A 57,671-nucleotide genomic window follows, 5' to 3' on the forward strand; every position below is an offset into this window, starting at 1 on the left:
GTGGAAGCAGCCCGTCACCTGGCAGGCATCGAACAGGCCTCCTCGACTGAATTTGGTCAGACATCTGAGCCGGTCGTCGGCTTGATGACCGAATGGATGAAGGGCAATGAGCTTGAGAAGCGGTCTGCTGCGGGTAATCTTGGCGGCACTATGCGTCTTGGCGCCTATAAGGCTGCTCTGAAGAAAGATTCGCGGATTGCCGACATTTACGGCTCTACCGAGATTTCCGAGCGTCACCGCCATCGCTATGAAGTGAATGTGGATTACAAGCAACGGCTGGAAGACTGCGGTCTGGTCTTTGCAGGCATGTCGCCTGACGGTCTTCTGCCGGAGACGGTGGAATATCCCGATCACCCATGGTTCGTCGGCGTGCAGTATCACCCGGAACTCAAGTCCCGCCCGCTGGACCCGCATCCATTGTTCAAGAGCTTTGTAGAAGCGGCTTTGGAGCAAAGCCGGCTCGTTTGAGGTCGTCAGATCATCAAGAAAATGCAGACAAAACCCGCCCGTAAGGCGGGTTTTGCTTTTGGATGGCGGAAAAGATAAAAATCGCCTTGGAACACTGTCTTTGCTCCATCGCAAAAAATCCTATCCTGCATTTGAGCATTGACAGCTAAATTTGTATCGAATTTCCGCGATGAGTGCGAAAGCTGATCTGGATGCTCAAACTTTTGCTTTTCCAAGCTTTATTGACTCTGTTCATGGTGCTCCCCCTGGAAAGTGCGCATGCTCAGCCCTGGCAGAGTATTGATCCGGCACTCGCTGGATGGAATGTCGACAGGCTGAAAGCCGCTCAGGATTATTCCACGCGGTTGAAGCCGACAGCCGTTATGGTGGTTCAGGATGGAAAGGTTATTGCGCGTTGGGGTGACGTTTCGCGCAAAGTGAACGTGGCGTCGATCCGCAAAAGCTTGTTGAGTGCGCTCTACGGAATTGCCGTATCCGAGGGCCGCATAAACCTCGAGAATACGCTTGAGAATCTGAAGATTGATGACAAGCCTCCCGGCCTTACCGTGACAGAAAAACAAGCGACGGTGCGTGACTTGCTGATGGCGAGATCAGGAGTTTATCATCGTGCGGCCTCTGAAACCGACGAGATGCGGCGCAAACGGCCAGAGCGTGGAAGCCATGCGCCGGGCTCGTTCTGGTGGTACAACAATTGGGATTTCAATGCACTCGGCACGATCTATCGCCAGCAGACGGGTGAGGATATTTTCCAGAGCTTTGCGCAGCGCATCGCTGCGCCGCTCGGCATGGAGGACTTCTCAACGCGTGACGGCCATTATGTAACCGTTGCGCAATCGGAGCATCCTGCTTTTCCGGTCAATCTCAGCGCCAGGGACGCTGCTCGTTTTGGTCAGCTTTATCTGGATGTCGGTCGATGGAACAGCAGGCAGGTTATTCCCGCATCATGGGTCAAGGACTCAACAACGCCTTACTTCCAAACCGATCGGGGAAGCATGGGTTATGGTTATCTCTGGTGGACATTGAACCCTGCCGTATTCGGGGAGGGAGCGGCTCTTGCATCCGGCTATGGCGGTCAAGCTTTAGCAGTTATTCCTCAAAAACGTTTGGTCGTTGTCCAGGTTGTCGACGCTTCCCAAAATCCCAAAGGCATTCGAACAAGCCATTTCGTGGCAATGCTGCAAATCCTCGCGACGGCTGCTCCTTAGGGCATTGAACCAGGATCTAGAAAATGAACAATGGACCTTCATTTCTTGGCTTTCCCGAACGGCTCTCCGGCGGGCGTAAACCCGAAATAGTGATTGTCGGCGCTGGTCATGGCAGTACCTATGCCGGACAGGATAGCGGCGGTCATGCCTTGCCTCCAGATGCTATCCGTGTTGCCAGCCAGGAAGATGTGGGGTTGATCGACCATTGGGATTTCGATCTTGGTGGCCCGCTTTTCGATAACAAACCGGCTTGCTGCATCGATGTCGGTAATGTCTCGACAATCATGCACGATAATCTCGGCAACCGAACCAGAATCGAGGCGAAAACACGGGAGATCTTGGCGTCTTCGGCTGTACCAGTCGTGTTGGGCGGCGATGATTCCATTCCGATTCCATTTGTCGCTGGCTTTTCGCAGCACGGACCTGTTTGGGTCCTGCAAATCGATGCCCACATTGATTGGCGCGACGACAAAGATGGCGAACGATATGGCTATTCGAGCCCGATGCGCCGGATCAGTGAAATGCCGCATGTTGCCGGGATTGTGCAGGTTGGCATGCGCGGCGTCGGCAGCGCAGGTATTGCCGAAATTGAGGCGGCGCAGCAGTATGGCAGTCGGATAATAACCTCTCGCACAGTTCACGCTCGGGGTATCGAAGCTGTGCTCCAGCACATCCCGGAGGGCGCGCAAACCATCATCACTCTCGATTGCGACGGTCTTGATCCCTCGGTCATGCCGGGTGTGGCGGCTCGAACGCCTGGCGGTCTTACATATAACCAGGTCATCGACCTGATCGCGGGGATCGGCAAGCGGGGAAGAATTGCCGGGTTCGATCTTGTCGAACTCTATCCTCCCGCAGACATTGATAACCTCTCCGCTTTGACCGCCGCACGTCTTGTCATCAATGTCATTGGCGCCATCGTTCGGCAGGGATGAAGTCGGCGCCAGCCGCACAAAATTGAACTTTACAAACACAAAACCCCGGAGTTGCGCTTCGGGGTTTTGTTCATATTCAGATATTCAATCGCTGTCAGCTAAACCGGCCTGCTGCATGTGCGAGCATGGTATAAACCTTGCCAGTATCGGACGTCAGGTAGGACTGGGTGATCGACTTGTCCCGGTCGGTGCGCGCCACGTCGGACAGCAGCTTTTCGAAATCGGCGATATAACGGTCGACGGCGGTGCGGAATTCCGGTTCGCGGTCGTATTTACGCTTGATTTCATCAAAGGTCTGCTGGCCCTTCAGCGTGTAGAGGCGACGGGTAAAGACGTCACGCTCGCCGCGCTGGTAGCGACGCCATAGATCGACCGAGGCATCGTGATCGATGGCCCGTGCAATATCGACCGAAAGCGAATTCAGTGATTCCACCATATGGCGGGGGTTGCGGCTGTCATTGCTGCGCGGTGCTTCCGCTGCCGGGCGTGCAGCACGGGCAGGCGAAGTGATCGTCTGCTCCTCACGTGATGCTCCTCGCAAGAGGTCGCTGATCCAGCCGCCGGAGACTTCGCCCGCAGCCGGTGCTGGCTGTTCGCTTTGCAGGCTCCCACGCAGGCCAAGCGGGTTGGCGGCAGGGCGTGGGGTTTGCTGAGGGGCTGGCGCTGCCGAAATTGCCGGACGGGCAGGGACAGGAGCTGGCGCGGGCTGTGAGGCTGGAGCCTGGGCCTGAACCGTCGGCGCTGGGCGAGCCGGTTGTGGCTGAACAGCAGCAGTGGCGGCGGCACGAGGCGTTGGCGTGGAAATTTCAAGCTGCTGGGCGCTGCGGCCAACCAGCTGGGAAATGTCCTGCAACGCCTTGATCTGCTCGGCAACGGCACGACGCATAGCACCGGCGCTTTCCTTGGCTTCTTCCGGCAGGTCGAAGGCACCACGCTTCAGTTCTGTCCGGGTCAGGTCAAGTTCCTGGCGGATTTCCTGGGCCGAGCGGCGGATCTCGTCGGTGGCGCCAGAGAAGCGGCCAAGAGCATCCTCGACAGCCGAACGCACTGCTTCGCGCATCTGGTTGGCCGTGCCATCCGATTTCTGACCGGCCTCAGTCAGGATGCGGTCCACATCGGCAAGCGACGATGACAGGCCACCGCGCAGGCGGTTTGCCAGCTCGCTGGAGCGCTTTTCCGCGTCACCCAAGGTGCGTTCGATGGCACGGGTGGCATCTTCACCAGCCGAGAGAAGTGAATCGCGCATGGAGCCAGCGGCGGACTTGGCCTTCTGTTCGGTCTCTCCGAGGATCTGGCCGATATCCGCAAAGGATGTCTCAATCCCCTGACGCAGGTTTCCGGCTACCTGGCTGGAGCGCTGCTCAGCCTGGCTGAAGGCGCCATCGACCATGCCGGCCAGCGACTTCATGGTATTCTCGATCTCTTCCGACCGCTTGACGATGCCGATGGAGAGGTCGCGCAGAGCCTGCTGACGCTCCTCGAGCGTGCCTGCAAGGTTGGACTGCGCCGCGCCGAGCAATTCGGATGCCTGGCCAAGCACTTTCGCATGATCGCCGAACCGGCCGACAATGCCCGTCACCTGAGACAGAGCCTGGTTGGAGACATTCGACAACCGTTCCAGATTGCTTTCCAGCAACCGGCCAGACGTCGCCAAGACATCGGCGGCCTTGTGGGTGGTCGCGGCCAGGCGGTCGGTCGTTGCGCCAAACTGGCGGTCAGCATTGGCCATGGACTGGGCTGCCTGTTCGACGACGGCGTGCAGCGTCTGGTTGGTTTCGCTGATGCGGTCAATCATCTCGCCAGCGCTGGATGTCAGGCTGTTTTCCGCAGCATTCATCTGGCGGGCGGCTTCGGCGGCACGGGCTGCCAGAGCATCGGCCAGCTTGGCATTTTCCTGGCGCAAGCTATGGGCACTCTGGTCGGCGGCCTGGGCGATCCGTTCGACGGCATCGCGGCCAACCTGGGCGTATTGCTCGACGGTCGGCTTGGCTTTTTCCTCGATAAGGCGAGCCAATTCCGACGTGCGGCCTGAGAGCATCGAATTCAGCTCGCGGGTGCGCTCGTCCAACGTGGTGCGGATGGCATTGCCACGGGCGTCCAGCGCCTTGTCGACGCTGTCGAGGGCCTCGGTCATGTCGCCAGTCGTTGCCGACAGTGCAGCGCGGATCGCCGTGGCACGTTCTTCCAGGGCCTTTTCGGCGTCGGTCAACGTGCCAGCGATGGCTCCCGCCTTGGCAGTGATGGTGGCCTCGGCTGCCGAAACCTTGCTGACGATGGCATCGCCAGCATCCGAGAAGCTCTGTGCAATCTGAGCGCCCTGACCGGCAAGCCGGTTCTGGGTGTCGGAGATCCGGCGTGTCAGGTCTTCCGCCTGTTCGCGAACCGAACGGGTGAATTCCTCATTGCGGGCATTCATGGTCTCGGAGAATTCCTGGCCGGTCCGGCCCAGCAATTCGGCGGATTTCTGCGCCTCGCTGTCGATCTCACGGGTGGCACCGATAACGGCTTCGCGCAACGATGAGGCGAGACCTGCGGCCTTGCCCTCGATGGTGTTGTTCACATTCTGCAAGCCGATATTCAGCGCGCGGTCCATGGTCGACAGGCGCTCATCGATAACAGACGTGCGGCTATCAAATGTGTCGGCAACACGCTGCGTGGCATCGCCGAGTGTCTGCTCGATACGCTGGGTTGCATCCGTGGTGACGCGCTCCAGATCGGAGACTTTTTCGGAGAGTTTGGCGGCAACATTGTCACCGGCATTGCTGACCTTGAGGTCGACGCCTTCGAGGCTGCCCTGAATACGCTGTTCGAGACTGCCGAGGCTGGTCTCGATCCGGGCGCCGGTTTCGGACAACCGGTTGGCGACGCCGTCCAGCGAGCCTTCGACCCGTGTGGAGAACTCTTCTGCCGTGCGGCTGATTTCGCGGGCAGCCTGACCGAATTCTCCGGCGATGGCACCAGCCGAACCGCGCAGCCTGTCCTGAAGATCACGGCTTGAAGCGTCGATGGTGGAGCGCAGATTGTCCTGCTGCTCTTCCAGCGACATTTCCAGCATGCCGGCGCTGGCGGCGATCGAGGCGCCGATGGCCATGCCCTGTTCGTTGAGGGTTTCTTCCAATCCGCTCCGGGCATTCTGCAAGGCATTGGTGATAGCATTGCCACGCTCGTCCAGCGTCTGGCGCAGGCGATTGTGATTGTCTTCAAAGGTGGTTTCCAGCCGCGAAACACTGCCGGTAATGTCACTCTCGATCCGCGAGACGCCAGACCCCAAGACTTGCTCAACCCGGTCGGTCGAGCGGCCAAAGACCTGCTCGACGCGGTCTGTGGATTGGCCAAGCGTTTCCGTCAAACGGCTGGAATGGGCTTCCAGTGACTGCTCAAGACGGCCCTGGTTTTCTTCATAGGCGGCCCTGATATCATCAGCCTTGTTGCCGAAGGCGAGCGCCATCCGCAGATCGGCTTCCGTGGCGGTATCCATGACCTGATTGATACGGCTGTCGAGCATTTCGGCCAGACGACCGTGATTTGCCTCATAGGCTTCACGGATCTGGTCGGCCTTGGATCCAAGTGCCTGCTGGACACGGCTATCGGCAAAACCGACGGTTTCGATCAACTGGCCAAGTTTGGCGTCAATGGTTCCAGCCAGTCTCGCTTCGCTATCTTCATAGACAGAGCGGATCGAATCGACCTTGCTGCCCAGTGCAAACTCGATGCGCATATCGGCTTCTGCCGCCACATCGCTGAGTTGGTCGACCTTACTGTCAAGGGTCTGTGTAAGGCGGGCCTGGCCCTCTTCGTAGACGGCGCGGAGCTGGTCAGCCTTGGAGCCGAAGGCTTGCTCGATACGGCTATCGGCAGTTCCGAGTGTCTCGGTCAGAGCGCCGAGCTTGGCATCGATTGTGCCGGAAAGGCGCGTTTCGCTCTCCTCGTAGACGGCGCGGATCGTGTCCATGCGATTGCCGAGCGCCAGCTCAATGCGCATGTCGGCATCAGAGGCAGCGTCGCTGATTTGCTCGATCTTGCTGTCGAGCGTGCGGGCAAGGCGCGCTTCGCTTTGCTCATAGGCCGAGAGAACCTGATCGGCCTTGGTGCCGAACGCCTGTTCGATGCGAACGTCTGCATTGCCAAGCGTCTCGGTCAGGGCACCAAGCTTGGCATCAATGGTGTTTGAAAGGCGGCTTTCACTCTCCTCGTAGACGGCGCGGATCGTGTCCATACGGTTGCCGAGCGCCAGTTCAATGCGCATGTCGGCATCAGAGGCAGCGTCGCTGATCTGGTCAATCTTGCTGTCGAGTGTGCGGGCAAGGCGCGCTTCGCTTTGCTCATAGGCGGAGAGAACCTGATCGGCCTTGGTGCCAAACGCCTGTTCAATGCGGTTATCGGCATTCCCGAGTGTCTCGGTCAGAGCGCCAAGCTTTGCATCGATTGTGCTGGCCAAACGGCTTTCGCTGTCTTCATAGACGGCGCGGATCGTGTCCATGCGGTTGCCGAGCGCAAGTTCGATGCGCATATCGGCCTCGGTCGCTGCATCGGTGATCTGGTCAACCTTGCCGTCGAGCGTACGGGTAAGGCGCGCTTCGCTTTCTTCATAGGCCGCACGGATCGCATCTGCCTTGTTGCCGAAAGCAGCCTCGACACGGCTATCGACGGCCAAGGCCGTCTGTTCGAGTTGCTCGACCTTGGCATCGAGAACCGATGTCAACCGCTCATGGTTTGTTTCATAGGCGGCGCGGATCGCATCGGCCTTGTCGCTGAGGGCGGCCTCAATACGGGCGTCGGCACCATCGGCGGCCTCAATGATCGTCTGTGCCTTGCGGTCCAGCGTGTTAGCAAGACGGGTTTCGGAGGAGGTGACAGCTTCGACAATGCCGGAAGAGGCATTTTGCAGTAGGTCGGAAATGCGATCATGGCTGCCGGTGAGCTGGTTGATCACCGCTTCCGAGCGGCTGCCCAGCGTTTCGTCAAAACGGGTCTGGCTGGTGTTGAGGGCTTCGGTCAAGGCTGTGCCACGTTCGGCCATGATCTGGTCGATGCGGCTCTGGGCGTTGGAAATCGTTTCGTCCAGTTCGCGGCGGCGCCGCTCCAGGGCGTCCGCCAGTTCCCGCGAATGGCTGGAAAGGGCTTCGGTCAACGCTTCCTGGTTGCCGCCAAGGGTTGCGGCCAGCGCGAAAGACTGGTCGGTCATCGTATTGCCGAGGCGGTCGATCGAGGTGGTCAGGATGCCATCAATCGTTTCCGAGCCACCCGCCATGGTTTCGTTGATGCGCAGCAGGCTTTCGTTCAGCTTGCTGTCGAGCGTGCCGGCGCGCTGATCGAAAGCAGTGGCGAATTCGGTCATCCTGTCGTCGAACGTGGCGTTGATCTGGCCAATCGTCGCCTGCATCCGGTCTTCAAACAGGCCGGAGCGGATGTCGATATCAACAAGCGCGTCTTCGGCATTGGTTTGCAGGCTCTGGCGGAAGGAAACCGATTTCTCTTCGAGAGAGGTGTTGAGGCGTGTCAGCGCGCTATCCAGGCTGCCGCTGATCGATGCTTCGCCCTGGGTGAAGCTCTGGGCGATTTCACGGGTGCGGGCGACCAGCGTTTCGTTCAACTGGCGAGCGCGATCGTTCAGTGCCGCATTGAGCTTTTCTGTGTTGGCGTCAAGCGTCGAGGCGCGGGTTTCAAACTGGCGCAGGATTTCTTCGCCATGGGTCGACATGGAGCCGGTGAGGGCCTGCAAACGGTTATCAAATTCGCTCGACAGCGAGAATCCGGCGGCACCCAGAGTCTGGACCATTTCGTCGGTCTTGGCGGTCAGCAGCGATCCGAGCGTTGTGGCGGCGGTGTTGGATTTCTCCATGATCGTTGCGGCACGCATGTCGATCATCGAGGCAAAAGCCTCGCCTGATGTCGCCAGTCGGATGCCTATTTCCTCTGTCGCCAGCGACAGATCTTCCTTCAACTGGTCATGAGCACCCACGATGGAGGAGCGGATGCGGTCGGCGTGGTTGACGATGGCGTCACGTTCCGCCGACAATTCCTGAACCAGGCTGCGAACCCGAAGCTCGTTATCGGTATAGCTGCGCTCCAGCGCCGTCACCTCGGAATGAACCAGGGTTTCCAGCTCGGTGGCGCGGGCGATGGTGCGCTCAATGCCCTCGTTCATCGCCGAGACTTCGCGGCGCACGGCCTGGCCGACCGACATGATACGCTCGGAGGCGACGGTTTCCGGCTCGGACAGCCGCAAGGCGACTTCTGCCATGGAGCGGGCGGCATTGCGCATGTCCTGCGCCCGCGACATCATGATGGCGAAGGAAAAGAACACGAAGATTGGCAGGACAGTGCCAACGAGAATAGCGATAATGCCCGGATTGGCGAAAATGGCGGCAGCGCCGCCGCTCCAGATCTGGGAGCCATAGAGCAATTGCGACAGAGCCAGGCCACCGGCGCCCCAGAGAATCGAAACGATGGTGGCATTGCGCAACGCGCCGCCCATCGATCCGGCATCAAGCGATTTCAACACGGCGGATGAGCTGCGGCGGGACGCATCGTTGGCAGGGGCAAGGGAAGGGGACTTAGGCGCAGGATCGGCGGTCGTAGCGGAAGCAGGCTTTGGAGCCTTGGCAGCTTTTGCCTGGGCCGCGGCCCGCAGCCGCTCTTTTTCATTGGCTGTCGTATCCGCTTGCGGCGCGGAGGTCCGTGGTGCAGGCCTGGTCTGTCTCGGTGTGTCGGACACTTTTGCCTCCGCCGCTACAGGCGCGGGGCCACGCACTGGCGTATCGTCTTCTTCCTCGAAGTCGATCCTCAGGGCTGCCTCGAGGGCCTGGAAAGCGCTATCGTCAATCGACTCGCTTGTCTTTTTGGTCGCCATAGGTACGCCTCGCTTACGCCTACTCAGGCCGCATTGCCCGACCGGATTGCTTATAAGGCCCGGCAAACGCGGCTAACACCTTAATCATCCAGTCCCCGCACCCATTTGGCCGGTTTTCCCGGCCATCCGGACTGAATTTCGGCAGATCTCTCCAGATTTGCGCTCAATTCCCTGACCTGCAATGGTCATCCATAGCACTACAGGGTTTAGCAGCAAAGCCTAAGACCCAATCTGCCTTTCTACCCGTTCCGTAGTGACACATTCCAGATACTGTTACAATTAACGGCACGGCTTATCCCAAAGAGATATCAGGCTTATTAACACAATTTAAAGGATCTCAGGCCGCGAAAACACATAATCTGACGGCCTTTAACGGAAATTAACCATAAGGATAAATATCCGCAGCCGTCTGGCCCGAATTTAACCCCAATCCCACGATTGACAACCATCCTGAATATGAGAACCGTATCATAACAAAAAGGATCTTAAGGGTCATGGCTGCCGTCAATATCGCTTTCGAAGCTCCAGAAGTACAATCCGGACTGAGCCCGTCCAAGGCACGACCGATCGATCTGGTCCATCTTGCCACGCAGACCATGGGCGATAAGGCCTTGGAAATCGAGGTTTTGCAGATGTTTGCAAAGCAGGCGCGCAGCTGTCTGCAGGGTCTTGCCAACGCTTCGGCTGATCCGGTTGCCATCGCCCACCGCCTGAAGGGTGCGGCCAGCGCCGTCGGTGCCTTCAAGGTGGCAGAAGCTGCTGCCGAAGTCGAAGGCAAAGGCCCCGATGCAGCCCGGATTGCGGCGATTACCGCAACTGTGGTTGAAGCCGAGCATTTCATTCTGAAGCTTTGCCGTATCTGAACGGTTGTGACGTATCCGCGCCAGTCGAGGCTTGCAGGTTGCTATGCCCCGGTTGACTGGTCTGCGGATTTGTCAGAAGACTGCGCGCCTGACGGCTGCGCCGGCCGCTGATATCAGCGGCCTTGTTCATCCGGTCAGAGTGTCGTCTTTGTCTTCATCGCCGTGACGTGCTGACTGTTGCGCACGGCGTGCTCTTCAAGCCCCGGATAGATCCCATGACCCAGTTGACCATTGTCGCCTTTGATGGCACCCGCTTTGACCTTGATGCCGCCGATGGCTCGACCGTGATGGAAAATGCCGTTCGCAATTCTGTTCCCGGTATTGATGCCGAATGCGGCGGCGCCTGCGCCTGCGCCACCTGTCATGTCTATGTGGATGAGGCCTGGGTGGAAAAGACCGGCGGTCCGGCGCCGATGGAAGAGGATATGCTGGATTTCGCCACTGATGTGCGGCCCAATTCCAGGCTTTCCTGTCAGATCAAGATCGCCCCGGCGCTGGCCGGTCTTGTGGTGCATGTGCCGGAGCGCCAAGGCTAATCCACTCATCCAGTTTTCCCCTGTGAGAAACGCGTGACTTCTCACAGGAATACATGGAGGATTTCTGCGCTATCAGTCGTGATGGGCTTTCGTTTTCGTATAGCGATATTTCAACAGCCTCATGATCCGGTCGTTGAAATTAACCGCTTCGATGCGGTCAAACCGCAACTGGTCGGCGTCGTGTTCCTGCGTGACCTGATCGGTCAGCACTGAGACCGCTTCCTGAAGCTCTTCGCAAGAGGTGGCGCTGGGCAGAGCCTTTAACTTTTGATCGAGGTCGCGGGCGTGCTGCACGGCGATTTCGGCATGGCGGGATTCGTGGCGATTAATATCGGCCGATAGCGTATCCCAGATCAATCCCAGTTGCGGATTGGCCGATCCGCGGTTTTTCCAGCGTGGCACAATCACCTTGATCGATACCGTCACCTTGATGTTGCCAATGGCACATCTGCCCCGATGACGAACATAGTCCATGGTGCCGCCAAAACGGATGCGGGTCGCGCCCGGGTGGCGGGTTCCGGTGCTGACTGTGTGCGGGCCTTTGCGCTCCAGTTCGTGGTCGAGATCAGTCGCTGTCCGCCCGCCAATCGGGAAATAGACGGTTGATTTGCGGACAATGGTTTCCGCCTGCGCCATGCCTGCCGTGCCGATGACAACGAGTACCACGCCGGAGACGATCATGCGGGAGACGAGCGCGGCACAAACCAGAGTGCCTTTTCTTTTGGCCATTGAACGTATCCACGACATTGAACTTGGTCCCGGTTTGGGGCATACAGCGCCGACATCGACCTGATGTGCCAGCCATTCTGAACAACCCTTGTTTTTCAAGGTGATCTTCACTGCGAATTTCAGCCGTTTCAAGGAAAGGCCGCATAAATCCCCGAACCCGACCGGATTTAAGGAAATATGCAGCTGGCATAAAGTGTTACGGCCAGTCTTGTTGCCTTGTATATGGCGTCCTGCGCCGTCTCGGCAACGGTCTTTTCTGCAAGTCATGAGGAAACCGCGTGAAGATCTCAACTCAGCAATGGCGCCTGGCCCATGGCCGCAGCTTTACGCTCGGGTCTCAGGCCCGCCTGATGGCGATCGTCAACGTCACCCCGGATTCGTTTTCGGACGGCGGCGCCCATTCCAGCCGTGACGAGGCCCTGCGCTTTGCGCTGCAATGTCTCGAGGATGGCGCCGATATCCTCGATATCGGTGGCGAATCGACGAGGCCGGGGGCGGATGCCGTCTCTGCCGCCCAGGAGCAGGACCGCATCCTGCCGGTCATCGAAACCCTGGCGCGCGACACTGATGCGCTGATCTCGGTGGATACCTATCGGGCAGAGACGGCGCGGCTGGCGCTGGCCGCCGGTGCCCATATCATCAACGATGTGCATGGCTTGCAGCGCGAGCCGGAGATTGCCGATGTGGCTGCCGCAGCCGGGGCAGGGCTCTGCATCATGCATACCGGTCGGGGCCGCGACGTGCTGGCCGATCCGATTGCCGATCAGCGGCTGTTTTTCGAACGCTCGCTTGCTATCGCCCGTAATGCAGCTGTAGCAGCAGAGACGATTGTTCTCGATCCCGGCTTCGGCTTTGCCAAGGAAACCGTGGAGACCAATATCGGTCTGATGGCGCGTTGCAATGAATTGCTCGATCTGGGCTATCCGCTGTTGGTTGGGACGTCGCGCAAGCGTTTCCTCGGCACATTGACCGGGCGCGACGCCGCGGGGCGTGATGCGGCAACGGCGGCAAGCTCGGTTCTGCTAAGACTACAGGGGGCTGCCATATTCAGAGTACATGATGTAAGGACAAATCGCGATGCCCTGGCAGTGGCGGATGCAATGCTAACCATGGCCCCCGATGACGGGCCCGCCGCGCAGGAGCGGCTGCGGGAAGGACGGATCGATGGCTGACACCTATACAATCACCCTGAAGAATTGCGGGTTTTTCGCCCGTCACGGCCTGCATGAGCAGGAGAAATTTCTGGGGCAGCGGTTTTTCATCGATGCCGAACTGGAGCTGCGGTTTTCCTCGGCGCTGGAAACCGATGAATTGGCCGGAACGGTGGATTATGGCGTGGCCTTCAACCTCATTGAAGAGATCGTCACCGGCAAGCGGCGCTATCTGATCGAGGCTTTGGCGCTGGATATCGCTAAATCGCTATGTGAGAGGTTCGAACAGATTCTGCGGGCGAAAATCACTGTGCGCAAGCCGAGCGCGCCGATTACCGGCATGCTCGATTATGTCGAGGTTTCCGTTGACCATCATCGATAAGCGCGCCCCGGTGATCGCAGCGCTCGGGCTGGGTGGCAATATCGGCGATCCCGCGCATGCCATGGCAGCAGCATTGAAAGCCCTGGATGAGCGCCCGGATTGCACGGTGTTGGCGGTCTCGCGCCTTTATAGCACGCCGCCCTGGGGAAAGCTGGATCAGGCGGATTTCTTCAATAGCTGCGCGCTGGTCAGCACCACATTGCCGCCCTCCGCGCTGCTTTCTGTTTGTCTGGAGCTTGAGCGGGTGATGAAACGCGAGCGTCGGGAGCGCTGGGGCCCGCGCACGCTCGATATCGATATTCTGCTCTATGGTGACCAAAATATCGAGGAGGATCACCTGTCGATCCCGCATCCGCGCATGGTGCAGCGAGCTTTCGTTCTTCAGCCACTCTGCGATATCGGCAGCGACCTTGTGGTAGAGGGCCGATCGGTGGCCGATTGGCTGGGGCAGTCGGACGCCCATGATATCGTCGTCGCCGATACCGATCCGCTTTGGTGGAAGAGGGGCTAATACCTGGAGTCTGTCAGGCCCACACTGAACCAGGCAAACTCCAGATTCTTTTGTTTTCGTTTGTTTTTTTAGGAAAACCGGGTTCCACTTTTCCCTGACAAACTCTGGAGGCGATCGAAGATCGCGCTTGGTATTCCTTCATAGGAAAAGGTCGACAAAGCTTCCGACTTTGCCGACCTCTTTATAGAGCCTACTCACTTATAGAAAAGCCGCTCCTACTGCATCATTCCTTAACTGCATCATTCCTTAAATGGGAGGAGAAAATTATGCAGTAGATTTAAAGTGTTACAGCGTCCTTTGTGCGTTTTAACGCACGGCGCTGTCGCGGTTCAAACCTCCACTTTCGGTGCAGGCCTTGAATTTATGGCCGCTGCGGCTTGCAGGGAGCCTTAGAACCCACACCGCAGGTCGTCATCGGATCGACCGACTTGCTGCGATGCTGTTTTGCCGCTTTTTGAGGAGGCAGCTTGTTTTGATGCGTGCGCTCGTGAATGGCGGCTTTCTTCTGTGCTGGTTTGCCAGGCTTCGATTGGCAATCGCTCATGCCGCCCTTGACGCAACGGTCGCTGTTCGGTGCCTGAGCAAAGCCCTGGTGGGCTGAGAGGATCAGGGCAGAGGCAAGGGCAAGGCTGGTGAGAAAACGGGTCAATGGATCTTCCTATTCTGTCGCTTACACATAGAGACGCCGGCAGGCGGGCCGTCGATGATACGAAGCGCTTAATATAGCATAATTGTTAGGTATAACAGCTTCTTTTTGACCTACTGGCCGAAGGAGCGACCCCACCTTCAAGGAGGAACAGTTCAAAAACAACCCAAAATAGCATATTTTGGCGGTAACATTGTCCTTATGAAGCATCGGCCCTGCCGCCCGACGTAAGCGGGCGGCAGGGTCGAAAATCTATGTCCTGCCGTTATTCGGCAGCCTCCGCATACTCGCTCATCGGGGGGCAGGTGCAGACCAGATTGCGGTCGCCGTAGACATTGTCCACACGGTTGACGGAAGACCAGTATTTGTCCACGCGGAACGCGCCCGGTGGGTAGCAGGCCTGATCGCGGCTGTAGGGACGGTCCCATTCGCCCACCAGATCTTCCACCGTGTGTGGTGCGTTTTTCAGCGGGTTGTTGGTCTTGTCCATCCGGCCGTCTTCGATGGCGCGGGCTTCTTCGCGGATGGCCAGCATGGCGGTGCAGAAGCGGTCCAGTTCGGCTTTGGTTTCCGATTCTGTTGGCTCAATCATCAGCGTGCCAGCCACCGGCCAGCTCATGGTGGGGGCGTGGAAGCCGCAGTCGATCAGGCGTTTGGCAACGTCATCCACGGTTACGCCCGCGCTGTCGGCCAGCGGGCGGGTGTCGATGATGCACTCGTGCGCCACCCGGCCAGATGCCGAGGTGTAGAGCACATCATAGGCCCCGGTGAGGCGGGCAGCGATGTAATTGGCGTTGAGGATGGCGACCTTGGTGGCTTGCGTGAGGCCCTCGCCACCCATCATCAGGCAGTAGGACCAGCTGATGGGAAGGATGGAGGGTGAGCCGTAAGGGGCGGCTGACACAGCACCGGGGCGACCATCGGTTTCCACATGGCCGGGCAGGTATGGGGTGAGATGTGCTTTGACGCCAATTGGCCCCATGCCCGGACCACCACCGCCGTGCGGAATGCAGAAGGTTTTGTGCAGGTTAAGGTGGGAAACGTCAGAGCCAATATCACCGGGGCGGGCAATGCCGACCATGGCGTTCATATTGGCACCATCGAGATAGACCTGTCCGCCATGGGCGTGGGTGATCTCGCAGATTTCCCGCACGGTTTCTTCAAACACGCCGTGGGTGGAGGGGTAGGTGATCATACAGCAAGACAGGTTTGTGGAGTGCTGTTCTGCCTTAGTGCGGAAATCAGCCAGATCCACATCGCCATTGTCCAGCGCCTTGACTGGCACCACCAACATGCCAGCCATCTGGGCAGATGCCGGGTTGGTGCCGTGCGCCGAGGTTGGAATAAGGCAGACGGTGCGGTGCGTATCACCCTTGGCAAGGTGATAGTTGCGGATGGTCAAAAGACCCGCATATTCGCCTTGCGCGCCAGAGTTTGGCTGCATCGAAATTGCATCATAGCCTGTGACCGCGCAGAGCTTTTCCGAGAGATCGTCGATCATTTCCTGATAGCCCAAGGCCTGATCGGCTGGGGCGAAGGGGTGGATGTCGGAAAATTCCGGCCAGGTGATCGGCAGCATTTCAGCTGTGGCGTTCAGCTTCATGGTGCAGGAGCCAAGCGGAATCATCGCCCGATCCAGCGCCAGATCCCGATCCGACAGGCGGCGGATGTAGCGGGTCATTTCGCTTTCCGCCCGGTTCATGTGGAAGATCGGGTGGGTCAGGTATTGGCTGGTGCGCAGCAGGCTGGTTGGCAGGCGATAATCCGGGGTGAAATCACCCACTGCAAAATTGCCGCCAAAGGCACGCCAAACGGCTTCCAGCGTGGCAGGGCGGGTGCGCTCATCCAGCGAGATGCCGATTTTTGTGGTGCCGACTTTGCGCAAGTTGACGCCTTCAGCCACGGCTGCCCGCAGGATCAGGCCCTGCATATGGCCGACTTCCAGCGTGATGGTGTCAAAGAAGGTTTCCGGCTCAATGGTAAAGCCGAGCTTTTCCAAGCCCTTGGCCAGCAGCACGGTTTTTTGATGCACCTGCTGGGCAATGGCCTTCAAGCCTTGCGGACCGTGGAACACCGCATACATCGAGGCCATCACCGCCAGCAGCACTTGGGCTGTGCAGATGTTGGAGGTGGCCTTTTCGCGGCGGATATGCTGTTCGCGCGTCTGGAGCGACAGGCGATAGGCGCGGTTGCCGCGTGAATCGACGGATACGCCGACGAGACGACCCGGCATGGAACGCTTGATGGCATCCTTCACCGCCATATAGGCGGCGTGCGGACCGCCATAACCCACGGGAACACCAAAGCGCTGGCTGGAGCCAATGGCAATATCGGCACCCATTTCACCGGGGGATTTCAGCAACAGCAGCGCCAGCGGATCAGCCGCCACCGCAGCAATGGCCTGCGCATTGTGCAGGGCGTTGATCAGCGGGGTAAAATCGCTGACATGGCCGTGCGTGCCGGGATATTGAAACAGTGCGCCAAACACTTCGCCGGGGTTGAGATCGGTGAAGGGATTGCCGACCACGACCCCCCAGCCCAAAGGCTCGGCGCGGGTCTGGATCACGGCAATGGTCTGGGGATGGCAATTGGAATCGACAAAGAAGGCCTTGGCCTTGGACTTTGCCACGCGCTCCGCCATGGCCATGGCTTCCGCAGCAGCGGTTGCCTCATCCAGCAGCGAGGCGTTGGCCACGTCCAGACCTGTCAGATCGCAGATCATGGTCTGGAAGTTGAGCAGCGCTTCTAAGCGCCCTTGGGAGATTTCCGGCTGGTAAGGCGTATAGGCGGTGTACCACGCCGGGTTTTCCAGAATGTTGCGCTGGATGACGGGCGGCGTGATGGTGCCGTAATAGCCCTGACCGATCAGCGAGGTCAGAGCTTTGTTTTTGTTTGCGGTTTCGCGCAGCTTGTCCAGCGCTTCGCGCTCGCTCATCGCCTTGCCCCACACCAGCGGCGCGGATTGGCGGATTGAGGCGGGAACGGTTGCAGCAATCAACCCGTCGAGGCTGTCATAGCCCACGGTCTTCAGCATTTCGTCCATTTCAGCCGGAGAGGGGCCGATGTGGCGGCGATTGGCAAAATCGTAGGGCTGGTAATCAGTAAATTGGAATTCTGTGGGCGTGGTCATGCGATCAGCTCGTTGTAAGCGGCTTCGTTCAGGAGGCCTTCGGCATCAGCGGGGTTGGCAAGCTTGAGCTTGAAGAACCAGCCAGCGCCACGCGGATCGGAATTGACCAATGATGGATCATCAACAATCGCCTGATTGATCTCGGTCACTTCGCCATCCAGCGGACAATAAACGTCAGAGGCTGCCTTGACGCTTTCAACCGTTGCGGCCTGACCGTCTTTTGCAAACGTGGCTCCAACTTCTGGCAGCTCTACAAACACCAGATCGCCAAGCTGTTCAGCGGCGTGGGCGGTAATGCCAACCGTGGCGATATCGCCTTCAATTTGCAGCCATTCATGTTCAGAGGTGAATTTCAACATGGGTCTCTCCGGAGATTTAGCGTTTGTAGGTGGGTGTAATGAAGGGCAGGGTGGCAACAGTTACAGGCAGATATTTGCCGCGTACCTCTGCGAAAAGCTGGGTGCCAACACTGGCGTGGTCGGCGCTGACATAGGCCATGGCAACCGGACCTTCGACCGTGGGGCCAAAGCCGCCAGAGGTGACTTCGCCAACCTCAACCTTGCCCTCGGCATCCGCAAACAGTTTGGAATGGCCGCGCACAGGCGCTTTGCCTTCGGGCTTCAGGCCAACGCGGCGGCGGGAGGTGCCGTTTGCCAGCTCAGTCAGAATGCGCGAAGCACCGGGAAAACCGCCTTCGCGATCACCGCCAGCGCGGCGGGCCTTTTGAATGCCCCATTCAATCGCGCCTTCCACCGGGCTTGTGGTGGTGTCAATGTCGTTGCCATAGAGGCAAAGGCCAGCTTCTAACCTTAGTGAGTCACGGGCACCAAGGCCAATTGGCTGACAATCCGGATGATCCAGCAGCACTTTGGCAAGCGCTTCGGCCTTATCCGCAGGCACAGAGATTTCAAAGCCATCCTCACCGGAATAGCCGGAACGGGAGACGATGCAGAGCGTATCCAGAAGCGGAATTTCGCGCACATCCATGAATTTCATGCCGGAGACGCCAGCCCAAAGCTCACCGAGAACAGCCTCGGCACGGGGGCCTTGCAGGGCAAGAAGGGCGCGGTCTTCCAGAACCTCAATGGTGCAGTTCTCCGCAAGATGCGCCCGCATATGGGCAATATCGGCATCTTTACAGGCGGCATTGACCACCACAAACAAATGATCGCCACGATTGGTGATCATCAGATCATCCAGAATGCCGCCATCTTCATTGGTAAAAAAGCCATAGCGCTGACGCCCTTCTTTCAGGGCCAGAATATCCACCGGAACCAGCGTTTCCAGCGCAAGTGCTGCATCTTGCACCTTGCCGGATTTTGGCTTGAGCAGCACTTGCCCCATGTGGGACACATCAAACAAGCCGGCGTTGGCGCGGGTGTGCAAATGCTCCTTCAAAACACCAGCGGGATATTGCACTGGCATATCATAGCCAGCAAAACCCACCATGCGGGCACCAAGCGACAGGTGAAGATCATAAAGGGGGGTGCGTTTGAGGGCGAGATGGTCGTCCAAGAGGCGTCTCCACTGTCATGCGCATCGCGCATAGGCTCAAATTCAGGCACGGTTGTGCCGGTTCATGAGCCCCCTCTGTCCGTTTGCCTGAGATTGTTATCCCTTCGGCGCGGCTTGGTTTTGCAATCAAGCCTCTCTCCAGAGTGCAGTTTACGCCTTGTGGTCCGTTTGCCTGAGAGTTTCCGGGGCGGTTGCTCCTTCGGCACCGGACTGAACCGGATTCTCCCTACAAGGTGATGGCGCAATTATCCGGAGTGGGGGGCTCTTGGCAAGTGCTACCGGTCGTTCTCAGCCAAATTTTTGTCGCAGCGCAGCGCTGTTTGATCCAGGGCAAATGCACGTTCAATGACCGTGATAAAGCAATATTATTATACAGCCTGCGGAAAGGGCGCCGGGCGCGGAGATCTCTTGCTTTCCCTCGCCAATTCGCTCAGGCTCCAGATAAGTGCTTTCGGCGCAACGGAGATTGCCGCCGGAAGACTTGGGAGAGAGGAAGACAATAATGACCAAGACATTTTTAGCTTCAGCCATTGTCATCATGCTTGCCGCCAGCGGGGCTGCGTCAGAAGAAATGGATCATGCCGCTATGACGGCAAAGGGCGATATGGCCGCGCCCGCGCAGGCGATTACCGCGACACTTGGATCGCTTAAGATCAGCGATGGCTATTTGAAAGCGATGATCCCGGGCCAGCCCGTCGGCGGTGGTTTCGTGACGATCACCAATACCGGCTCCGTGGAAGATAAGCTGATTGCAATCTCATCGCCGCGTGCCATGCGGGTGGAATTGCATGAAATGGTCATGCAAGGCACGATCATGAAAATGCGAAAAATACCAGATGGTTTTGCCATTGCCCCTGGCGCCACATTGAAAATGGAACCGGGCGGTTACCATCTGATGTTCATGGGTGTGCAGATGCCCTTCAAGGCGAACCAGACTATACCGGTAACGTTAACCTTCGAGAAGGCTGGTAAGCTCGAACTGGCGATGCCCGTGGTGACGATACGCGGCAGGTAAAACGCCGCGCCAATGGACGCGGCGCCAGTTCATTTCGATAATCGTCCGTCTTTAGTCATCATTTGAGACCAGTCGGCTTGCTTTATCGGAACCTTGCATCAACCGGTTCCGGCATCGACATTTGGCCCATCTTGTTCCCCTGGCAGGGTTCCACTGCCGGGCGTTTTCTCCCGGTCGATCAAATGTTCCTTGGAATGCGGCCCGGCTGGAAGATTATCAGCCGCTTGTCCGGTGTTGCCAGACTTCGTTCCGGCAGGAATAGGTTTTTCCGTATGTTCGACAGCGTTACGGGCTTTAGCGTCCTTATGCATCGCGAACCTCCTTTATGCAGCATCATCCCTTCAACTAGATCGGTTGGGGGCATCATGCGCCAGGTCTATACGCTGCATCCTGCGAAACTTATGCGCACTCGCGCAGCAGCATGCAGCGTCGATGACAAACGCGGACTGTGTGATGTTGTTCCGGTAATGGTTTACGACAATCGGAATGCTGCGCTCTGTATGACGCTTTCAGGCTTGATTACGCTTTGAGGCCGGCATCCTCGGATTCCTGATAGGCCTGTTTGGTTTCTTCCAGGCTGGCGCGGGGTTGCTTGTTTTCACCCGCCTTCATGAAGTGCAAGCCGATGGCCGAGCTATCCCGCAGGGTTTCGATGGCCGTTCGGTTGATGCCTTGCGTCTTGGCGATTGCCTTTTTGACGCTGATCTGCCGGTTGATCTGTTCGACATAGGTTGAGCGGCCTGGCTTTTGCACCGGCTTCAACGTATCCGAAATATAGCCGGCCGTGGTGGCCGAAACCGAAAGAACTTGAACCATGGCACTCACATGATCTGTTTAGCTGTTGCCATTTCATCACGACAAATTCTATCGTGACTTAAATAAATGAATCGCATTTTAAAGACCGACCGGATTCCAGCGGTTTGTGTTGAGAAAAACATGCCGGGAAAGCTGTAAACTGCGTTGATTTTTTCTTTGCCCGTCCTGCCGGATGACGCACAAAGGGATGCAGGAAACAAGCGAGGCCCGGAAAACGATGAAGGACGTGATATATGTTGCCCTTGGCGGCGCGGTCGGATCGGTGTTGCGATATTGGGTCGGCATCGTCACAATCAGGCTGTTCGGTCCGTTTCTTCCCTGGGGTACGTTTTCGGTCAATCTCATAGGGTCTTTCTGCATCGGATTGTTTGCCGAAATGATCGCCCGCAAGTTTGATGCGTCAGCCGACCTGCGCATGCTGCTGATCACCGGTCTGCTCGGCGGCTTCACGACTTTTTCGGCCTTCATGCTGGATACGGTCAGTCTTGCGGAACGCGGCGACCTTCTGTGGCCAGCCTTTTATGTGGCGGCCAGTATCGGCTTTGGCGTTGGCGCTGTGTTTGCGGGACTTGCCGTGGGCCGCTGGCTTTTCTGATGGCCTGTCTGTTTCAGGCGTTTTTTCACAATCGCGGTTTCACACGGGCGCAGAAATGGGGTAAAGCCAGCCCACAATAGAATTGACAGGGTTTGGCGCGCGCGCGCCCAAGGGAACGAAAGACGTCCTTATGGCAGGCATAGAACATATTACCGTCGGTCCAGACGAGGCGGGCATGCGCCTCGACCGCTGGTTCAAGATCCATTATCCGGGCCTCGGCTTCGGCCCCTTGCAAAAGCTGATGCGTTCCGGCCAGGTCCGTGTCGATGGCGGCCGGGTGAAAACCGACGCCCGCGTGCAGCCCGGACAGGTCGTGCGTGTGCCGCCGATGGATGTCGATGCCAAGACGCCGAAATCCGGGCCAATTGCCTCCCATGATCTGAAGCACGCCGGCGATGGCGAATTGCTGGCGCGCATGTTGCTGCATGAGGATGAAAAAGTCTTTGTGCTGAACAAGCCTGCCGGTCTGGCCGTGCAGGGCGGCTCCGGCCTCAATCGCCATATCGACCAGATGCTCGAAGCATGGACCAGCAAGAAGGGCGAAAAGCCGCGTCTCGTGCATCGCCTCGACCGGGATACGTCGGGTGTGCTCGTGGTGGCCCGCACCCGTGGTGCCGCGCAGAAACTGACGGCAGCGTTTCGTGAGCGTGATACCAAGAAGACCTATTGGGCGCTGGTCAAGGGCGTGCCGCGCAAGCATGACGACAAGATCTCCACCTGGGTGGTCAAGGAACAGACCGAAGACGGCGACCGCATGCGCATCGCCCGCCACGGAGAAGACGGTGCCGATCACGCGGTTTCCTATTACCGTGTGCTTGAAACCGCAGCGCAAAGCCTCGCCTGGCTGGAAATGGAGCCCTATACGGGCCGTACCCATCAGCTGCGCCTCCACGCCCTGCATATCGGCCATCCGATCATCGGTGATCCAAAATATTATATCGACGATCCCAACTGGGATTTCCCAGGCGGCGTCCAGAAGCGGCTGCATCTACATGCCCGCCATATCGATATTCCCCATCCCGATGGCGGCCGCCTGCGCATCACCGCGCCTTTGCCGCCGCATATGGTGCAGACCTGGAACCTTCTGGGCCTGGACATGGAAAATGGCGGTGACTTTGCATGAAACTGGTCCTGTTCGATTGTGACGGTACCTTAATCGACAGCGCAGGCACCATTCACGAGAGCATGCGCCGTACGTTTCTTGCTTTCGGCAAGCCGGAGCCAACGCTTGCTGCGACCAAAAGCATCATGGGCCTGACGCTGGATATCGCTATCGCCCGCATCGACGGCAAGCAGCATGTCGATGACGAAGCGGTGGCCATGCGGGACCATTACAAATCGCTGTTTACCGAAGTGCGCCAGGCACCCGGCTATAGCGAACCGCTGTTTGACGGTATCCGCGCGTTGATCGAGCGGCTGGCTGCGGAAGACGAAATCCTGATCGGCGCTGTGACCGGCAAATCCCGGCGCGGCTTGAACTATGTTCTCGACGCTCACGGTTTTCAGTCCTATTTCACTGTGTCGCGTACGGCGGACGATTGTCCGTCCAAACCGCATCCGGCTATGGTGACGGAATGCTGCGACGAAACCGGGATGGATTTGAAAGATACCGTGGTGATCGGTGACGCGATCTACGATATGCAAATGGCCAGAAGCGCTGGCGTCAAGGCAATCGGCGTCAGTTGGGGCAGCGCCAGCACCGACCAATTGAAGGCCAGCGGTGCGCATCTCGTCGTAGACCGGGCCGACGAGCTTCTTGCTCATATTTTGGGGGTGACCCATCATGCGTGATATTTTCGAGGGCCTGACGCCTGAATTAAGCGATCCTGATCCGGTACGCCGGGCGCAGATCCAGATGAAAAAGCCCTTGCCGAAGCGCTTCTATAAAGACGTGACCATTGCAGCGGGGCAGGATGGTCATGCGGTGCTTCTGGATGGCAAGACGGTCAAGACACCAGCCCGAAACGCCCTCGTGCTGCCGACAGAGCCTTTGGCTGCGTTGGTTGCTGGCGAATGGCAGGGACAAGGTGAGTTCATCGATCCCGCAACGATGCCGGTTACCCGGCTGGTGAATACGGCGCTTGATGCTGTCAGCGCCAATACGCAAGAGGTACTGGACGATATTGTCCGGTTCTGCGGCAATGACATGCTCTGCTACCGGGCCGATGCGCCTCAGGAACTGGTGGAGCGCCAGAGTGCAAAATGGGACCCGGTTTTAGGCTGGCTTGCCGATACGCATGGCGCACGGGTTCTTCAGACCAGCGGCATCATCTACCAACCCCAGCCATCGGACGCAATCGAGGCATTTGAGCGGGCATTGCAGCGCTATCGCGATGGTGTGGCGCTCGCCAGCCTGCACGTGATGACGTCGCTGACAGGGTCCGCCATTCTGGCGCTGGCGCTGGCCGATGGCGCGCTGACATTGTTCGACGCCTGGGATCTCGCCCATCTGGACGAAAACTGGACGGACGAGCACTGGGGCAGCGATATGGAAGCAGAAGCACGACGCGCGGCCCGTTTCGTAGACATGCAGTCCGCCTATGATGTGCTGAGGGCTGCTCGCGCTTGAGTTCGATGCTATAGCGGTGTCAGCTCGCCTTTTTGGATTTCACTGGCGGGGCGACCATCTTCACCGAGGATTCCGCCAGGCCATGATGGCCCTCCATATCGACGATCAGATGCCAATGAGCTTGCTCGGGAACGACGATTTTGACCGGGGCCTTCTTGGCGACACCGCCGGCAAATTTGTAATCCAGCCCTTCCTTGAAACGCTGGAAATTGCTGGCGGTCATCAGTCGGACGTTGTTGATGGCATTCAACTGGACTTCCAGAATGGTGCCCGCCCGCAATTCCTTCAGATCGTAATGGGTGAACCGAAAGCTCGGTTTGGTCATGATGGGCCTCCTCCCGCACGAGGCATGATTGTGGTTATCGCGGCCGGTGCGCGAAGCGTGGTTGCATGTCGCTACGATCATTTCAAATCGTATAATCGATCCAAAAATCTCGAAAGAGCCGTGGCTTTTAAGTTCTGCTAAAATAAAACAGGATCATTAAGGAAATCCTAGATGAATGAGGTGGAACTTATCGGTTCGCCACTCGTTCGTGAGTGGGGCTGATGTGAGGGTTTCGAACCCCCCTATCGGAGCCGGATCGTCGGCCCCCAACCTCTGGTTACCCCGCCCAGGCTATGCCGGGCGGGGTTTTTCATAGCCTTTCAGGCAATTCCTGGAGGTTTGAAGCCCGCCGCTCACACTGCTTCTCTGTCGATATGGGAGGTTTTTTGTGTATCCGGCATCACGGCATAGACGATCAGCGAGACCGCGATACATCCCGACACATACCAGTAGAACCAGCTTTCATGGCCAGCCTGCTTGAACCATAATGCGACATATTCGGCAGTGCCACCGAAGATCGACACGGTGAGTGCATAGGGCAGGCCAACACCCAGCGCCCGAACCCCGGTTGGAAATAGTTCCGCCTTCACCACTGCGTTGATGGCAGTATAGCCTGATACGATCACCAGCGCCGCGATGATGATGAAAAAGGCTTCCAGCGCATTGGAAGCGGTGCTCAGCGTGGTTAGCAGCGGCACGGTGCAAAGCGTGCCGAGTACGCCGAAGGCGATCAAGATCGGTCTGCGGCCAATCTTGTCGGACAGCAATCCGACGAGGGGTTGAAGGCACATGTAGAAAAACAGCGCGCCTGCCGACACCAGTGTCGAATCGTCCTTGCTGAGATGCACGGTGTTCACAAGGAATTTCTGCATATAGGTCGTATAGGTGTAGAAGGCGACAGTACCGCCCAGGGTCAGGCCAATGACCGTGAAGACCTGCCGTGGATATTTCATCAGTTCGCGCAGTGGATTGGTCCGCACCTTTTCCGACGCCCGCTGGAATTGTTCGGTTTCGGCCATGTTGCGGCGTAAGAAGAGGGCGATAATCGCCAGTGCGCCGCCGATCACGAAGGGAATGCGCCAGCCCCAGGCCTCCAGCTCCTCACCCGTTAGCAGCAGCTTTTGCAGCAGCAACAAGACCAGAATGGCGCAAAGCTGTCCGCTGATCAGCGTCACATATTGGAAGCTCGAATAAAAGCCACGCCGCTCTTTCGTCGCCATTTCGGAAAGATAGGTGGCGCTGGTGCCGTATTCTCCGCCAAGGCTGAGGCCCTGCAACATGCGGGCCAGCATCAGGATGGCGGGGGCGGCATAACCGATCGTCGCAAAGCCCGGCGTGACCGCGATCAGCAGCGACCCGAAACACATCAGCAGGACCGAAAGCGTCAGCGCGGATTTACGCCCCTTGCTATCGGCATAGACCCCAAAAAACCAACCGCCGACAGGCCGCATGATAAAGCCGACGGCAAAGATACCAGCACTGTTGAGCAATTGCGCAGTCGGATCGCTATTGGGAAAAAAAGCGGGCGCGAAATACAGGGAAAAGGCCGAATAAACGTAAAAATCGTAATATTCGACCATATTGCCGATGGAGCCGCTGAAAATGGAGCGCAGTCGACGCGCCATATCACCGCTATTTTCGCCCGCTGGTGGTGCGCTTTGTCTCTCTGCCATATTGCTTCCTCACCTGTGCCGATTCTCTTCCCTATGGGGGGGTGCATGATTCGGGGTTCACCCGACATGCTATAGGTATTTGTTTTCGCATGTCTTTTCCCCGAACTGCTGCAGCCTTTCGGGAGGCATGTTTTAACAGGCAAAACCGTTGCATGGTCGGCTGGCATCTCGCAAGACGGGAATTCTACAAAATTTTGGTTGTCGTTGCGGTGTGGTTCCGTGCTGGAATTGCAGTTCCAGCTTTTCCTTTAATCGGTTCCGGTTTGAGGAATTATGCAGTACAGCGTCTCTGGCCCGAGCTCTTTGCCCGCGCTTTTGGGCCGTTGCTGTGCTGGCACGGCATAATTTGCGAACCGAATGGGGTTCTCGACGTTATGCCTCGTCAAGGCTCGCCGCGCTGCCGGTACATGACTGTTTCTGCTTTCATCCGTCACGGATAAGGCCTCTGTGACGGAGAAAAACATGCTGATTATCCTGCTGCTCAAGGGCGTGTTGCTCGGTATTGCCGTGGCCGCACCGATTGGGCCAATCGGCACGCTCTGTATCAACCGCACCATGGAGCGTGGTTTCTGGCATGGGGTGTCAGCCGGGCTTGGAGCTGCCATCGGCGACATGGTCTTCGCCATTGCTGCCGCAGCGGGCTTTGCCGCCATGCAGGATCTGCTGGCTGAAATATCACTGCCGCTAAAACTGGTCGGTGGCACGCTGATTTTGCTGATCGGTATCCGCATGCTTGCAGCGCGGCCACCGCGACCGGCAGCACAGATCAAGGCCAGCGATTTTATCCGCACCACCATGTCCACCTTCGGGCTGACGATTACCAATCCTGCGACAATCTTTGGTTTCGCAGCATTATTTGCAGGCGCGGGTCTCGCCGATACCGGCGAAGTCAGCCCGTTCTTTTTGGTTGCAGGGGTGTTTCTTGGGTCGCTGATCTGGTGGTTTGCGCTGTGCGGCGCTGTCGTCTGGCTGAAAAGCCGATTGCCGGACCATTTCACGATCTGGGTTCAACGCGGCTCCGCCGTGCTGCTGATCGGCTTCGGCCTGATTTCTCTCGGCCTTGCCGCCCGGCAATATTGGGGTGGGTGAGGGCGAGCATTTCCAGGAAAAGTGTGAAGCGGTTTTCCGTCTGGAAATGCGTAAAACAAAGAGCTAGTCGCGTTTGACGCTCATCAGCATGTCCCACATATCGGCGCCGGTCTCGAACACTTTCGCATTGGCAGCGAGACCGTTTTCGGCGCCGATCATGTCGGTGATCTCACGTAAGGGATCGACATTGGAGGTGTCTTGCGTCGCAGGCGCGTCCGTGGAGCGGGTTGTGGTTGCTGCAACGCCTGAGCCGCTGGCCGAAAGAGTGGTGTTCAGCCGTTGATATCCGGGCGTATCGGCATTGGCGATATTGCTGGCAATATTGGTCAGCCGCGTCTGCTGGGCCAACATACCTGATGTTGCACTGTTCAAAACACCGGAAATGCTCATCTGATCCGTCCTTGGCTTGGTATAACAAGGTGTAGCGGACACGGTTTACCGAAGGCTGAACAGTCAAGCTTAACAATAAGATAGCGGATGTCTCAAGCTGATACGGTTAGAACATCAAGCTCAGATCAGCCGCAGGCCTTTCAGGCTGGCATGGCCCTGTTTGCCGATGATCACATGGTCATGCACGGTGATGCCGAGAGGTTTGGCCGTGTCGATAATGGTTTTGGTCATCTCAATATCGGCGCGGGATGGTGTCGGATCACCACTTGGATGGTTATGCACAAGGATAATGGCCGTGGCGGATAATTCGAGCGCGCGTTTGACCACTTCCCGCGGATAGACGGGCGTGTGGTCAACCGTGCCACGGCCCTGCACTTCATCGGCGATCAGCGTATTGCGCTTGTCGAGAAACAGGATGCGGAACTGTTCAGTGGTTTCATAGGCCATGGCGGCGTGGCAATAATCGATCACGCTCGACCAGGAGGATAGGATCTGTTTGCCCTTCAACTCGCTTTTCAGCATCCGCTGCGCCGCCGATGAAATCAGCTTCAGATCAAGCGCCACGGCCTCGCCGACGCCTTTCACTTCCTGAAGCAGGGTGTGTTTTGCGCCAAATACGCCCGCAAGGCTGCCAAACCGGTCCAGCAGAGCCTTGGCAATCGGTTTGGTGTCACGCCGTGGGATCAGCCGGAACAACAGCAGTTCCAGCACTTCGTAATCGGCTAGCGCCTCATCGCCCTTTTCCTTGAACCGCAGGCGCAATCGCTCCCGGTGGCCATGGTAATGTTCAGACTGCTTGGCACTGGTGTCCGGCGCCTTTTTCATCGCCTTCGGCTTCTGGACCTGTTCGGCGAAAAAGCCGCGCTCGTCCTGCTCGTAATCGAAGCTCTCGTCCTGTTCCGGCAGGAAGGACGAGGAGGCGGTTTCGTCGACGTTAAAGCGCGGAGGCTTGTTCATTGCTCAGCCTTGCAAGGGAGGCAGGCCCGGACGGTCAAGCCCGGCAGGCGACAGTGTGAAGATTTCGCAGCCGGACGAGGTAACGCCGACGGTATGTTCATACTGCGCTGTCAACGACCGGTCGCGGGTCACCGCCGTCCAGCCATCGGCCAATACCTTCACATGCGGCTTGCCCAGATTGATCATCGGCTCGATGGTGAAGATCATGCCCTCGCGTATTTCCGGGCCTTCGTCGGGCCGGCCATAATGCAGGATATTTGGGCTGTCGTGAAACAGTTGGCCAACGCCGTGGCCGCAGAAATCACGCACCACGGAACAGCGCTGCGCCTCGGCAAAGCTTTGGATGGCTGCACCGATCGCGCCCGTGCGCGCTCCCGGCCTGACGGCCTCTATGCCACGCATCAGGCATTCATGGGTGACTTCGAGCAGACGTTCGGCGGCGCGCTTGATTTCGCCGACCGGATACATCCGGCTGGAATCGCCATGCCAGCCATCCACCACATAGGTCACGTCGATATTGACGATATCGCCTTCGCGCAACGGTTTTTCATCGGGAATACCGTGGCAGACAACATGGTTGATCGAGGTGCAGACCGAGTGCCGGTAGCCGCGATAATTCAGGGTTGCAGGCAGAACGCCGTTGTCCATGCCAAAATCGAAGACAAACCTGTCGATTTCATTGGTGGTAACGCCGGGCTTTACCATCGGGGCCAAGGCGTCCAGGCAGCGGGCTGTGACCTGGCAGGCCTTGCGCATCGCTTCGAACGCATCCGCGCCATAGAGACGGATCGCACCGGTGTTTTTAAGCGGCGCGGTTGCCGCGTCGATGTAATTTACCATTCCATTATCATCCCGCATTCAATTTCAGTTTTTTACATACCGCAGGCAAAGGTTGTTCGTCCATCACGATCCGCAGGCCATGATCAATTCTTAACCGCTTCCGGTCTGCTATACCCAGGTCATCTTCAATTGCAGTCAGTGGCTCCTTGCAGGAAGGCACGGGCCGCGCCACTGATGCGCCTCTCACGGTGGCGTAGGGCGGTGAAATGTCGAGCCGGAAGTGGGATCGGGGCAATCTGCAATGCGCCGCTTGCCACAAGCGCTTGCACTGCCGACCGAGACAGCGCGCTGGCGCAGCCGCCCGCTCCAAGCGCCGATAGAACCGCTTCATTGGATGGAAAGGTCAAGGCCACGGTCAGCGACGACGGTTCTATCTCCATCGCCTTCAATGCCTGCTCGAAATAGGCGCGCGTACCGGAACCATGCTCCCGCAAAATCCAGGGCGTGGCCAGAATCGCCGCTGGCATATCCACGGCTGGATCTGCCAGCGGATGGCCACATGGGACGACGATGACCATTTCGTCTTCTGCGACCACCAGGTGCGTCAATGTCTCCGAGGGTATTTCGGCCTCGACAAAGCCCAGTTCCGCTCTGCCCGTCTCGACGGCGTCAGCGACCGAGGCGGAATTGCCAATGGTCAGCGCCAGTTCGATATCCGGATGGAGGGCGTGAAACTGCATCATTTTGCGTGGCAGCCAATGGCTGGCCACCGTCTGGCTGGCATGGATGGTCAGCTTGCCCCGGCTCAACCCGCCGAGTTCGGCCAGAACCAATGCTGCATGATTCGCGGCATCAACCGTTGCGCGGGCCTCATCGATGAAGATCCGGCCTGCCTGGGTAAGTTCTATACCCCGTCCAACCCGGTCGAACAGCAGGACATCGTGATTGATCTCCAAGGCGCGGATAGCCGCGCTGACGGCAGACGGCGTCAGGCCGATTGCCTCTGCCGCCCGTGTGACATGCTGACGCTCGGCAACGGCAAGGAAAATGGTCAATTGCTCAAGTGTCACGGTGATCTCGATTGTGAAATAATTCTGCATGAACTGTAGTCAATTATGCGTTGGAGTAAAATGAATTTCCCATGCAAAACAGGCCAACCGATGGAAAGGTCTGAAAATGCGCCTGTTTCGCCCCGTTGTTTCGCTCGCGCCTGGGATTGCCCTGTCCAGTGCTGTCGCTTTGGGAGGCTATGCTCTCGCCTTTACGGTTCAGCGTGTCACAGGGCGGATGCCTGTGGATGCCCTGGTCTGGTGCATTTTACTCGGCACCTTGGTCAAAAGCCTGTTTATCCTGCCGCAGGTCGTGAACAAAGGCATTCACCTCTGCGCGAAAACCGTGCTGGAACTTGCCATTGTTCTTTTGGGCGCATCGGTCAGCATTAGTCAGATCGCCGGGAGCGGGTTCACCCTGATAGCCTGGGTCATTGCCGTGGTCTGTTGCGGCTTGGTCAGCAGTTATGTGATTGGGCGTGTTATCGGATTGCCGCATCCGCTGGCTTTGCTGGTTGCCTGCGGCAATTCCATTTGCGGAAATTCGGCGATCATGGCGGCAGCCCCGGTGATTGGCGCTGATGCCGACGAGGTGGCGTCGTCCATTGCCTTTACTGCGGTGCTTGGCATTCTTGTTGTGCTTCTGCTGCCGCTGGTGGCTTTTCAAGCCGGTTTGGACCCGCGCCACTACGGAATTCTGGCCGGCATGACGGTCTATGCCGTTCCGCAAGTGCTTGCGGCCACAGCGTCCTTCGGGCTGGTCAGCCTGCAGATCGGTACGCTGGTCAAGCTGATCCGGGTGATGATGCTGGGGCCAGTCCTGCTCGGACTGGGGATGAGTGCCAGAGGTATGGGAATGGGGTCCGGGCTTGAAAATGAGCGTAAGATCGGCTTTGCGCAACTGGCGCCCTGGTTTATCGTCGGCTTTCTGGCCTTGATGGTTGCGCGATCCATGGATGTCCCGCCGCATGGTCTGTTGGAGCCTTCGCAGCATCTGTCGGGATTTCTCACCACCCTGTCCATGGCGGCGCTTGGTCTCCAGGTCGATCTGCGCAGCCTGCTTGCGTCGGGGGGCAGGGTACTGGCGGCGGGCAGCCTCTCGATCCTCGCTCTGGGGGCGATTGCGCTGACGGCCATTCATTTCATGGTATAGTCAAATCATGATGTGGTTAAACGGTCAGGCGCACGGGAACGCCGCATGCCGGAATGATCCCTCTAGGTGTGATCGCGCATTTCACCGCATAGGCTTCGACGCCCTGGCTTATGGCGGCGGTGAAGGCCCGGCCATAGACGGGATCGAGATCGGCACAGATCGCCAGGGCATCGCAATCCTGCCGCTGGATCACATAGAGCATCGCCGCCCGCTTGCCTGCCGCCACCAGCTTGGCCATTTCGGTCAAATGTTTCGCGCCTCTCGTGGTGACGCTATCTGGAAATTCCGCCAGTCCTGTTTCACGGATGAAATGGACGTTCTTGACTTCGACATAGCAATCCGCTTTGCCGGAACCCGACAACAGAAGGTCGATCCGGGAGTTCTCGCCATAACGCTGCTCGGTGCGGATCTGCGGATAGTGTAAGAGATCGCTGACCAGACCGGCGCGGATCGCTTCGTGAGCCAGACGGTTGGGAAGGCTGGTATTGACACCGACCAAAGTGCCATCGGCTTCGATCAGCTCAAACCCATAGCGATACTTCCGGCCGGGCCTGTCGCTTTGTGACAGATAGATACGCGAACCGGGCGTAGTCAATCCGCGCATCGAGCCGGTATTGGCGCAAAATCCGGTGATGTCGCTGCCGTCTTCCAACACGGCGTCGAAGAGAAAGCGTTTGTAACGGCGCACCAAAGTGGCCGCGACCAATGGTGGATCGAAAGTCATGGGGTTTCTATCGTCCGGCCAATCTTAGACACGCTCCAGCACGTAAGCGCCCGGCGCATCCCCTATGGCATTCAGCGCCGTGCCGCCCGGTTTACGGGCCGCCACGCGGCGTTTGTCCAATCCTTCGATCCATTTCTGCCAATGCGGCCACCAGGAACCGGCGGTTTCCTCGGCACCGGCAACCCAATCCTCGAAGGTGCCCTCCGGCTTGCCATTGGTCCAGAACTGGTACTTACGCTTGTCGGGCGGATTGACCACACCGGCGATATGGCCGGACCCACTCATCACATAGGTGACGGGACCGCCAAAGCAGGCCGATCCGACAAACACCGATTTCGCCGGGGCAATATGGTCTTCCTTGGTGGCGAGATTGTAGATCGGGATTTTCACGTCCTTCAGCGACAGGGTCTTGCCATCCAACTGCATCTTGCCGCGCGCCAGATTGTTTTCCAGATAGCAATTGCGCAGATAAAACGAGTGATTGGCCGCCGCCATCCGGGTCGAATCGGCATTCCAGTACAAGAGATCGAAGGCGGTCGGGTCCTGACCCTTCAGGTAATTGTTGACGAAATAGGGCCAGATCAGCTCGGAGGAGCGCAGCATGTTGAAGGCGGACGCCATTTTCGAGCCGTCCAGATAGCCCTTCTGCCGCATCTTTTCTTCCAGCCCGCTCACCTGTTCCTCGTCCACGAAGACTTTCAGGTCGCCTGCATGGGTGAAATCCACCTGGGTGGTGAACAATGTGGCGCTGGCAATACGGCTATTGCCTTCCTTGGCATGCAACGCCATGGCGGCAGACAGCAGAGTGCCGCCAACGCAATAACCGATGGCATTGACCTTCTTTTCGCCAGTGGCTTTCTCAACGGTGTCGAGGGCAAAATCCACGCCTTCGCGAATATAGGACAGCCAGTCCTTGTCCGCATGGCGTTGATCGGGATTGACCCAGGAAATCACAAAGACGGTGTGGCCCTGGTCGACGCAATATTTGATGAAGCTCTTTTCGGGGTTGAGATCGAGAATATAGAATTTATTGATCCAGGGCGGGCAGATCAGCAGGGGCCGCTTCAGCACCTTGTCGGTGGCGGGTTCATATTGAATGACCTCGCAGACATCGCTCTGGGCGACGACCTTGCCCGGCGTCAGCGCCATATTGGTGCCCAGCGCGAATTTGCTGGTGTCGGTCTGGCGCATCCGCAATTCACCCTGACCGGCGGCCATGTCCTCGGCAAACATTTTCATGCCCTTGACCAGATTGGCGCCGCTGGTGGCGACCGTCTCGCGGTAAAGCTGCGGATTGGTCATGACGAAATTGACCGGCGACAGCGCCGCCGTCATCTGCCGGACGTAGAACAGCGCCTTATGGCGCGCATGCTCATCCATGCCTTGCGTATTTTCCACCAGTTTCTCAGCCCAGTCGGACAAGACCAGATAGGCCTGGCGCAAAAAATCGAAGAACGGATTGCGCTGCCAGTCGGCATCCGCGAATCGCTTGTCCTTGATCGGTTCGGGCGGTGGAGGTGTTTGGGCTGGCATGGAAAGGCGGCTCAGGCTCTTCATCCAGACGCCGAACAGGGAGGTCATCAGATGAGTCTGCGCCTCCAGGCTGCGCTGCGGATCGGTCATCCAGTATTCAGCCACACCTGACAGGGTCTTGACCAATTCGACGGCGGGTTCCGCCACAGGGTCGACAAGACCAGTCTTTTCACGCGGTGCGATCCAGGAGGAGGCCGCCTTGCCGAGGTTTTCAAGCGCCTTGGCAAGATTGACGGCCAGCGCTTCGGGGTCCTTGACGATATAGGGATCGATCAGGGAAGGGTCGAAACCCATTTGATTGAAACCGGCCTTTTCGGATTCAGAACCGTCAGCGTTGTTTGCTGTTTTGCTGGTTTTCGGCCCGGTGTCTTGGCTGGTTTCCGGCCCGCGTTCTGGCGCGTCGGACGCGGGACGGGATTGACCGGCGCGACCTTGGTCCTTCGATGCTGTGGTCAATGCCATCTCCCCTTGGCTCTTCTCTTTTTTATATTTGCCTATCCTGCCTGAAAATGACTACAAGTTCCAGACAGATGAAAGGTGTGGGTGTGGTTTGACTCACATGTTTTACAAGGTTTGCGCGTTTTGTCGCAGGTTATTCGCGTTTGCGTTGTGAAGAGCATCGTGAGAATAATCACACGGCTTGCGCTGCTGTTTTCCCGGTGCCGGGCGGATTTGGTTGGGTTTGAATATGGTTTCGATCGTCTCTTTGGTTGGGCAGTCTTCGTGTATGAAGCCGGCTCTGCGCCTGGCAAAAGCCGGTGTGGTTGGATCTGGCGTTGCCTGCCTGCTTGCGCTTGCGGGCTGCAATAGCACGCCCGCTGCGCAGTCTGCGGTGCGCCCGGGCCATGTTGACGTGACAGTGACCGACAAGACCGATCCAGCCGCTGCGGCTTATACCACGCCGGATGGTTATCCGGATTTTTCACGGCCCTTGACAGCGGCCAATGTGCAGATGAGCAATGACGAGGCGAAGGACATGGGTAAGCGCCTGTCTTCGCTCTCTTATCTGCGCAAGACCGGGCAGATCAGCCAGGCCGAATACGAGCGCCGCGTCGAGGAAATGCGCAAGCTCGCCAAGACCAACGGACAGGTTCAGGGTCAATAGAGCCAGCCGTACCGCCCGTCTGTAAATAGCCCTTGCCTTGCAGGGCATTTGGCCGCAAAGCAAAGGCAATGTGACAGTTGCATTCTGCCGTGTCGAATGCGCCCCGGAACCGATGACCGGGAGAGACAGGGTAGGGGCGATTGGCCAAAATCTACCGCGAATCATTGCAATTTGCGGTATTGTCACGGCACCCCGATTTGCCAGATCCGTTTTCGGGGATGCTGCATTGGAAAACGGATCGTCCGCAAGGCGGGGAGCCTGCGGTTCAACGAGGTCTGAGATGGAAGAGTTTCACAAAGTTCGGCGTCTGCCGCCCTATGTTTTCGAACAGGTCAACCGTTTGAAGGCAAGCGCGCGAGCCGGTGGCGCTGATATCATCGATCTCGGCATGGGCAATCCCGATCTTCCGACCCCGCAGAACATTGTCGACAAGCTGTGTGAGGCCGTTCAGGACCCGCGCACCCATCGCTATTCCTCGTCCAAGGGCATTCCGGGGCTGCGCCGGGCGCAGGCCGCCTATTATGCCCGCCGTTTCAATGTGAAGCTCAACCCCGAAACTCAGGTTGTCGCGACGCTGGGATCGAAGGAAGGCTTTGCCAATATGGCGCAGGCGATCACTGCGCCAGGCGACGTGATCCTTTGCCCCGATCCGACTTACCCGATTCATGCCTTTGGCTTCCTGATGACCGGCGGTGTGATTCGCTCCATCCCGGTCGAGCCGGATGAAACCTTTTTCCCGCCGCTGGAGCGTGCGGTGCGCCACTCTATTCCGAAGCCTCTGGCGCTGATTATCAATTATCCGTCCAATCCGACGGCGCGCGTCGCCTCGCTGGATTTCTACAAGGACGTGATCGCCTTTGCCAAAAAGCATGAATTGATCGTGCTGTCGGATCTCGCCTATTCGGAGATCTATTTCGATGGCAACCCGCCGCCATCGGTGTTGGAAGTGCCTGGAGCCATGGATGTCGCGGTGGAATTCACCTCGATGTCGAAAACCTTCTCCATGCCCGGTTGGCGCATGGGCTTTGCCGTGGGCAATGAACGGCTGATCAGTGCCCTGGCCCGTGTGAAATCCTACCTGGATTACGGTGCGTTCACGCCGATCCAGGTGGCCGCTACCCATGCGCTGAATGGCGATGGCACGGATGTTGCTGAAGTGCGCAATATCTACAAGCGCCGCCGTGACGTGCTGGTCGAAAGCTTCGGCAAGGCCGGTTTCGAGGTGCCGCCACCGGCGGCAACGATGTTTGCCTGGGCAAAAATTCCCGAAAAATTCCGCCATCTCGGTTCGCTGGAATTTTCCAAGCTGCTGGTGGAAAAGGCCGATATGGCTGTTGCGCCGGGCATTGGCTTTGGTGAGCAGGGTGATGATTACGTCCGCATCGCGCTGGTCGAAAACGAGCACCGCATCCGCCAGGCCGCCCGCAATCTGAAGCGGTTCCTGTCGACAGCGGACGACACCCTGCACAATGTCGTATCGCTCAACGCTCACCGTTGAGTTTTTATCGGAGCGGCCCATTCGTGGCCGCTCTTTTCCGAATATTGAAAAGCATATCAGGATTGTCTCATGGCTGATGCCCTTAAGATCGGCATTGCGGGTCTCGGAACCGTTGGTGCGTCACTGGCGCGTATTTTGCAAACCCGCACCCAAGCGCTTACCGTCGCCTGCGGTCGGCCCATTGCCATTTCTGCGGTCTCGGCGCGCGACAAGACCCGCGATCGCGGCGTCGATCTTGCCGGTATCGCCTGGTTCGACAGCCCGGTCGAGATGGCTGAAAAGGCCGATATCGATGTGTTCGTCGAGCTGATCGGCGGTGCGGAAGGACCAGCCGAACACTCCGTTCGCGCGGCCCTTGGTCGTGGCGTGCATGTGGTGACTGCAAACAAGGCGCTGCTGGCCCGCCATGGTGTGGAACTGGCCAAGCTGGCGGAAGAAAAGGGCCTTTTGATCAATTATGAAGCTGCTGTCGCGGGCGGCATTCCGGTTATCAAGACGCTGCGTGAATCGCTGACCGGCAATGATTTTTCGCGGATCTACGGCATCATGAACGGCACCTGCAATTACATCCTGACCCGGATGGAAAAGGAGGGCTTGAGCTTTGCCGATTGCCTGGCGGAAGCCCAGCGCTTAGGCTATGCCGAGGCCGATCCGACCTTCGATATCGAGGGCAATGATACGGCCCATAAGCTGTCGATCCTGACAACGCTGGCCTTCGGCAGCCAAATTGCTGCCGACGAGATCTATCTCGAAGGCATCAGCAATATTTCCATCGATGATATCCACGCCGCGCGCGATCTCGGCTACCGAATCAAGCTGCTCGGCGTGGCGCAAAAGACCGCCACCGGTATCGAACAGCGCGTCCATCCGACCATGGTGCCGCTCGACTCGGTGATTGCCCAGGTCGATGGCGTGACGAATGCGGTTGCGCTGGAATCCGATATTCTCGGCGAATTGCTGATGGTCGGCCCCGGCGCCGGTGGCAATGCCACGGCATCCGCCGTGCTGGGTGACATTACCGATATCGCCAAAAGCCGTCCCGGCGCGCAGATGGTTCCGGTTCTGGGCCGCCCGGCGCATCTGCTCGAGCCCTATGTCCAGGCCGAGATGACCCGGCATGAAGGCGGCTACTTTATCCGCCTGACCGTGGTCGATCGCACCGGCGTTTTCGCTAGCATTGCGACGCAGATGGCGGAAAATAACATTTCACTCGAATCGATTGTCCAGCACTCGCAGACATCGTCTGACGCCGATCAGACCAAGACGATTATCCTCGTTACCCATGCCACACTGGAAAAATCCGTGCGCCAGGCCGTTGCCGCCATCAAGGAGGAAGGCTATTTGCTGGGCGAACCGCAAGTGATCCGCATCGAGCGGCCGAAAACAGCTTAGCTCCAGACCGTGGAGCGGCGATAACCGAGTTGCTTCCTCTATGCTTGAACCCGCCGACCCGATCGAACGCGCCTTTTTGAATGTCGAGACCTCGGTCAGCGGTCAGCGCTGGGTGTCTCGGCTGGATCAGGCTGGGTTGAACCGATCACTGGCGATTGCGCAGGTGCATGGCATTCCCGATCTGGTGGCGCGTGTTCTGGCCGGGCGGGGCGTGGCGGTTGCCGATGCGCAAGCCTTTCTCGATCCGACCATCCGCGACCTGATGCCCGACCCTTCCAGCCTGACCGATGGTGACAAGGCCGCGGACCGGCTGGTGGCGGCAATCATGCGCTCTGAGCGCGTGGCGATTTTTGGCGATTATGATGTCGATGGGGCTGCGTCGTCGGCGCTGTTGTGGCGGTTTCTCGCGCATTTCGGTATTGAGGCCGAAATCTATATTCCCGACCGAATTTTCGAAGGTTATGGCCCGAATGCCGTTGCCATCGGCCAATTGATCGAGCGCGGCGCGCAATTGATCGTCACGGTGGATTGCGGCTCGACCAGCCATGAGGCCCTTGAGGAGGCCAGACGCAGAGGCGTTGATGTGGTGGTGATCGACCATCACCAGATGGGCCAGGATTTGCCCGCCTGTCTGGCATTGGTCAATCCCAACAGGAGCGACGATCTGTCAGGACAGGGCCATCTCTGCGCAGCGGGCGTGGTGTTCATGGTGCTGGTGGGAACGCTGCGCAAGCTGCGTGAGGCTGGTCACGGTGCTGCACGCTCGCTCGATCTGCTGGCCTGGCTTGATCTGGTGGCGCTGGCGACGGTCTGCGATGTCGTGCCGTTGAAAGGGTTGAACCGCGCCTATGTGGTGAAAGGCTTGATTGCCGCCCGTCACCAGCAGAATGCCGGTCTTGCAGCCCTTCTGAAGATCGCCGGGATTGGCGGTCCGGTGACGCCCTATCATTTCGGTTTTCTGGTTGGGCCACGAATCAATGCCGGTGGCCGGATCGGCGATGCGGCGCTGGGCAGCCGGTTGCTGACGCTGGACGACGCTGCCGAGGCCGATGAAATCGCCGCCCAACTGGATGATCTGAACCGCCAACGTCAGGCGATGGAAGCGCAGATGCTGGCCGAGGCCGAAGCCGAGGCCATGGCGGAATATGGCACCGGCGAGAATGCCGCTGTGATTCTCACAGCCCGGGAAGGCTGGCATCCCGGCATTGTCGGGCTGCTGGCGGCCCGTCTTAAAGAGCGGTTCCAACGGCCTGCCTTTGCCATTGCCTTCGATGGATCAGGCAAGGGGACAGGCTCCGGCCGGTCCATTGCCGGTTTCGACATGGGAAAGATGGTGCGTGCGGCGGTGGACAATGGCCTGCTGGTCAAGGGCGGCGGCCACGCGATGGCCGCAGGGCTGACGGTAGAGCGTGGCAATCTCGGCAAGTTGCGGGCGTTTTTTGATGAACAGGCGCAGGAAAAGGTCATGGCGCTTTCCGCCATCAGGGCCTTGAAGATCGATGGTGCGGTTGGCGCATCCGGTGCGACGCTTGCGTTGATCGACCTCCTGGAAACCGCCGGACCCTATGGTTCCGGCCATTCTCAGCCGATCTTCGCCATCCCGGCCCACCGCATTCGCGATTCTCGGCTGATTGGCACCAGCCACGTTAAGGTCACGCTGGAAGCGCCAGATGGCAGCCGAATCGACGGCATTGCCTTTCGCGCCAAGGAAACACCGCTCGGCGATCTTCTGCTCGGACGCCGAGGCGACGCCGTGCATGTCGCCGGCTGCCTTGGGGCAGAACTCTGGCAAGGCACGCGTCGTATCCAGATCCGTATTCTGGATGCAGCGCCAGCGTTTTGAGCGCGGCGAACAACAGTACGCCAGCGCGGTTCGATTAAGCTGAGAACGCAAAGATCACTCTGAGCTTGGCAACGATATAAACATCAATATCGGGAAGGGTCAGTGGCACGCCCTAGGGGAGTCGAACCCCTCTTTTCAGAATGAAAATCTGACGTCCTAACCGATAGACGAAGGGCGCGTGCTGTGGGGCTGCTTATAGGCAGACGGATGATTCATGGCAAGCGAAAAAATGAGCTTTTTCCGTAGGCTCAGTGATTTTTTTCATGCGATCTATCAGCTGACTGACCTAAGGTCGCACAGTCTTTTCCGCTCCAATAAGCAGGATGCATAAACAAATTTTTCGGGGAAACGCAGTGGCACGCCCTAGGGGAGTCGAACCCCTCTTTTCAGAATGAAAATCTGACGTCCTAACCGATAGACGAAGGGCGCGTGTTGCGTGCGGCTCTCTTAGTGCGAACCGACTGGAGCTGCAAGCGAATTTTTCAGCTTCGCGGCCAAATTTTCTTCGTCCTGTGGAGAACAGTGAATGTAGCATCTCCGATGCGTTGAACAGTGCAGGGTTTTAATCAGCACATTCAAACGTTATCTCGGAAACGATTTTTATTTAGCAAATAGTCTGGGGAAGGATGCAGTGGCACGCCCTAGGGGAGTCGAACCCCTCTTTTCAGAATGAAAATCTGACGTCCTAACCGATAGACGAAGGGCGCGTGCTGTGGCGCCCTTATAATCACGTGTTTGGAGGCTGGCAAGCACTGAAATCCAAAATTTTACGGAAAAATGACAGCCTGAAAAACGAGCTAGTCAGCCCGTCATTTGCGTATTTTGGCAAGGAATTTCTTAATGAAACTGTCCTTCGTCATGCCCTGAGCCCCAGGCGCGCCCTCGATTTTTTCCATTTCGGTAACGCCAGCCGAACTGGCCATGCCGGGTGCTGCGGTCGGCAGGCTCGTCTGCAACTGGGCTGGCACCGGTGACATCTGCTGTTGCGGCATCGTCGCCTGTTGCGCCTTTGGCGCCGTACGAACCTTCTTCGGATTTGGTGCGAGACCTGCGAGAATTTCCGCTTTTGAGGCCGGGCGTTGCTTGACAACTTCAGGGGCCGGGGTAGGGGCGACCACAGGCTCTATCAGTTGATTGGCCTGCATCTGAGGCTGTGTTTGTGACTGTTCGATCGGCTTTTGTACGCTGTAAACGCTGTTTACCGTGGCCTGGAACGGACGAACAGGCATGTTCGGCGGCACAATGCTATTGGCCGGGCTACTGGCCGATGCAGCACCGTCATCTGATGGATGGGGTGCGGAATAGAGCCCGGATGAGCTTTGCGATGCGGCCTGCTCCGGCTTGGACTGGTTCATCGCCACGACCTGTTCGGCTGACGGCCCGGAGGAGAGATTGGCGCTGCCATTAGTTGCGGTAGTGCCAGACACCGTTATTGGCTTGCGATGCCCAGTATTGACGAGGGGATCGCGGTATAGGCCACCCTTATTGGGTTGCAGCGAAACATTGGCTGGATGCGCAGCCGTTTCCACGACATCCGCGTCGCCAATCGCGCCTTGTTCAACGACGGGAGGTGGGGTTTTCGTGGTCGCGCAGCCCGCCAGCAGGGCAAGGCCGAAAACGGCGGCAATGCTTGTAGACGCTGGGCTTCTTGACGCTGGCTTGCCATTAGCACCCTTCGAAAGCCTAGGATTGGCAGTCCAAGGCTTTTGCCCGAACAGACGGTTTGGGGACATCATGTCGCTCTCCTTGACGAGACCGCCCGGACCTGTCGATGGCGGGCAGTGTCTATGGTTGGAGCGATCGTGACACAATGAGCTTGCGTCAGGCATGATGCCGCCGCGATCACGGCGGCATCGCAGATGAGTGTGTCGCACGGAAAGACGTGCGGCGGGTCAGACTACCATGCGCCGGTATTGGGCATGGAAAGCCAAGGCTCTGCCGGCGCTAGTGCGCCGTTTTTCTGGAGGATTTCGATGGAAATACCGTCTGGAGAGCGCACGAACGCCATATGGCCATCGCGGGGCGGGCGGTTGATCGTCACGCCATTATCCATCAGCTTCTGGCAAATGGCGTAGATGTCATCCACTTCATAGGCAAGATGGCCGAAATTGCGCCCACCGGCATAGTCTTCCGCATCCCAATTATAGGTCAGTTCGAGGCATGGGGCCATGTCCTGGCTGGCTTTGGCCTTGTCTTTGTCGGCGGCAAGGAAAATCAGCGTGAAACGGCCCTTTTCATTGTCGATCCGGCGAACTTCGCTCATGCCGAACAAGTCGCAATAGAATTTCAGGGAAGCATCGACATCCTTGACCCTGACCATTGTGTGAAGATAGCGCATTTTGAAATTCTCCCTGTTGCATGCCGCATATGTCGCCTGCGGGCGACGGCTTCAAGCATTGTCATGGCCGCGCCTGAAAAAAATGACATCATGAGAGAAAATGACCGGCCCAAAGAAAATTGACTGAATAGATAAAGGGGAAAGAGGGAAATCTGCACTCGTCAGTTTCGAACAAGCTCCAGGCGCGAAAAAGCAGATGCGAATAACTGAAACTAGGGCTTGCGCAACAGTATTAACAAAATGTTAATCTAGCCTTCGGGAATCAGTAAGCGTTATCCATGTTTGGCGTGTCGAGGGGCGGTTTAGAGATGGCGGATAGAATTTCAGCGAAAGAGTTCGTGGAATTCAGCGGGCTCTCGGAAGAGCCCCTGGATCTTGTCGAGATCACCGGTGTGGTGAAATGGTTCGACGTTGCCAAGGGTTTTGGCTTTATCGTACCGGATAATGGCATGCAGGACGTCTTGCTGCATGTAACCTGCCTGCGCCGGGACGGTTACCAGACCATCCTGGAAGGAACCCGGATCGTCGCGCTGATCCATAAGCGCGATCGGGGCTATCAGGCCTTCCGTGTTCTGTCGATGGACCAATCGACGGCAACGCATCCGTCACAAATGCCGCCTGTGCGGACCCACGTTCAGGTGACGCCATCGAGTGGGTTGGAGCGTGTTCTGGTCAAATGGTTCAATCGCACCAAAGGCTTCGGCTTCCTGACGCGGGGCGAGGGCACCGAGGACATTTTCGTTCACATGGAAACGCTGCGTCGATTCGGCTTGACAGAATTGCGGCCCGGACAGACAGTGCTGGTACGCTTCGGCAATGGCGACAAAGGCCTGATGGCGGCAGAAATTCACCCGGATAACCCTGCGCCGCATGTTATGGCGCATTGATTGTCCCGTATTGTGAGTGATGGGAATGCTGGTTTTTTCTAGAAGCGCCTTTTGGGCGCTTTTTTTCTATATTGCACTCACGCTATCCCCGGCTCTGGCTGAGCAATTTCTCAAAGGGCCAGCTGTCATTCAGACACCGACCGGTCAGCAGCTTCGTCTGAAGATGGAATACGCGATCTCCGTTGCACAACGCGAGCAGGGCCTGATGGGCCGTACCAAGCTTGGCCCGAATGATGGCATGGTTTTCGATTTTGGCGACAGCCGCAATGTGGTGATGTGGATGAAAAACACGCCTTTACCGCTGGATATGCTGTTTATTGATGAAAAAGGCGTGGTGACCGGTGTTGCGGCGCGTACAAAACCCTATTCCGAGGACTTGATACCTTCGCCGGGTCCGGTTCGCTATGTGATTGAACTGAACGGTGGGCGGGCACAGGCGCTGGGGATCGGTCCCGGCAGCATGGTAATACAGGGAATTGCACCCCCTCCATAACGTTGCGAACAAAATCATCGAAAAGACGGTTTTTTTTGAGTTTTTCCTGTTGCGATTAAAGAGTGAACCGTGTATCTCCCCATCATTCGGCGGTCACGGAGTGTAGCGCAGTCTGGTAGCGCATCTGGTTTGGGACCAGAGGGTCGGGAGTTCGAATCTCTCCACTCCGACCATTCTTCCGGCGAATCCTTTCGCTGGAAAATGACGGCGAGGAAGGGAAGAGATATAGTCTCTTCGTTTTCATGAGGAATCGGAATTATGTCCGCTAAGATTTACCGTCCTGCAAAAACAGCCATGCAATCCGGAAAAGCAAAGACCCATCTATGGGTTCTTGAATTCGATGCATCCGAACCTCGGACGATCGACCCGATGATGGGCTATACAAGCTCCGGCGACATGCTCCAGCAGGTGAAGTTGACGTTTGAAACGCAGGAATTGGCCGAAGCCTACGCTCAGCGCAATGGAATCGATTACCGCGTCATCCAGCCAAAGGAACCACGCCGCCAGTCGGTTTCCTACACAGACAATTTCCGCTTCAGCCGCCTCCAGCCCTGGACGCATTAATCCCATCTGCTGCTGCCTCTGGCCCGTGATACGGGCCAACACCGGCCCCTTAGCTCAGCTGGATAGAGCACCTGCCTTCTAAGCAGGTTGTCGCAGGTTCGAGTCCTGCAGGGGTCGCCAATAATTTCAAGTAGTTACGCGAATGTCGATTGAAGCGGTTTGGAGAAATTTCCAAACGGTTTGGAGCTTTGTTCATTTTTCATTCGCTTCGAGCTTTAAAATCACCACGTCACCTTGCTCCAGATCATCGGCCAGATAGTGCGTTTCGAGCACGCTATGAATGTCCTTCGTGGTGTGGCCGGAGGCTTTGGCGATATCCTCTATCGAGGCGCCAGCTCGCCGGGCCATGGTGATGAAGGTTCCGCGTAGATCGTGGAATGTCAGGCCGGTTATGCCGGCCTTTTTTGCTGCCTTTCCCCATGATGTCTTGAAGCCGCTGCTGGTCCATGTCCGGCCGCGCTGGTTGGTCAGGATCGTCAACGACTGGACTTTGCGGGCTTCGTTTTCTGCCTTCAGCCTGTCCAGCATTTTGCCAAGGGTACCGGAAACGAGAATGGCAACGCGCCGACCAGTCTTGCCTTGTTTGAGGCGGATGTGTTTCCCATCGTAGGCGGACCATTGCAGTTTCAATAGGTCGCCCTGGCGTTGACCGGTCCAAATTGCCAGCAGCAAGGCATCGGCCAGCTGGCGGGACGCGACGGCACGGAAACGGGACAGATCCGGCGGGGTCCAAATGATTTCCCGGCGCGTGCCAGATTCGGCAAGCCGACCGGCATTTGTGCAGGGGTTGCGTTTCAGCTTTTCCATATGCACGCCGAACGCCATAATCCGTTGCAGAATGGACCATGCGATATCAGCGGCGCGAGGGGTCGTGGCCATCGTGTCGCGCCATTCGAGAAAGACGGCGCGCGAGCCGGTTGCCTCGACGGCGCGGATGTCCATATCGCCGAACTCTATTTCTATGTTTTTTAGATAAGGAAGATAGGTGCTGCGGGTAGAGGGTTTCAGCCTCGGCAGCTCCATACGTTTATACAGTGAGATCACATAGGCCAGCGTGTCGGCATCCGGAGCGGATCTATCGCGGGTCGCCTGTCGGAATTCTTCTGCAAACGCTGGTGTGCCATACTTCTCTTTAAGGCGCGGGCCGCCTTTCCAGGCATAGTAATAGTCCCGTTTGCTGCCGTCAGCGAGAAGTTTGCTTGTTTTGTGCAGTCCCTTCAGCTCGACGCGCATCCCGTTTCCTTTTCCATGCTTCAAGAGCGTCTTCCGGTTCCGACTTCGGCACTATGCCGGAAAGTCTGTCGATATCCCTGTCAAGCGCAACCTTGTCCCATCGGTGTGTCCCTGGCAATGGGCCGGGAATTCTGCCATCCCGTACCCAAGCGTTGAACTGGGCGGGGGACAGGTTGCAATATTGTGCAGCTTGGGTTTGGGTTAGCAGCCGTGGTTCCCTCATCCGGTTGCCTCCCTTCGTGGTCCCATGGTTTCCGCATTCATCAGATGCGCCGCCAGATTCGTCCCGGCGTGACATACGCCGGCGACGGTGATTTCACAGTTTTCTATGGTGAATAAAGCGCGGCATTTATATTTGACGACTGCCCATCCTTTGACTGTGTCGATATCCTGCGGGATACTGTCGGCGCCGCAGCATTGCAGCGGATTGGTGTCCATGACGCTGTACTGGGTAATTGGATAACCGCCCTCTTCCGGCGCGCCATTCAATTGGTGGACCCGCGCAAGGTCAGCGTTGTCATATGCACGCAAACTTTGCCGACACGCGGTGCAACCGTGTTTTGCACAGAATCCTTGACGCAGAAGGATGGGCCCGGAAAAGGGGGGCGGGCGGCTCATGAACGATTTAAAGCCATGACGATGAGAGCTTGAAGTATTCGGGGCCATTTCGGATAGTCAACTGCAGGTGTACCCCCCAAATGGGACGCATGTTGTGATCGGGGCAGGGGTGATTGTCGGTCTTTTAGTGCCGCCGTCGCTATTTCGTATGCTCTCTCAATATCTGATGTGTTGTAATCATTTTTACCGGTTTTCAGCCACGCTTCCGAGCACTCAAGCGCCAGAGCCAAGTGTTGTAGCGCTTTCCTGCTCAGCACAGCATTTGGGCGATCTAACATCACCCGCAAATAATTTCTGTCTAGGCCAGCGGCCAGCGAAGCGTTTTTTTCCGTCAGCCCAAACTCTGCAATTCGGGCTCTTATTCTGGCTTGCACCGGATTTTCGTTGGTAGAATTATCGACCAACATAGAAGCATCCAGCAAGTGCACGTGCGCCTGTTGCTTGTGCTCCAATTGTGATCTCTGAAGAGGAAAAAACAGATCAACGTTGTCGCCCACCTTTGCGCCGCTCATTGAGGCGTATTGAGAACGGTGGCTTTTCTGTGGATGTTGAACCGTAGCGCGAAACTGGATAACATTTTTAATATTGGCAACTTCACCGCCGCTATTTCCTGCCTTTGGTAAGATGGGTTGACTAGGGCAGGCGGGGTTTCGCGGACAGGTCGCGTTGATCTTCCGGACTCTGTCGAATGGGCTTTTCTCCTCCTTTTTGCTCCTCTCGCGGCGGCTTTTGTTTGCGCGCGGTGCTGCGTTATTGCTGGACTGATGTTCCCCTTCGGTTGCAAGGCTTTCCTGCTGGGGCAGGGGTTTCGCGTTTTCGGCAGGAGACGTTGTTTTAGTCATGTTGGCCTCGAAAATAAGTAAGTCTAATGTTGTTTCCTATTTCTTTTGCAGTTTTAACTGCCGGCCCGATTCAGTTCACGAATATAAAATCGGAAAATATATCCTTGACTTTTGATGAGGAATTCTTCGCATCCCCTGTGGGATGAAGTGCTATGTGCGGGATGCCGAGCGGCAGTCTCTTACCAATTTCATCGGTAAAGTTTCACTAGGCAGGAAAGCGCCGCAAGCGGATGACCTGTTGGGTCAATCGTCCGCGGCGGCTGTTTCCGTCAACCATATCCCAGGCTTCCAGTATGAGGACTTCCAGCCGTATTCCTTCGCGGCGACGATATTTACTTCGTATCATTGATAAAAACGATTTGACTGTGCTCAACAGAGGTGCGTTCGGTTCCGAGCGCTAAGATCTCTCGGGCTGGCTTTCAGTAGCCCGAGGTTGCCGAGTAGTAGATGCTTCGGAATTAGGCCGAGCATTCATTCTTGAGTTACCGGAAATCTCGGGGTTTAGGGAATGCGCTCGGCATAGTCTCGGGCTCGGGATCAATACCTTTATGCCGAGCTCGACATAAGGGCACGACGATGTCTCGAGGCTTTGGTGGCGACCTGTCTCGGCTGTCGCCGCCTCCCGGCGAACCATGGGCAAACTCATCCCCTCTGCCTGTCGGCAGCTTGAACTCCATATCCCTGTCGGCAAGGCCGGAAAGGTCTGACGTCAGGTCGAACAATTGCTGCGCGATAAGGTGGACAACCTCTCCTTCTCGCTGAATTCGGCCATGGATCGCCATCATCGATGACCCGAGCACGATACGCCGCCGCTTTTCAAACAGTTTGGGCCAGACGACGATGTTTGCAGGTCCAGTCTCATCCTCAATTGTGATGAACATTACGCCCTTGGCAGAGCCCGGCTTTTGCCGGACCAGCACCAAGCCTGCTGTAATGACCCAGCGACCGTCGCGTGCGGTCATCGCTTCCTCGCAGGTGACAATATTGCGTTTCGCCAGATCGGTACGCAGGAAAGCGATCGGATGATCTCGAAGAGTGAGCCCGATATGCCCGTAATCCTCAACTACGTTATGGCCTTTGGTCATTTGCCGAAGTTCGACCTCTGGTTCGTTTTGCTCGGCGATAGTCTTCATCTCACGTTCGGCGGCAGCCGCAAACAGGGGCAGAGGCTCGTCGCGCAAAGCCTTGATCGCCCAGAGCACGTCGCGCCGTGCAAGCTTCAAGGAAGGCTGGAACGCGTCGGCGTGGGCCAGTTCGACCAGTGACGCCGCCGGTACGCCTGATCTCCGCCACATGTCATCGACAGAATCGAACGGACCATTCATTCGGGCCGCCACGATCCGAGCTACATCCGCAACGACCAACCCTTTCACCATCCGCATGCCCAATCGAACCGCATGCTGCTGCGTGGTGCCAATCCTTTCCAAAGTGCAATCCCAGCGCGATCGATTGACGCAGACAGGACGAACCTCAACGCCATGGGCGCGGGCATCGCCGACAATCTGCGCGGGTGCGTAAAAGCCCATCGGCTGGCTGTTCAACAGGGCAGCACAAAAGACATCAGGGAAATGGCATTTCACATAGTTCGAGGCATAGGCGATCAACGCGAACGATGCGGCATGCGATTCCGGAAAGCCGTAGGACCCGAAGCCCTCGAGTCGGCTGAAAGTCTTCTCGGCAAATTCAGGAGTGTAGCCATTCTTGACCATCCCTGAGACCAGCTTTTCCTTGAACCGGCTCACGCCGCCCGTGAACTTGAAAGTCGCCATGCTCTTTCGCAACTGATCGGCTTCGCCACCGGTAAAACCGGCGCAGACCATGGCGACTCGCATCGCCGATTCCTGAAACAGTGGCACGCCCAGCGTTTTGCCGAGGACGGCTTCCAGTTCCGGCGTCGGATAGTCGACGTCTTCTTTTTTCTCCCGCCGGCGCAGATAAGGATGCACCATATCTCCTTGGATCGGCCCAGGACGCACGATCGCCACCTGTACGACGAGGTCGTAAAATGTCTTGGGCTTCAGGCGTGGCAGCATCGCCATCTGCGCTCTGGATTCGATCTGAAACGTCCCCAACGTATCGGCCTTGCAGATCATCTCGTAGGTCGCCTTATCTTCTTGGCGGATCTTTGCCAGATCCAGATCATCGCCCTTGTGCTCGCGGATCAGAGCGAAAACCTTAGACATGCAAGTCAGCATGCCGAGTGCCAACACGTCGACCTTCATGAACTTCAGCGCCTCGACGTCATCCTTGTCCCACTCAATGATCTGTCGATCCTCCATGGTGGATGGCTCAATGGGAACGAGATCGTCGAGACGATCATGCGTGAGCACGAAGCCACCCGGATGCTGTCCCAGATGACGGGGAGCACCCATTAACTGTTGTGCCAATTGTAGAGTAAGGGTCAGCCTGCGATCGTCTGGATTGAGGTTCAGCTCGCGCACATTCCGATCGCTGGTCTCCTGCGACCAGGACCACATGCCCGATGATAGCGCTTTGATCAGGTCTTCCGGCAAGCCAAGCGCCTTTCCGACATCGCGAATGGCTCCCTTTGCCCGATACCGGTTCACCGTCGCGCAGAGCGCTGCCTTTTCCTTGCCGTAGGTTTTATAGATCCACTGGATCACCTCTTCACGTCGCTCGTGTTCGAAATCGACGTCGATGTCTGGAGGCTCATCCCGCTCCTGGCTGACGAAGCGTTCAAATAGAAGATTATTGGTTTCCGGGTCGATAGACGTCACGCCGAGGATATAGCAGACAGCAGAGTTCGCGGCGGACCCACGGCCCTGGCAGAGAATGCCTTTTGCCCTTGCAAAACGAACGATCGAAAACACCGTCAAAAAATACGGCGCGTATTTCATCTTATGAATGAGGTCGAGTTCGTGGCGGATGATCTGCAAAGTCTTCGGGGGCAGGCCCTGTGGGTAGCGATCAGGCACACATTGCCAGACGTAGTGCTCCAGGGACTCCTGAGCTGTCTTCCTAGGCACGATAGCCTCTTCCGGATACTGATACGTCAATTCCTCAAGGGAGAATTTGCACCGATCAACAATTTCCATGGTTCGCCGCAATGCTTGCCGGTAGCGCGGAAACAGACGTTCCATTTCTTCCGGAGGCTTAAGATAGCGATCGGCATGACGCTCGCGCTCGAAGCCGACGGTATCGATCGTCGTGTTGTTGCGAATGCAGGTGACGATGTCCTGAAGTTGCCGCCGTCCCGGCTCATGAAACAGGACATCGTTGGTGACGACGGTCTTCACCTTGAAGCGGGTCGCCATGTTCGAAAGCTCGTGCAGCCGCAGTTGATCATTCGGACGACGGCGCAGACACAGCGAGAGATAGGCCAGGTCCCCGAACACCTCCGCCATCTTTCGCAGTTGGACAGCACACGTGTCATCGGCGAGATCGGGCACCAATATGCCGAGCAGGCCTTCGCCATACTGGGCGATGTCATCAAGCATCAGAATGCAATTGTCCTTGCCGCCTCTGCCCTTACCCAGCGTAATCAACCGGGCCAGCCGAGAATAGGCCGTGCGGTCCGTCGGGTAAACCAGGATCGACATGCCATCCTGCAGATCCAGCCGACAACCGACGACCAGGCGCACACCGGTGGCGCGGGACGCTTCCAGTGCCCGAACAATGCCGGCGAGCGAATTGCGATCAACAACACCGATGGCATCGATGCCGAGGCTCTTTGCTGTCTCAAACAGCTCTATCGCGCTGCTGGCACCGCGCAGGAACGAGAAATGGGTGGTGACCTGAAGCTCGGCATATCTCATGCAAATATCCCCTGGACGAACCATTTGTGCGAGCCGGTCTCGCCATCCACACCGTCTCCTGACCGGAACACCCACAGACGCTCGCCGGCTTCATCCTCGATGATGAAATAATCCCGCACTGCTGCCCATTCGGATGTACGCTGCCACCACTCGCCAAATATCCGCTCGGGCCCATCGGCGCGCTTCACTTTTCGCCGCTTGCCCCGCCATGTGACGGAAACGGGTGGATGGTCGGGCATCAGCGCGATGACCTCGACCAGCTCTGGATGCGTAAGCAAGCGCACCGGTCGCGGCCAATGATGCGACCATGATACCGTGACATCTTCGGCCACGGCCGCGATACGCTGAACGCTACGCTCCGGAACATCGGAGGCGACAGGTGCGAAGCGATAGACCCGTTGTCCACGATTGCCGAAGAGGTCGATGAGCGGCGTGATATCCGCGCGCTCTTCCTCAACGAGACCAGACGATCTCTGCGTCTCCTCAAGAGGTTCCGCCATGATCGCCACCAGGGTCAGTTTTTCGATGCCAAAGCCCGGGTCAATCTTTTCCGTCCGGTCCCTGAACAGCTTCGTCAACCAGGCCACATCGCGTGCCGCCTTTGCAGTGCCCACCCGTAGAGCCTGGGCGGTATTATCCACCCTTTGGACGATAAGATCGAGCCTGCGAACACCCAGGCCTTGTCTGTGAAGTTCATTACAGAGCTCCCCAACCAGTCGACCGACATATTTGTTGATCGTTTCGGCAGCCCCGATCGGTTCCTGGAACGCGCGGCTGACCTCAATTCGTTCCGGGCTGCGAATAGGGTCGATCGGCTCGTTGAGGCGGCCGAAAATCTGATCCAGACGGCGCGCGATGTCTGGACCGAAACGCAGTGTCAGCGGCGCGCGCGGTGTCGCAGAAAGCTCACCGATGGTTCGAAAGCCGAGGGTCCTCAGGTCATTCACGGTTTTTTTGGGCAGCCTCAGCAATGACACTGGTAAGCGCTGGACGGCGTGGGCGGTTTCGCTGCGGGGCACGATCATCACTTCCTGGCTGATGGCTCGTGCGCAGGCATGCGCGGCACCCCAGGTATCCGCGATGGCAATACGCACCGTCAGCCCCCTGCCGCGAAAACGATTAGCGATGCCGGTCAGCATCGCAAGCTCTCCGCCCTGCAGATGATCGGCACCATCGGTATCCATGACGATACCATTTGGAGCATCGATGGCGACAATCGGCGAATATTGAGCGAGTACCCATAATGTAATGCGTTCAAGAGCCAAAGCGTCTGCCGCCGGATCGGCATCGATCATCAGAAGCCTCTGGAACAGGGCCTGGGCCTTTGCGGCCTGCATTCCAACACGCACGCCGGCCTTTTTGGCTGCCGCATCTACCGCAGACACCCATCGTTTTGAGCCGGTCCTGGCGATCATGGCGGTCGCTTGCTCAACCGGAATGGTGGGATCGGCGCGACGAATGCGATCCGTCGGCAGATCTGGAAGGTAGATCGATACGACCCTGGTCATCACACGCTCCAACGATAAACTCAGCACACTCGCCTGCACGCGATCTCATCAGTTCCAGCAACCAGGTTGCCCGCCCCACACCGGGCACGGGCAATTCCTGCGATGGCAACACGCTGACCCTCCACCGGGTGGTCGATGCGGTCGGTTGGCCATAGTCATTGGCTTCTGTCTGTCGTCGCCATCTGCGAACAACGAGCGCCAATGTTCCCTTCTTTTCGGCAGCAAGCTGAAGGCGTCTGCTTGCCAGCATCGGCAGCCGGACCAGTTCGCCAACAACGGCACCAAGGCCACCATAAGACAGCGCCTCTTCCATGGAGGCGAGGACGTCCTTTTCCGTGTCTCCCTCTACAAATATGACGCGATTTGCATCGAGACCGACCTGGGCCAGTGCCGGAAAGAACAGATCCGGCCGCGTCAGGCACCAGACGATCTTTCCTTTCGTTCTCGTTGCAATCCCGGCTGCAAACAGGGCAGCGGCGGCTCCATCGACCGTGTCGGCGCCACCGCCCGCAAACTCATGCAGTGCGCCGCGAGCAAGACCACCTCCCGGCAGCATGGCATCGATCTCATCCAGGCCGAACGGCAAAGACCCAGACGGCTTCGAAAAGCCTCCTTCAAGAGAAGTAATCCGATCGCGAAGATCGGCTATGACGTGCTCGCGCGTAGCCGTCATCGTTCACGTAATCCTCTCGGTCCGTGGTGCCCATTGGAACGGTATCATGCCGTTTGAATATTTAAGTTCATGTTTTGTTCCTACGCAAGAAAAGAGTCAAGTGGCTATAAACTTCGAACTTTCTCCCGTTTTTTAGCAAAAAGAAGATTCGCAAATCGAATCATCGGACTAGATGGTGATCCAGCCAAGTGACGTTTTTGAGAAAATTGTTTCGCCAGAGCACGGCCATCATAGGAACACTCTGTGGAAAAGAGGGCGCTACAGCAAAAGAGCGCAGTCGACTATTCTAAAGGAGATTGGATTTGTCGACAACCTTACGCCGGACGCGGTGGCAGGCAGGCAGTCGTGGTGCTCGAGAAGCTGGGCAACGCTCGCCAGCAACTGGGGGAGCGGCCTAAACGTGCGAGAAGCCGCCGCCCGCATGAAAATTGGCAAACCTCGAACTACCAAGCACTGAGATATCAACCGCATCGAAGGTCAAGCTCACGTATGCTCCGTATGCGTTCTCAAAATTCGGACGGACCCACCACTTTCGTGTCGTGACGGCTCTACGTTCGGCGGAAAGGTGGTGCCACTACGGCCTAGTTGTTGGTGAAAAATTGCCAATAATGAAGCCATCAACGGATGATAGCTTACCTCGCCAGAGAACTCCCTGATTTTCTGGAAGTGGGGCTTGGCCCGGGGCATAAAATCGCGCGTTCATCAAATGAACGTAGCCGATGGGCGCAGGTTGCCAATCCTCAGAAGCACCCTCAGGCTGCTCATATATTGCCGTGTACTCCTTCCAAGCATTACCGAGGAAATCTGAAATATCATTCGGGGCCTGCGAAGAAATCTTCATCAGTTTAGAAAGTTCCTCGAAATATTTTTTGCCACCGACGAGCATTCCAGAAACGATCACACCCTTGACAGTTAATGTGACACCAATTTCGATCCCATGAGAGACAATATTCTCGATCGTAGTTCGAAGAAACCAATCTGTAGCATCGATAATTTCTACCGGCTGCACTCTTTGCTCTACACCGTCTTTAATGTTTACCTCGTCTGCCATGATGTGCCTCCTCGACTTTTGGTAAGAACATATCAGACATCCAAGTCGCTGAAAATTAGCCGTTACTAAAAAAAATCCAAATGTACTAAATTTTGGTAGTTGGCTGAATAATAAAGAAAATATCAAGGGCACTTTAAAATTAACTTGGTTTCGATCACGCCACTCTGCCCAGACTCGGATCACGAAGTCGGCGGGAAGTCTGTCCGCACTTACCTGAAAATTGCCCGTCGTGGAGATCGCCAGCCGCGTAGGCACACCAACTGCCTGCACAGTCAACAGCAGATCGTCGATATGCCAGCCCAAAATTAAGGTTTGGGCCTGTACCTGCGTGACAACTCTGCCGGAACATGCCCACGCGCTTGCTACGGAAACCTTTTGCAGCATTCTGCAAAAGGGGTTGGCGTACGGGGGATACTCTACCTCGATAGTCACGGCCAAACGACGGAAGGAAGCCCGTCACACGGTTCTGTTTCGTTAGTGCGAAGGAAAAAACGCGCAGTCGGGGGCCTGCATTTCCTGCAGATTATGATGAAGGGTTATCGCGCCTTCTTTGGAAAGTGGGTCCGTTGGCTACAAGACGCGACTGAAAAACCTCTCCCCAAAAGACCCAAACATGGATTGCCACAGGAAGCGCCTGTCGGATTGTGCCAAGAAAACCTTGCGCGCGCAGACGGATCGATGAAGCAGTTTGAAAAGTGCATTCGAACGGAACGGTCTATACCGGGATCTATATCAAGCCAGAATGGCGGCCAGATGCGCATGGTGGTGCGGATACCTATCCCAGCGGGCCAGATGATTATGGGCTGTGATTTGATATTAAACCCCGACTTTGCGGGGTTTAATAGATAGAAAATATGCCATTAGTTAGCAAGGAAGCGCCTTTGGCTCTTCGCCAGTCAAAGGTAAGCCCGTCAAGCCAGAAAAACGGACCCAATCGTCCATATTTTGCGCTGTAGACGAAAGCTCTTTGATATTCTCTTCAAGATCTTGGACCCTGCCGTCGATGTCGTCGAATTTGGACGCCAGTGTTTTGAATGCCTTCGCCATTGCCCTATCCTTTTTAGCCGCACGTATTGCGGCGGCGCCGGGTTCGGGTACTTCTTTACCGAGACGTTTTGCCTCATCGATCCACTCTTTGACGGCCAACAATCCATTTTGCAGCGCTTCGCTTTGTGTTTCCCCATCGGACATGCACCCGGGAAGGTCTGGAACCAAAGACATAAAGCCGCCGCCGTCATTTTCAGAAAGAGGAACGATAATCATCGGATAGTCGTTCATTCTGTGTCTCCCTTTTGGCTGAGCTTGGCTTGCTCACACGCTCTAATCATACTGCAAATTTTCTTAACATATATTGTCTTGATAGGGCGATTGTAAGGAACCGTGAGGTGGCCGGTTATAAGGGTGCTTGATGCCTTATAATGGCTTCCGCGGGTTGGTGGTTGCCAATTGATGTCATGCTCTGCGCATAGTTTTGCGAAATCGTCAACGGTCCATCCTTTGGATGGGTTCGCTTCCATTTGCTCGATCAGAGTTTTCTTTTTGGCCAAACGTTTGTATCCTTTGCATGTTCCTTATTGCCGATGGAAGCTTGCGCGTACCGGAGAACGAAACGTAATTATTCTTAATGTGGCATTTTTGCTCGATCATAGCCCATGGTGAATCTCCCGCTAGGTTTAGCAGTTTAGCAATTGCCATTATCGTAGCCAATTCATTCCACGCAATTCGTGGGCGACCGCTTCGCATGCACTTCTGCGTCCTTTAGCGGATATTGCGTCAGCAATAATGTGCTCGCCTTTTAACGCGCCTTGCGTTGCCAGGCTTGGTTCTTGGGATGCGATCGTTTTCAATAGGGTCTTCTGCTCGGCCCTAATCGGTAGTTTGCATATTTCAGCAACCCTGCGCATTGCAAACATGTCGATGGTATTGGTCTTTGCGGTTTCTGCCGGATTTGTTACGGGCTTAAAGCTTTTCTTTGGCGCGGGTGGCGGGTTCGTGGAGACGCTTACCTGCTTCCACCCTTGAATTGTCATGCATTGCTGAACGAATTGATCCGCGCGAATGGCATTGCCGATGGAATTTCCGATCTGGGCGCCAGCCACATAGCTGGGTGAGCCCCAAGCCACCATGCTCTGCTGAGTGGAACTTGATAGCATTTGGCATTTGGCCATTGCGATGTCGATGTTTTCCGGGTTCGGAACAATTGGCTGGTAAGTCGTTGTCGATTGGCAGCCAGCCAGCAGAAAAAGCGCGGCAACAGCCGCTGAAATGCGTTGCATCTGAAATACCCCTTGCCCCCAATGGCAAGGGATAGTTGCAACATTAGGTATGACTTGTCTAGCCCCTGGGGAATGGCCAGCGGCTCTGCTCGCCCGAGTCTGCTTTCAGCATTTTGCCTCGGGGGTCAAGCCTCCAAGGCAATGGTCTGACCGCCACACATGATACGCCTCTGGTGCAGGGCGTCAGACTTGTTGACGCTCTTTGATGGCTGATCGTCGCCACATTGCATCTCTCTCTTGCTTTCTATGCCTGATCTAGGCCATAAATCCCGGACCCTTCGCTGGTATGCGAGGACCGCGAAGTGTTTGGCGGTCCTTCATATGAGACAAGGGGGGCGGAGCGCTAGGAGCGCAAATTATCCGGCGCGGAGCGCTAGCCCCAAAGGTCTGGAACGGTAGACCGAAACGAATTCAAGCACTTGCCGGAATTGGAACGCTAGGAGAGCAAAACTGCGGCTTTCGCATGTGCGCGCGCCATTTCCTATTTCCTTCGATATGAAGTGTGTGTTGATGGTGGTGCTTTGTAATAAGTGTTTCTCCTGCGCGTCATGTTAGGCCGCACCTTACCTCTCCTACCTCTCCATTCTGTTTTAAGTGTATGATTTTATTTACTTCTACCTCTCCATTTGTTATATTTTTATCTCTCCATTTTGATTTGTTATCTCTCCTACCGTTCCAAAAAAACAGGAATAAGGGGTTCTTCAATGAAGAAAATGAGCATTGAAGCCTTTCTGAATTGGGCTTTCATTAAGGAATTTGCAAAATCTGGTCTGGATCGGAAACTGGTCTAGCTCCAATCGGATCGACTTGGGGAGTGGTTGAGGCCTTTGCCGAGCTGGGCACGCAGTTGTCAGGCAACAAACCGCCTACCTGACGATGAAAAGGCGTATTGGAATCTGAATACCGTCACTTCTAATGACGGTATTCGTGCAGGGAGCCCACATGCTACCATCGGCAACGAGCCCGGTCTCTACCGCCTGATCTTCTCCAGCACCAAGCCGGAGGCCGAACGCCTAAAGCGCTCTGTCTTTAATAAGGTCTTTCAACCCTGCGCTGCCAGCCGTTTTGCTCCAGCCGCGGTGATCGATCAGGAAATTGTCCGAGAGCAACTCGCCATGGTGCGCGCAGGCGCGGTCTACCAGCGATATCAACAATGGTCTGCTGCAAACAACACACCTTACATCATGAAATCTTCGCTCGGCAAACTCTTGATCGGGCGGGGCTGGTGAAGCATGGTGACAATTGGCACGCTATATGTCGGCGTGCTGCTTAAGCCGTCTGCCGCCGCCGTCATCAGCCAATAATTCGCCGTCAACGGCTACCGAACTACTCGATGGCAGCCGTTTGGTCCTGTTGCGCGCCCGGACCCTTCGGTGGTACAAGGTGGACAGCGCAGCGCCTACCTGCCTTCTGCACCCTTCCGAGGGTCCGGGGCGGACAGCAAGGACAGATAAACCGGTCTTACGGACAGATAGGTTTTTTCCTTCGGACAGGAAGAGCGCAACGTTTTCAAACTGTTATGAACGATGGACAGCTAGGACAGGTAATTGCCGTCCTTTCGTGATGCGCGCTCGCGCGCATTTTTTCAAAGCCGCATTGCCACGGATGATGCGTGTCATGAGAAATTGATGATGGGGTTTGTATTGCGCGCACCATTAAAGGTCGCCACTTACCTGTCCTAGCTGTCCATCCATTGTTTTTATTATGTTTTATCTGTCCATTTACTGATTTTATCTGTCCGTTTTCTACCGGTTATCTGTCCTAGCTGTCCAAAATCTGAAAGTAAGAGGTTAAGCAGTGAAAAAAATCACAGTTGAAGAATTTTTGAACGGGGCTTCCTGAAAGAACTCTGCATAGTCGGATGGGGTCCGGATACTCATATGAGTGTTTCGTCGTCCCCGGATGGCCCCAATCCTGAAACCCTTGAGACCGCCCGTTATCGTGCGCGGTTAGTCAAATTTCAGCCGGATCGCCACAAAAGT

Annotated in this window: 50 protein-coding genes, 5 tRNA genes and 1 riboswitch (1 of these 56 only partly in view); of the genes, 25 read left to right on the forward strand and 30 right to left on the reverse strand. The window is 57.0% G+C overall.

The window, feature by feature from the left end; translation table 11 throughout:
* The 3 genes from AVI_RS08725 to AVI_RS08735 all read left to right on the forward strand — a co-directional run.
* On the forward strand, positions 1 to 468 hold the final stretch of the coding sequence (locus tag AVI_RS08725) for a CTP synthase (RefSeq protein WP_080516974.1). Its footprint begins 1,170 nt before the window's first position; 468 of the gene's 1,638 nt are visible here — the last part of the coding sequence; its start codon lies off the left edge, out of view; it ends in the stop codon at positions 466 to 468.
* Between the two features lie 191 nt (positions 469 to 659).
* Positions 660 to 1,673, forward strand: a complete 1,014-nt coding sequence (locus AVI_RS08730) for a serine hydrolase domain-containing protein (RefSeq protein ID WP_041696579.1) — start codon at positions 660 to 662, stop codon at positions 1,671 to 1,673.
* Positions 1,674 to 1,696: 23 nt separating this feature from the next.
* On the forward strand, positions 1,697 to 2,608 hold the full coding sequence (locus tag AVI_RS08735) for an agmatinase (protein WP_015916023.1): 912 nt from the start codon (positions 1,697 to 1,699) through the stop codon (positions 2,606 to 2,608).
* 94 nt (positions 2,609 to 2,702) lie between these two features.
* Here AVI_RS08735 and AVI_RS08740 read toward each other — a convergent pair whose 3' ends face one another.
* Positions 2,703 to 9,461: an apolipoprotein A-IV repeat region-like domain-containing protein gene (locus AVI_RS08740; protein WP_015916024.1), complete on the reverse strand. Its 6,759-nt coding sequence runs from the start codon at positions 9,459 to 9,461 to the stop codon at positions 2,703 to 2,705.
* Between the two features lie 494 nt (positions 9,462 to 9,955).
* Here AVI_RS08740 and AVI_RS08745 point away from each other — a divergent pair, with 494 nt between their 5' ends.
* A complete protein-coding gene (locus tag AVI_RS08745; RefSeq protein ID WP_015916025.1) occupies positions 9,956 to 10,324 on the forward strand; it encodes an Hpt domain-containing protein in 369 nt (122 codons plus the stop codon).
* Positions 10,325 to 10,539: 215 nt separating this feature from the next.
* The gene (locus tag AVI_RS08750; protein ID WP_015916026.1) at positions 10,540 to 10,860 is read left to right on the forward strand and encodes a 2Fe-2S iron-sulfur cluster-binding protein; all 321 of its coding nucleotides are present in this window, start codon (positions 10,540 to 10,542) and stop codon (positions 10,858 to 10,860) included.
* A gap of 72 nt (positions 10,861 to 10,932) precedes the next feature.
* Here the strand turns inward: AVI_RS08750 and AVI_RS08755 are convergent, their stop codons facing one another.
* The gene (locus tag AVI_RS08755; RefSeq protein WP_234617887.1) at positions 10,933 to 11,589 is read right to left on the reverse strand and encodes a DUF922 domain-containing Zn-dependent protease; all 657 of its coding nucleotides are present in this window, start codon (positions 11,587 to 11,589) and stop codon (positions 10,933 to 10,935) included.
* A gap of 278 nt (positions 11,590 to 11,867) precedes the next feature.
* Here AVI_RS08755 and folP point away from each other — a divergent pair, with 278 nt between their 5' ends.
* From folP to folK, 3 genes are read left to right on the forward strand one after another with little or no spacing between them, the layout of a single operon-like run.
* Positions 11,868 to 12,761 (forward strand): dihydropteroate synthase, encoded by an 894-nt coding sequence (gene folP / locus AVI_RS08760; protein WP_015916028.1) that lies wholly within the window; start codon positions 11,868 to 11,870, stop codon positions 12,759 to 12,761.
* Complete coding sequence (gene folB / locus AVI_RS08765) at positions 12,754 to 13,122, forward strand: dihydroneopterin aldolase (protein WP_015916029.1); 369 nt, start codon at positions 12,754 to 12,756, stop codon at positions 13,120 to 13,122. Before folP ends, folB begins: the two co-directional genes overlap by 8 nt.
* Complete coding sequence (gene folK, locus AVI_RS08770) at positions 13,115 to 13,633, forward strand: 2-amino-4-hydroxy-6-hydroxymethyldihydropteridine diphosphokinase (RefSeq protein WP_417883617.1); 519 nt, start codon at positions 13,115 to 13,117, stop codon at positions 13,631 to 13,633. Before folB ends, folK begins: the two co-directional genes overlap by 8 nt.
* Positions 13,634 to 13,994: 361 nt before the next feature.
* Here the strand turns inward: folK and AVI_RS08775 are convergent, their stop codons facing one another.
* The 4 genes from AVI_RS08775 to gcvT all read right to left on the reverse strand — a co-directional run bounded on the left by AVI_RS08775 (position 13,995) and on the right by gcvT (position 18,924).
* A complete protein-coding gene (locus tag AVI_RS08775; RefSeq protein ID WP_041696584.1) occupies positions 13,995 to 14,282 on the reverse strand; it encodes a hypothetical protein in 288 nt (95 codons plus the stop codon).
* A 262-nt stretch (positions 14,283 to 14,544) separates the two neighbouring features.
* Positions 14,545 to 17,409 (reverse strand): aminomethyl-transferring glycine dehydrogenase, encoded by a 2,865-nt coding sequence (gene gcvP, locus AVI_RS08780; protein WP_015916031.1) that lies wholly within the window; start codon positions 17,407 to 17,409, stop codon positions 14,545 to 14,547.
* Entirely contained in the window at positions 17,406 to 17,768 is a 363-nt protein-coding gene (gcvH, locus tag AVI_RS08785) for a glycine cleavage system protein GcvH (protein ID WP_015916032.1), read from the reverse strand. The genes gcvP and gcvH overlap by 4 nt, the downstream gene beginning before the upstream one ends.
* A 16-nt stretch (positions 17,769 to 17,784) precedes the next feature.
* A complete protein-coding gene (gcvT, locus tag AVI_RS08790; protein ID WP_015916033.1) occupies positions 17,785 to 18,924 on the reverse strand; it encodes a glycine cleavage system aminomethyltransferase GcvT in 1,140 nt (379 codons plus the stop codon).
* A gap of 151 nt (positions 18,925 to 19,075) precedes the next feature.
* Positions 19,076 to 19,162, reverse strand: a riboswitch (glycine riboswitch).
* A gap of 264 nt (positions 19,163 to 19,426) precedes the next feature.
* Here gcvT and AVI_RS08795 point away from each other — a divergent pair.
* Positions 19,427 to 19,939 (forward strand): copper chaperone PCu(A)C, encoded by a 513-nt coding sequence (locus tag AVI_RS08795; protein ID WP_015916034.1) that lies wholly within the window; start codon positions 19,427 to 19,429, stop codon positions 19,937 to 19,939.
* Positions 19,940 to 20,037: 98 nt separating this feature from the next.
* On the opposite strand, the gene AVI_RS08800 is transcribed toward AVI_RS08795, so the two are convergent.
* Positions 20,038 to 20,250, reverse strand: coding sequence for a hypothetical protein (locus AVI_RS08800; protein WP_041696586.1), 213 nt, complete (start codon positions 20,248 to 20,250; stop codon positions 20,038 to 20,040).
* A gap of 208 nt (positions 20,251 to 20,458) precedes the next feature.
* Positions 20,459 to 20,755 (reverse strand): hypothetical protein, encoded by a 297-nt coding sequence (locus AVI_RS08805; RefSeq protein WP_041696588.1) that lies wholly within the window; start codon positions 20,753 to 20,755, stop codon positions 20,459 to 20,461.
* 217 nt (positions 20,756 to 20,972) lie between these two features.
* On the opposite strand from AVI_RS08805, the gene crcB reads away from it, so the two are divergent.
* The 4 genes from crcB (at position 20,973) to AVI_RS08825 (ending at position 23,919) form a co-directional block, all read left to right on the forward strand.
* On the forward strand, positions 20,973 to 21,350 hold the full coding sequence (crcB, locus tag AVI_RS08810) for a fluoride efflux transporter CrcB (protein ID WP_015916036.1): 378 nt from the start codon (positions 20,973 to 20,975) through the stop codon (positions 21,348 to 21,350).
* A 130-nt stretch (positions 21,351 to 21,480) separates the two neighbouring features.
* A complete protein-coding gene (locus AVI_RS08815; protein ID WP_015916037.1) occupies positions 21,481 to 22,473 on the forward strand; it encodes an RluA family pseudouridine synthase in 993 nt (330 codons plus the stop codon).
* Positions 22,470 to 23,141 (forward strand): HAD-IA family hydrolase, encoded by a 672-nt coding sequence (locus AVI_RS08820; protein ID WP_015916038.1) that lies wholly within the window; start codon positions 22,470 to 22,472, stop codon positions 23,139 to 23,141. The genes AVI_RS08815 and AVI_RS08820 overlap by 4 nt, the downstream gene beginning before the upstream one ends.
* Positions 23,134 to 23,919, forward strand: a complete 786-nt coding sequence (locus AVI_RS08825) for an ATP12 family chaperone protein (protein ID WP_015916039.1) — start codon at positions 23,134 to 23,136, stop codon at positions 23,917 to 23,919. The genes AVI_RS08820 and AVI_RS08825 overlap by 8 nt, the downstream gene beginning before the upstream one ends.
* 19 nt (positions 23,920 to 23,938) lie before the next feature.
* Here AVI_RS08825 and AVI_RS08830 read toward each other — a convergent pair whose 3' ends face one another.
* Entirely contained in the window at positions 23,939 to 24,244 is a 306-nt protein-coding gene (locus AVI_RS08830) for a DUF1883 domain-containing protein (protein WP_015916040.1), read from the reverse strand.
* A 353-nt stretch (positions 24,245 to 24,597) separates the two neighbouring features.
* On the reverse strand, positions 24,598 to 25,917 hold the full coding sequence (locus AVI_RS08835; RefSeq protein ID WP_015916041.1) for an MFS transporter: 1,320 nt from the start codon (positions 25,915 to 25,917) through the stop codon (positions 24,598 to 24,600).
* Between the two features lie 462 nt (positions 25,918 to 26,379).
* Here AVI_RS08835 and AVI_RS08845 point away from each other — a divergent pair, with 462 nt between their 5' ends.
* On the forward strand, positions 26,380 to 27,006 hold the full coding sequence (locus tag AVI_RS08845; protein ID WP_015916042.1) for a LysE family translocator: 627 nt from the start codon (positions 26,380 to 26,382) through the stop codon (positions 27,004 to 27,006).
* 63 nt (positions 27,007 to 27,069) lie between these two features.
* On the opposite strand, the gene AVI_RS08850 is transcribed toward AVI_RS08845, so the two are convergent.
* The 4 genes from AVI_RS08850 to AVI_RS08865 all read right to left on the reverse strand — a co-directional run bounded on the left by AVI_RS08850 (position 27,070) and on the right by AVI_RS08865 (position 30,233).
* Complete coding sequence (locus AVI_RS08850; protein WP_015916043.1) at positions 27,070 to 27,396, reverse strand: flagellar basal body rod protein FlgC; 327 nt, start codon at positions 27,394 to 27,396, stop codon at positions 27,070 to 27,072.
* A 120-nt stretch (positions 27,397 to 27,516) separates the two neighbouring features.
* Complete coding sequence (gene radC, locus AVI_RS08855; protein ID WP_015916044.1) at positions 27,517 to 28,353, reverse strand: RadC family protein; 837 nt, start codon at positions 28,351 to 28,353, stop codon at positions 27,517 to 27,519.
* Between the two features lie 3 nt (positions 28,354 to 28,356).
* A complete protein-coding gene (gene map / locus AVI_RS08860; protein WP_015916045.1) occupies positions 28,357 to 29,193 on the reverse strand; it encodes a type I methionyl aminopeptidase in 837 nt (278 codons plus the stop codon).
* 125 nt (positions 29,194 to 29,318) lie between these two features.
* Positions 29,319 to 30,233, reverse strand: coding sequence for a LysR family transcriptional regulator (locus AVI_RS08865; protein ID WP_156582734.1), 915 nt, complete (start codon positions 30,231 to 30,233; stop codon positions 29,319 to 29,321).
* Positions 30,234 to 30,303: 70 nt separating this feature from the next.
* Between AVI_RS08865 and AVI_RS08870 the strand changes: the two genes are divergently transcribed.
* On the forward strand, positions 30,304 to 31,335 hold the full coding sequence (locus tag AVI_RS08870) for a YeiH family protein (RefSeq protein WP_417883619.1): 1,032 nt from the start codon (positions 30,304 to 30,306) through the stop codon (positions 31,333 to 31,335).
* 16 nt (positions 31,336 to 31,351) lie between these two features.
* Here AVI_RS08870 and sfsA read toward each other — a convergent pair whose 3' ends face one another.
* Positions 31,352 to 32,059 carry a DNA/RNA nuclease SfsA gene (gene sfsA / locus AVI_RS08875; RefSeq protein WP_015916048.1) on the reverse strand — a complete coding sequence of 236 codons (708 nt, stop codon included), beginning with the start codon at positions 32,057 to 32,059 and terminating at the stop codon, positions 31,352 to 31,354.
* A gap of 24 nt (positions 32,060 to 32,083) precedes the next feature.
* Positions 32,084 to 33,886: a PHA/PHB synthase family protein gene (locus AVI_RS08880; protein ID WP_041697958.1), complete on the reverse strand. Its 1,803-nt coding sequence runs from the start codon at positions 33,884 to 33,886 to the stop codon at positions 32,084 to 32,086.
* Between the two features lie 433 nt (positions 33,887 to 34,319).
* Here AVI_RS08880 and AVI_RS29025 point away from each other — a divergent pair, with 433 nt between their 5' ends.
* From AVI_RS29025 to recJ, 4 genes are all read left to right on the forward strand, one after another.
* The gene (locus AVI_RS29025; RefSeq protein WP_049777171.1) at positions 34,320 to 34,697 is read left to right on the forward strand and encodes a hypothetical protein; all 378 of its coding nucleotides are present in this window, start codon (positions 34,320 to 34,322) and stop codon (positions 34,695 to 34,697) included.
* 280 nt (positions 34,698 to 34,977) lie between these two features.
* Positions 34,978 to 36,195 carry an LL-diaminopimelate aminotransferase gene (locus AVI_RS08890; protein ID WP_015916051.1) on the forward strand — a complete coding sequence of 406 codons (1,218 nt, stop codon included), beginning with the start codon at positions 34,978 to 34,980 and terminating at the stop codon, positions 36,193 to 36,195.
* 69 nt (positions 36,196 to 36,264) lie between these two features.
* Positions 36,265 to 37,587: a homoserine dehydrogenase gene (locus AVI_RS08895; RefSeq protein WP_015916052.1), complete on the forward strand. Its 1,323-nt coding sequence runs from the start codon at positions 36,265 to 36,267 to the stop codon at positions 37,585 to 37,587.
* Between the two features lie 40 nt (positions 37,588 to 37,627).
* The gene (gene recJ / locus AVI_RS08900; protein WP_015916053.1) at positions 37,628 to 39,430 is read left to right on the forward strand and encodes a single-stranded-DNA-specific exonuclease RecJ; all 1,803 of its coding nucleotides are present in this window, start codon (positions 37,628 to 37,630) and stop codon (positions 39,428 to 39,430) included.
* Positions 39,431 to 39,533: 103 nt separating this feature from the next.
* Here recJ and AVI_RS08905 read toward each other — a convergent pair.
* The 5 genes from AVI_RS08905 to gloA all read right to left on the reverse strand — a co-directional run bounded on the left by AVI_RS08905 (position 39,534) and on the right by gloA (position 41,768).
* Positions 39,534 to 39,608, reverse strand: a tRNA-Glu gene (locus tag AVI_RS08905).
* A 176-nt stretch (positions 39,609 to 39,784) separates the two neighbouring features.
* Positions 39,785 to 39,859 (reverse strand) — tRNA-Glu (locus AVI_RS08910).
* 203 nt (positions 39,860 to 40,062) lie between these two features.
* Positions 40,063 to 40,137: transfer RNA gene (locus AVI_RS08915), tRNA-Glu, on the reverse strand.
* A gap of 102 nt (positions 40,138 to 40,239) precedes the next feature.
* Complete coding sequence (locus AVI_RS08920) at positions 40,240 to 41,166, reverse strand: hypothetical protein (RefSeq protein WP_015916054.1); 927 nt, start codon at positions 41,164 to 41,166, stop codon at positions 40,240 to 40,242.
* A 161-nt stretch (positions 41,167 to 41,327) separates the two neighbouring features.
* On the reverse strand, positions 41,328 to 41,768 hold the full coding sequence (gene gloA, locus AVI_RS08925; RefSeq protein ID WP_015916055.1) for a lactoylglutathione lyase: 441 nt from the start codon (positions 41,766 to 41,768) through the stop codon (positions 41,328 to 41,330).
* A 308-nt stretch (positions 41,769 to 42,076) separates the two neighbouring features.
* Between gloA and AVI_RS08930 the strand changes: the two genes are divergently transcribed.
* From AVI_RS08930 to AVI_RS08950, 5 genes are all read left to right on the forward strand, one after another.
* On the forward strand, positions 42,077 to 42,655 hold the full coding sequence (locus tag AVI_RS08930) for a cold-shock protein (RefSeq protein WP_015916056.1): 579 nt from the start codon (positions 42,077 to 42,079) through the stop codon (positions 42,653 to 42,655).
* Between the two features lie 25 nt (positions 42,656 to 42,680).
* The gene (locus AVI_RS08935; protein ID WP_015916057.1) at positions 42,681 to 43,148 is read left to right on the forward strand and encodes a DUF192 domain-containing protein; all 468 of its coding nucleotides are present in this window, start codon (positions 42,681 to 42,683) and stop codon (positions 43,146 to 43,148) included.
* Between the two features lie 96 nt (positions 43,149 to 43,244).
* Positions 43,245 to 43,321, forward strand: a tRNA-Pro gene (locus AVI_RS08940).
* A gap of 85 nt (positions 43,322 to 43,406) precedes the next feature.
* A complete protein-coding gene (locus tag AVI_RS08945; RefSeq protein ID WP_015916058.1) occupies positions 43,407 to 43,712 on the forward strand; it encodes an ETC complex I subunit in 306 nt (101 codons plus the stop codon).
* Positions 43,713 to 43,755: 43 nt separating this feature from the next.
* A tRNA-Arg gene (locus AVI_RS08950) sits at positions 43,756 to 43,832 on the forward strand.
* A gap of 72 nt (positions 43,833 to 43,904) precedes the next feature.
* Here AVI_RS08950 and AVI_RS08955 read toward each other — a convergent pair.
* From AVI_RS08955 to AVI_RS09010, 9 genes are all read right to left on the reverse strand, one after another.
* Entirely contained in the window at positions 43,905 to 44,945 is a 1,041-nt protein-coding gene (locus AVI_RS08955) for a site-specific integrase (protein ID WP_015916059.1), read from the reverse strand.
* A 219-nt stretch (positions 44,946 to 45,164) separates the two neighbouring features.
* Positions 45,165 to 45,434, reverse strand: a complete 270-nt coding sequence (locus tag AVI_RS08960) for a hypothetical protein (RefSeq protein WP_139192391.1) — start codon at positions 45,432 to 45,434, stop codon at positions 45,165 to 45,167.
* Between the two features lie 125 nt (positions 45,435 to 45,559).
* A complete protein-coding gene (locus AVI_RS08965; protein ID WP_041696596.1) occupies positions 45,560 to 46,405 on the reverse strand; it encodes a hypothetical protein in 846 nt (281 codons plus the stop codon).
* A gap of 482 nt (positions 46,406 to 46,887) precedes the next feature.
* Complete coding sequence (locus AVI_RS08975) at positions 46,888 to 50,181, reverse strand: error-prone DNA polymerase (RefSeq protein ID WP_015916061.1); 3,294 nt, start codon at positions 50,179 to 50,181, stop codon at positions 46,888 to 46,890.
* Complete coding sequence (locus AVI_RS08980; protein ID WP_041696599.1) at positions 50,178 to 51,689, reverse strand: Y-family DNA polymerase; 1,512 nt, start codon at positions 51,687 to 51,689, stop codon at positions 50,178 to 50,180. Before AVI_RS08980 ends, AVI_RS08975 begins: the two co-directional genes overlap by 4 nt.
* Positions 51,610 to 52,362, reverse strand: coding sequence for an ImuA family protein (locus AVI_RS08985; protein WP_015916063.1), 753 nt, complete (start codon positions 52,360 to 52,362; stop codon positions 51,610 to 51,612). Before AVI_RS08985 ends, AVI_RS08980 begins: the two co-directional genes overlap by 80 nt.
* 574 nt (positions 52,363 to 52,936) lie before the next feature.
* Positions 52,937 to 53,413, reverse strand: a complete 477-nt coding sequence (gene gvpU, locus AVI_RS30500; RefSeq protein WP_071204222.1) for a gas vesicle accessory protein GvpU — start codon at positions 53,411 to 53,413, stop codon at positions 52,937 to 52,939.
* Between the two features lie 864 nt (positions 53,414 to 54,277).
* A complete protein-coding gene (locus AVI_RS31705) occupies positions 54,278 to 54,691 on the reverse strand; it encodes a type II toxin-antitoxin system HicB family antitoxin (protein ID WP_015916065.1) in 414 nt (137 codons plus the stop codon).
* Between the two features lie 416 nt (positions 54,692 to 55,107).
* Complete coding sequence (locus tag AVI_RS09010) at positions 55,108 to 55,689, reverse strand: hypothetical protein (RefSeq protein ID WP_015916066.1); 582 nt, start codon at positions 55,687 to 55,689, stop codon at positions 55,108 to 55,110.
* Positions 55,690 to 56,516: 827 nt separating this feature from the next.
* Here AVI_RS09010 and AVI_RS09015 point away from each other — a divergent pair.
* Positions 56,517 to 56,918: a BRO family protein gene (locus AVI_RS09015; protein WP_041696606.1), complete on the forward strand. Its 402-nt coding sequence runs from the start codon at positions 56,517 to 56,519 to the stop codon at positions 56,916 to 56,918.
* Positions 56,919 to 57,671 lie beyond the last annotated feature (753 nt).

Origin of the sequence: Allorhizobium ampelinum S4, from assembly GCF_000016285.1 — a bacterium.
In the GTDB taxonomy this organism is placed as follows: domain Bacteria; phylum Pseudomonadota; class Alphaproteobacteria; order Rhizobiales; family Rhizobiaceae; genus Allorhizobium; species Allorhizobium ampelinum.

Bases quoted from the DNA above. Each gene is read 5' to 3' on its own strand.
- AVI_RS08730 (WP_041696579.1), top strand. From the start codon at position 660: ATGCTCAAACTTTTGCTTTTCCAAGCTTTATTGACTCTGTTCATGGTG.
- AVI_RS08735 (WP_015916023.1), top strand. From the start codon at position 1,697: ATGAACAATGGACCTTCATTTCTTGGCTTTCCCGAACGGCTCTCCGGC.
- AVI_RS08740 (WP_015916024.1), bottom strand. From the start codon at position 9,461: ATGGCGACCAAAAAGACAAGCGAGTCGATTGACGATAGCGCTTTCCAG.
- AVI_RS08745 (WP_015916025.1), top strand. From the start codon at position 9,956: ATGGCTGCCGTCAATATCGCTTTCGAAGCTCCAGAAGTACAATCCGGA.
- AVI_RS08750 (WP_015916026.1), top strand. From the start codon at position 10,540: ATGACCCAGTTGACCATTGTCGCCTTTGATGGCACCCGCTTTGACCTT.
- AVI_RS08755 (WP_234617887.1), bottom strand. From the start codon at position 11,589: ATGGCCAAAAGAAAAGGCACTCTGGTTTGTGCCGCGCTCGTCTCCCGC.
- folB (WP_015916029.1), top strand. From the start codon at position 12,754: ATGGCTGACACCTATACAATCACCCTGAAGAATTGCGGGTTTTTCGCC.
- gcvP (WP_015916031.1), bottom strand. From the start codon at position 17,409: ATGACCACGCCCACAGAATTCCAATTTACTGATTACCAGCCCTACGAT.
- gcvH (WP_015916032.1), bottom strand. From the start codon at position 17,768: ATGTTGAAATTCACCTCTGAACATGAATGGCTGCAAATTGAAGGCGAT.
- AVI_RS08795 (WP_015916034.1), top strand. From the start codon at position 19,427: ATGACCAAGACATTTTTAGCTTCAGCCATTGTCATCATGCTTGCCGCC.
- AVI_RS08800 (WP_041696586.1), bottom strand. From the start codon at position 20,250: ATGCATAAGGACGCTAAAGCCCGTAACGCTGTCGAACATACGGAAAAA.
- AVI_RS08805 (WP_041696588.1), bottom strand. From the start codon at position 20,755: ATGGTTCAAGTTCTTTCGGTTTCGGCCACCACGGCCGGCTATATTTCG.
- crcB (WP_015916036.1), top strand. From the start codon at position 20,973: ATGAAGGACGTGATATATGTTGCCCTTGGCGGCGCGGTCGGATCGGTG.
- AVI_RS08815 (WP_015916037.1), top strand. From the start codon at position 21,481: ATGGCAGGCATAGAACATATTACCGTCGGTCCAGACGAGGCGGGCATG.
- AVI_RS08820 (WP_015916038.1), top strand. From the start codon at position 22,470: ATGAAACTGGTCCTGTTCGATTGTGACGGTACCTTAATCGACAGCGCA.
- AVI_RS08825 (WP_015916039.1), top strand. From the start codon at position 23,134: ATGCGTGATATTTTCGAGGGCCTGACGCCTGAATTAAGCGATCCTGAT.
- AVI_RS08830 (WP_015916040.1), bottom strand. From the start codon at position 24,244: ATGACCAAACCGAGCTTTCGGTTCACCCATTACGATCTGAAGGAATTG.
- AVI_RS08835 (WP_015916041.1), bottom strand. From the start codon at position 25,917: ATGGCAGAGAGACAAAGCGCACCACCAGCGGGCGAAAATAGCGGTGAT.
- AVI_RS08845 (WP_015916042.1), top strand. From the start codon at position 26,380: ATGCTGATTATCCTGCTGCTCAAGGGCGTGTTGCTCGGTATTGCCGTG.
- AVI_RS08850 (WP_015916043.1), bottom strand. From the start codon at position 27,396: ATGAGCATTTCCGGTGTTTTGAACAGTGCAACATCAGGTATGTTGGCC.
- radC (WP_015916044.1), bottom strand. From the start codon at position 28,353: ATGAACAAGCCTCCGCGCTTTAACGTCGACGAAACCGCCTCCTCGTCC.
- map (WP_015916045.1), bottom strand. From the start codon at position 29,193: ATGGTAAATTACATCGACGCGGCAACCGCGCCGCTTAAAAACACCGGT.
- AVI_RS08865 (WP_156582734.1), bottom strand. From the start codon at position 30,233: ATGCAGAATTATTTCACAATCGAGATCACCGTGACACTTGAGCAATTG.
- sfsA (WP_015916048.1), bottom strand. From the start codon at position 32,059: ATGACTTTCGATCCACCATTGGTCGCGGCCACTTTGGTGCGCCGTTAC.
- AVI_RS08880 (WP_041697958.1), bottom strand. From the start codon at position 33,886: ATGGGTTTCGACCCTTCCCTGATCGATCCCTATATCGTCAAGGACCCC.
- AVI_RS29025 (WP_049777171.1), top strand. From the start codon at position 34,320: ATGAAGCCGGCTCTGCGCCTGGCAAAAGCCGGTGTGGTTGGATCTGGC.
- AVI_RS08890 (WP_015916051.1), top strand. From the start codon at position 34,978: ATGGAAGAGTTTCACAAAGTTCGGCGTCTGCCGCCCTATGTTTTCGAA.
- AVI_RS08895 (WP_015916052.1), top strand. From the start codon at position 36,265: ATGGCTGATGCCCTTAAGATCGGCATTGCGGGTCTCGGAACCGTTGGT.
- recJ (WP_015916053.1), top strand. From the start codon at position 37,628: ATGCTTGAACCCGCCGACCCGATCGAACGCGCCTTTTTGAATGTCGAG.
- AVI_RS08920 (WP_015916054.1), bottom strand. From the start codon at position 41,166: ATGATGTCCCCAAACCGTCTGTTCGGGCAAAAGCCTTGGACTGCCAAT.
- gloA (WP_015916055.1), bottom strand. From the start codon at position 41,768: ATGCGCTATCTTCACACAATGGTCAGGGTCAAGGATGTCGATGCTTCC.
- AVI_RS08930 (WP_015916056.1), top strand. From the start codon at position 42,077: ATGGCGGATAGAATTTCAGCGAAAGAGTTCGTGGAATTCAGCGGGCTC.
- AVI_RS08935 (WP_015916057.1), top strand. From the start codon at position 42,681: ATGCTGGTTTTTTCTAGAAGCGCCTTTTGGGCGCTTTTTTTCTATATT.
- AVI_RS08945 (WP_015916058.1), top strand. From the start codon at position 43,407: ATGTCCGCTAAGATTTACCGTCCTGCAAAAACAGCCATGCAATCCGGA.
- AVI_RS08955 (WP_015916059.1), bottom strand. From the start codon at position 44,945: ATGCGCGTCGAGCTGAAGGGACTGCACAAAACAAGCAAACTTCTCGCT.
- AVI_RS08965 (WP_041696596.1), bottom strand. From the start codon at position 46,405: ATGACTAAAACAACGTCTCCTGCCGAAAACGCGAAACCCCTGCCCCAG.
- AVI_RS08975 (WP_015916061.1), bottom strand. From the start codon at position 50,181: ATGAGATATGCCGAGCTTCAGGTCACCACCCATTTCTCGTTCCTGCGC.
- AVI_RS08980 (WP_041696599.1), bottom strand. From the start codon at position 51,689: ATGACCAGGGTCGTATCGATCTACCTTCCAGATCTGCCGACGGATCGC.
- AVI_RS08985 (WP_015916063.1), bottom strand. From the start codon at position 52,362: ATGACGGCTACGCGCGAGCACGTCATAGCCGATCTTCGCGATCGGATT.
- gvpU (WP_071204222.1), bottom strand. From the start codon at position 53,413: ATGGCAGACGAGGTAAACATTAAAGACGGTGTAGAGCAAAGAGTGCAG.
- AVI_RS31705 (WP_015916065.1), bottom strand. From the start codon at position 54,691: ATGAACGACTATCCGATGATTATCGTTCCTCTTTCTGAAAATGACGGC.
- AVI_RS09010 (WP_015916066.1), bottom strand. From the start codon at position 55,689: ATGCAACGCATTTCAGCGGCTGTTGCCGCGCTTTTTCTGCTGGCTGGC.